The sequence below is a fragment of the Polaromonas sp. P3_B1 genome (assembly GCF_056402935.1).
Genome location: NZ_JBFUGK010000034.1, coordinates 1 through 57,671, shown reverse-complemented (window position 1 = coordinate 57,671; position 57,671 = coordinate 1). Strand labels below are relative to the sequence as shown.

General features: G+C 65.3%; 45 protein-coding genes (1 of these 45 running past the window's edge). 21 read left to right on the top strand and 24 right to left on the bottom strand.

Translation table 11 applies throughout. The features are described from left to right. The 4 genes from AC1DXS_RS18565 to AC1DXS_RS18550 all read left to right on the top strand — a co-directional run. Nucleotides 1–1,481, top strand: the 3' portion of a protein-coding gene (locus AC1DXS_RS18565) for a porin (protein WP_477738946.1). 1,564 nt of this gene lie to the left of the window's left edge; only the last 1,481 of its 3,045 coding nucleotides appear in the window; its start codon lies off the left edge, out of view; the stop codon is at nt 1,479–1,481. Nucleotides 1,482–1,490: 9 nt separating this feature from the next. Next, the gene (locus AC1DXS_RS18560) at nt 1,491–5,399 is read left to right on the top strand and encodes a beta strand repeat-containing protein (protein WP_477738945.1); all 3,909 of its coding nucleotides are present in this window, start codon (nt 1,491–1,493) and stop codon (nt 5,397–5,399) included. Beyond that, a complete protein-coding gene (locus AC1DXS_RS18555) occupies nt 5,386–6,945 on the top strand; it encodes an argininosuccinate lyase (RefSeq protein ID WP_477738944.1) in 1,560 nt (519 codons plus the stop codon). Before AC1DXS_RS18560 ends, AC1DXS_RS18555 begins: the two co-directional genes overlap by 14 nt. A gap of 64 nt (nt 6,946–7,009) precedes the next feature. Then, a complete protein-coding gene (locus tag AC1DXS_RS18550; RefSeq protein ID WP_477738943.1) occupies nt 7,010–8,866 on the top strand; it encodes a peptide transporter in 1,857 nt (618 codons plus the stop codon). Here the strand turns inward: AC1DXS_RS18550 and AC1DXS_RS18545 are convergent. Beyond that, on the bottom strand, nt 8,818–10,092 hold the full coding sequence (locus AC1DXS_RS18545) for a cation:dicarboxylate symporter family transporter (RefSeq protein ID WP_477738942.1): 1,275 nt from the start codon (nt 10,090–10,092) through the stop codon (nt 8,818–8,820). The two genes, AC1DXS_RS18550 and AC1DXS_RS18545, sit on opposite strands and share 49 nt — an antisense overlap. 175 nt (nt 10,093–10,267) lie before the next feature. On the opposite strand from AC1DXS_RS18545, the gene AC1DXS_RS18540 reads away from it, so the two are divergent. Both AC1DXS_RS18540 and AC1DXS_RS18535 read left to right on the top strand, forming a co-directional pair. Beyond that, nucleotides 10,268–11,197, top strand: a complete 930-nt coding sequence (locus AC1DXS_RS18540) for a LysR family transcriptional regulator (RefSeq protein ID WP_477738941.1) — start codon at nt 10,268–10,270, stop codon at nt 11,195–11,197. A 92-nt stretch (nt 11,198–11,289) separates the two neighbouring features. Next, the gene (locus tag AC1DXS_RS18535) at nt 11,290–12,201 is read left to right on the top strand and encodes a LysR family transcriptional regulator (RefSeq protein WP_477738940.1); all 912 of its coding nucleotides are present in this window, start codon (nt 11,290–11,292) and stop codon (nt 12,199–12,201) included. 25 nt (nt 12,202–12,226) lie between these two features. Here AC1DXS_RS18535 and AC1DXS_RS18530 read toward each other — a convergent pair whose 3' ends face one another. After that, complete coding sequence (locus AC1DXS_RS18530; protein ID WP_477738939.1) at nt 12,227–13,180, bottom strand: ornithine cyclodeaminase family protein; 954 nt, start codon at nt 13,178–13,180, stop codon at nt 12,227–12,229. A gap of 242 nt (nt 13,181–13,422) precedes the next feature. Here AC1DXS_RS18530 and AC1DXS_RS18525 point away from each other — a divergent pair, with 242 nt between their 5' ends. From AC1DXS_RS18525 to AC1DXS_RS18495, 7 genes are all read left to right on the top strand, one after another. After that, nucleotides 13,423–14,310: a dienelactone hydrolase family protein gene (locus AC1DXS_RS18525; RefSeq protein ID WP_477738938.1), complete on the top strand. Its 888-nt coding sequence runs from the start codon at nt 13,423–13,425 to the stop codon at nt 14,308–14,310. A gap of 285 nt (nt 14,311–14,595) precedes the next feature. Further along, nucleotides 14,596–17,625, top strand: coding sequence for a ShlB/FhaC/HecB family hemolysin secretion/activation protein (locus AC1DXS_RS18520; RefSeq protein WP_477738937.1), 3,030 nt, complete (start codon nt 14,596–14,598; stop codon nt 17,623–17,625). Nucleotides 17,626–17,640: 15 nt separating this feature from the next. Further along, complete coding sequence (locus tag AC1DXS_RS18515) at nt 17,641–21,546, top strand: beta strand repeat-containing protein (protein WP_477738936.1); 3,906 nt, start codon at nt 17,641–17,643, stop codon at nt 21,544–21,546. Further along, nucleotides 21,533–22,405, top strand: a complete 873-nt coding sequence (locus tag AC1DXS_RS18510) for a dienelactone hydrolase family protein (protein WP_477738935.1) — start codon at nt 21,533–21,535, stop codon at nt 22,403–22,405. Before AC1DXS_RS18515 ends, AC1DXS_RS18510 begins: the two co-directional genes overlap by 14 nt. Nucleotides 22,406–22,442: 37 nt before the next feature. Then, nucleotides 22,443–24,209, top strand: a complete 1,767-nt coding sequence (gene ggt / locus AC1DXS_RS18505; protein ID WP_477738934.1) for a gamma-glutamyltransferase — start codon at nt 22,443–22,445, stop codon at nt 24,207–24,209. A 147-nt stretch (nt 24,210–24,356) separates the two neighbouring features. Beyond that, the gene (locus AC1DXS_RS18500) at nt 24,357–25,421 is read left to right on the top strand and encodes a 3'-5' exonuclease (protein WP_477738933.1); all 1,065 of its coding nucleotides are present in this window, start codon (nt 24,357–24,359) and stop codon (nt 25,419–25,421) included. 69 nt (nt 25,422–25,490) lie between these two features. Then, a complete protein-coding gene (locus AC1DXS_RS18495; RefSeq protein ID WP_477738932.1) occupies nt 25,491–25,970 on the top strand; it encodes a hypothetical protein in 480 nt (159 codons plus the stop codon). 49 nt (nt 25,971–26,019) lie between these two features. Here AC1DXS_RS18495 and AC1DXS_RS18490 read toward each other — a convergent pair whose 3' ends face one another. Further along, the gene (locus tag AC1DXS_RS18490; protein WP_477738931.1) at nt 26,020–27,252 is read right to left on the bottom strand and encodes a multidrug effflux MFS transporter; all 1,233 of its coding nucleotides are present in this window, start codon (nt 27,250–27,252) and stop codon (nt 26,020–26,022) included. Further along, complete coding sequence (gene rsmI / locus AC1DXS_RS18485) at nt 27,249–28,097, bottom strand: 16S rRNA (cytidine(1402)-2'-O)-methyltransferase (protein ID WP_477738952.1); 849 nt, start codon at nt 28,095–28,097, stop codon at nt 27,249–27,251. The genes AC1DXS_RS18490 and rsmI overlap by 4 nt, the downstream gene beginning before the upstream one ends. 50 nt (nt 28,098–28,147) lie before the next feature. On the opposite strand from rsmI, the gene AC1DXS_RS18480 reads away from it, so the two are divergent. Beyond that, nucleotides 28,148–28,603, top strand: coding sequence for a YraN family protein (locus AC1DXS_RS18480; RefSeq protein WP_477738930.1), 456 nt, complete (start codon nt 28,148–28,150; stop codon nt 28,601–28,603). Between the two features lie 22 nt (nt 28,604–28,625). Here AC1DXS_RS18480 and AC1DXS_RS18475 read toward each other — a convergent pair whose 3' ends face one another. Further along, nucleotides 28,626–28,943, bottom strand: a complete 318-nt coding sequence (locus AC1DXS_RS18475) for a hypothetical protein (protein WP_477738929.1) — start codon at nt 28,941–28,943, stop codon at nt 28,626–28,628. Between the two features lie 212 nt (nt 28,944–29,155). On the opposite strand from AC1DXS_RS18475, the gene AC1DXS_RS18470 reads away from it, so the two are divergent. Both AC1DXS_RS18470 and AC1DXS_RS18465 read left to right on the top strand, forming a co-directional pair. Continuing rightward, nucleotides 29,156–29,755, top strand: coding sequence for a phosphoheptose isomerase (locus AC1DXS_RS18470; RefSeq protein ID WP_477738928.1), 600 nt, complete (start codon nt 29,156–29,158; stop codon nt 29,753–29,755). Then, nucleotides 29,752–30,414 carry a BON domain-containing protein gene (locus AC1DXS_RS18465; RefSeq protein WP_477738927.1) on the top strand — a complete coding sequence of 221 codons (663 nt, stop codon included), beginning with the start codon at nt 29,752–29,754 and terminating at the stop codon, nt 30,412–30,414. Before AC1DXS_RS18470 ends, AC1DXS_RS18465 begins: the two co-directional genes overlap by 4 nt. 73 nt (nt 30,415–30,487) lie before the next feature. On the opposite strand, the gene AC1DXS_RS18460 is transcribed toward AC1DXS_RS18465, so the two are convergent. The 3 genes from AC1DXS_RS18460 to AC1DXS_RS18450 form a co-directional block, all read right to left on the bottom strand. Further along, nucleotides 30,488–31,402, bottom strand: coding sequence for an NAD(P)-dependent oxidoreductase (locus AC1DXS_RS18460; protein ID WP_477738926.1), 915 nt, complete (start codon nt 31,400–31,402; stop codon nt 30,488–30,490). Between the two features lie 86 nt (nt 31,403–31,488). Continuing rightward, nucleotides 31,489–32,625 carry a PilT/PilU family type 4a pilus ATPase gene (locus AC1DXS_RS18455; RefSeq protein WP_477738925.1) on the bottom strand — a complete coding sequence of 379 codons (1,137 nt, stop codon included), beginning with the start codon at nt 32,623–32,625 and terminating at the stop codon, nt 31,489–31,491. A gap of 149 nt (nt 32,626–32,774) precedes the next feature. Beyond that, the gene (locus AC1DXS_RS18450; protein ID WP_007873468.1) at nt 32,775–33,818 is read right to left on the bottom strand and encodes a type IV pilus twitching motility protein PilT; all 1,044 of its coding nucleotides are present in this window, start codon (nt 33,816–33,818) and stop codon (nt 32,775–32,777) included. 48 nt (nt 33,819–33,866) lie between these two features. Here AC1DXS_RS18450 and AC1DXS_RS18445 point away from each other — a divergent pair, with 48 nt between their 5' ends. Continuing rightward, the gene (locus AC1DXS_RS18445) at nt 33,867–34,571 is read left to right on the top strand and encodes a YggS family pyridoxal phosphate-dependent enzyme (RefSeq protein ID WP_477738924.1); all 705 of its coding nucleotides are present in this window, start codon (nt 33,867–33,869) and stop codon (nt 34,569–34,571) included. Nucleotides 34,572–34,725: 154 nt separating this feature from the next. Here the strand turns inward: AC1DXS_RS18445 and AC1DXS_RS18440 are convergent, their stop codons facing one another. From AC1DXS_RS18440 to AC1DXS_RS18430, 3 genes are all read right to left on the bottom strand, one after another. Further along, nucleotides 34,726–35,277, bottom strand: coding sequence for a DUF3617 domain-containing protein (locus AC1DXS_RS18440; protein ID WP_477738923.1), 552 nt, complete (start codon nt 35,275–35,277; stop codon nt 34,726–34,728). 73 nt (nt 35,278–35,350) lie between these two features. After that, complete coding sequence (locus AC1DXS_RS18435; protein WP_477738922.1) at nt 35,351–36,490, bottom strand: ABC transporter substrate-binding protein; 1,140 nt, start codon at nt 36,488–36,490, stop codon at nt 35,351–35,353. Nucleotides 36,491–36,694: 204 nt separating this feature from the next. Next, nucleotides 36,695–37,174: an Lrp/AsnC ligand binding domain-containing protein gene (locus tag AC1DXS_RS18430; RefSeq protein WP_477738921.1), complete on the bottom strand. Its 480-nt coding sequence runs from the start codon at nt 37,172–37,174 to the stop codon at nt 36,695–36,697. A 121-nt stretch (nt 37,175–37,295) separates the two neighbouring features. Here AC1DXS_RS18430 and AC1DXS_RS18425 point away from each other — a divergent pair, with 121 nt between their 5' ends. Further along, nucleotides 37,296–40,307, top strand: a complete 3,012-nt coding sequence (locus tag AC1DXS_RS18425) for an L-glutamate gamma-semialdehyde dehydrogenase (RefSeq protein ID WP_477738920.1) — start codon at nt 37,296–37,298, stop codon at nt 40,305–40,307. 648 nt (nt 40,308–40,955) lie between these two features. Here the strand turns inward: AC1DXS_RS18425 and AC1DXS_RS18420 are convergent. The 5 genes from AC1DXS_RS18420 to AC1DXS_RS18400 form a co-directional block, all read right to left on the bottom strand. Further along, nucleotides 40,956–42,824, bottom strand: a complete 1,869-nt coding sequence (locus tag AC1DXS_RS18420) for a potassium transporter Kup (protein ID WP_477738919.1) — start codon at nt 42,822–42,824, stop codon at nt 40,956–40,958. A 300-nt stretch (nt 42,825–43,124) separates the two neighbouring features. Then, a complete protein-coding gene (gene gshA / locus AC1DXS_RS18415) occupies nt 43,125–44,420 on the bottom strand; it encodes a glutamate--cysteine ligase (protein WP_477738918.1) in 1,296 nt (431 codons plus the stop codon). A gap of 153 nt (nt 44,421–44,573) precedes the next feature. After that, nucleotides 44,574–45,896: a glutamate-5-semialdehyde dehydrogenase gene (locus tag AC1DXS_RS18410; RefSeq protein ID WP_477738917.1), complete on the bottom strand. Its 1,323-nt coding sequence runs from the start codon at nt 45,894–45,896 to the stop codon at nt 44,574–44,576. A gap of 9 nt (nt 45,897–45,905) precedes the next feature. After that, complete coding sequence (holA, locus tag AC1DXS_RS18405) at nt 45,906–47,000, bottom strand: DNA polymerase III subunit delta (protein WP_477738916.1); 1,095 nt, start codon at nt 46,998–47,000, stop codon at nt 45,906–45,908. 34 nt (nt 47,001–47,034) lie between these two features. Further along, on the bottom strand, nt 47,035–47,466 hold the full coding sequence (locus tag AC1DXS_RS18400; RefSeq protein WP_477738915.1) for an Lrp/AsnC family transcriptional regulator: 432 nt from the start codon (nt 47,464–47,466) through the stop codon (nt 47,035–47,037). 129 nt (nt 47,467–47,595) lie between these two features. On the opposite strand from AC1DXS_RS18400, the gene AC1DXS_RS18395 reads away from it, so the two are divergent. Further along, nucleotides 47,596–48,684 carry an ornithine cyclodeaminase gene (locus tag AC1DXS_RS18395; RefSeq protein ID WP_477738914.1) on the top strand — a complete coding sequence of 363 codons (1,089 nt, stop codon included), beginning with the start codon at nt 47,596–47,598 and terminating at the stop codon, nt 48,682–48,684. Further along, nucleotides 48,684–49,598, top strand: coding sequence for an arginase (rocF, locus tag AC1DXS_RS18390; RefSeq protein ID WP_477738913.1), 915 nt, complete (start codon nt 48,684–48,686; stop codon nt 49,596–49,598). Before AC1DXS_RS18395 ends, rocF begins: the two co-directional genes overlap by 1 nt. A 15-nt stretch (nt 49,599–49,613) precedes the next feature. Here rocF and AC1DXS_RS18385 read toward each other — a convergent pair whose 3' ends face one another. The 6 genes from AC1DXS_RS18385 to AC1DXS_RS18360 all read right to left on the bottom strand — a co-directional run bounded on the left by AC1DXS_RS18385 (nt 49,614) and on the right by AC1DXS_RS18360 (nt 55,400). Beyond that, entirely contained in the window at nt 49,614–50,120 is a 507-nt protein-coding gene (locus tag AC1DXS_RS18385) for an LPS-assembly lipoprotein LptE (protein WP_477738912.1), read from the bottom strand. A gap of 29 nt (nt 50,121–50,149) precedes the next feature. Beyond that, entirely contained in the window at nt 50,150–52,774 is a 2,625-nt protein-coding gene (leuS, locus tag AC1DXS_RS18380) for a leucine--tRNA ligase (RefSeq protein ID WP_477738911.1), read from the bottom strand. 114 nt (nt 52,775–52,888) lie between these two features. Beyond that, nucleotides 52,889–53,323, bottom strand: coding sequence for an ExbD/TolR family protein (locus tag AC1DXS_RS18375; protein ID WP_477738910.1), 435 nt, complete (start codon nt 53,321–53,323; stop codon nt 52,889–52,891). Between the two features lie 2 nt (nt 53,324–53,325). Beyond that, entirely contained in the window at nt 53,326–53,967 is a 642-nt protein-coding gene (locus AC1DXS_RS18370) for a MotA/TolQ/ExbB proton channel family protein (RefSeq protein ID WP_477738909.1), read from the bottom strand. A gap of 39 nt (nt 53,968–54,006) precedes the next feature. Then, nucleotides 54,007–54,840, bottom strand: a complete 834-nt coding sequence (gene dapB / locus AC1DXS_RS18365; RefSeq protein WP_477738908.1) for a 4-hydroxy-tetrahydrodipicolinate reductase — start codon at nt 54,838–54,840, stop codon at nt 54,007–54,009. Next, a complete protein-coding gene (locus AC1DXS_RS18360) occupies nt 54,837–55,400 on the bottom strand; it encodes an outer membrane protein assembly factor BamE (RefSeq protein ID WP_477738907.1) in 564 nt (187 codons plus the stop codon). The genes dapB and AC1DXS_RS18360 overlap by 4 nt, the downstream gene beginning before the upstream one ends. Before the next feature lie 126 nt (nt 55,401–55,526). Here AC1DXS_RS18360 and fur point away from each other — a divergent pair, with 126 nt between their 5' ends. Next, on the top strand, nt 55,527–55,982 hold the full coding sequence (gene fur / locus AC1DXS_RS18355; protein ID WP_477738906.1) for a ferric iron uptake transcriptional regulator: 456 nt from the start codon (nt 55,527–55,529) through the stop codon (nt 55,980–55,982). Between the two features lie 140 nt (nt 55,983–56,122). On the opposite strand, the gene hprK is transcribed toward fur, so the two are convergent. Continuing rightward, nucleotides 56,123–57,073 (bottom strand): HPr(Ser) kinase/phosphatase, encoded by a 951-nt coding sequence (hprK, locus tag AC1DXS_RS18350; protein ID WP_007872844.1) that lies wholly within the window; start codon nt 57,071–57,073, stop codon nt 56,123–56,125. A 27-nt stretch (nt 57,074–57,100) separates the two neighbouring features. Further along, nucleotides 57,101–57,574: a PTS sugar transporter subunit IIA gene (locus AC1DXS_RS18345; protein WP_477738905.1), complete on the bottom strand. Its 474-nt coding sequence runs from the start codon at nt 57,572–57,574 to the stop codon at nt 57,101–57,103. Between the last annotated feature and the right edge of the window lie 97 nt (nt 57,575–57,671).

The window sequence follows — 57,671 nt, the reverse complement described above, 5'->3', positions numbered from 1 at the left end:
AGCCCTGGGACGCCAGCGAAAACCGCGCAAGCCGCTACGGCTACGGCGTGGGCCTGAATGTCTACAACAAGGACCTGGTGTTCAACGCGAGCTTCGCGGTGTCGCCCGGCGTCAACCCCACCAGCGAGCCGAAAAGCGCGCGCCGCCTGTGGCTGTCGGTCTCGGGTTCGCCCCAGGCCTTCACCGGCCTGGCTTCCGGAAGCAGCGACGGCAACAAGGGCGAGGATTTTGAGGAAGCGCAGGACGGCATGCTGTTCTACGGTTCGCTGGGCATCGTCCCTGAATATGTGAGCCGATCCGGCTCCACGCCCGCCGCCCCCGCCGACCAGAGCAAGCTGGCCACGCCCAACGGGCGCAACATGTCGGGCTTCTGGCGCGCGCGCGACAACGTGTCTTACGTCGGTGCGCGTGGCGGCATCCCGATTTACGACCAGTGGAAGATGCTGTGGCAGCTGGAGCTGGGCCTGTCGCTGAGCGCGGGCGCTGCGGGCGTGGACGCCTCGCCGGACTGGACGCACCGGCAGGAGCTGCGCAACACCGGCGTGGCCGTTGCCCATCCCGATGCCGGCACGGCGATGTACGGCAACTGGGACATGCCGCTCAAGGAAAGCACCTCTTCCTTCGACCCCTTCGGCGGCACCACCAGCGCGGCCCACTACAACATCATCGGCTCGCCGGGCTTTGCCACCAGCATCGCCCGGAACTCGGGGCCTGTAGGCACGGCGGCGGTGAACAACAACGACGATACCGCCTTCAACCGCCGCCAGGCCGGCATGTACGCCTACTGGACGCCCAGGATGAACGGCTTTCAGCTCAAGCTGGCTTACTCGAACAACGGCATGAAGGCCGCGCCCGACGTAGACACCGGCTATCTTTACGGCGGCAGCCTCTCGTACGAGAAAGGCGGCTTCTCGGCTGTGGTGGCGGCCGAGCAGCATGTGAACTACTTCGGCATCGCCAGCCTGGGCCGCAACGCGCGCGGCGTCGGCACCAACACCCATGTCACGCAGGGCACGACGTCGGACGACTACAGCGTGCGCTACGGCGTGGCCTACGATTTCGGCGACACCAAGGTGTCGCTGATCGCCGACGAGCTGAGCTACGCCGAATCCGGCGTCGTCAACACCAGCGTCACCTCGAGCGACATGTCCAGCTACCGCCGCCGCGCCTACATGGTCGGCATCTCGCACAAGATAGGCGCCTGGCAGCTGCGCGCCAGCCATGCCAAGGCCTTTGCCGGCGACTGCACCATGATTTCCGGCAACGGCGTGAACTGCTCCACCGACGGAATGGGCGCGACCTCGCAGGCCATCGGCTTTTCCTACAACTGGAGCAAGCAGCTCAGGATCTTCGGCCAGTACGTGGTGCTGCGCAACCAGCCGCTGRCCAACTACAACTACGCCGTCGCGGGGGTGTTCGGCACCTCCGGCGTCGGCACCACGATTCGCGCGATCGGTGTCGGTATCAACTACACATTCTGAGGGGCTCGCATGACACACCAACCTTCCCCGGCTTCTTCCACTTTCTCGGCACGCAAAACGCGCCTGGCGCTGACGCCCCTGAGCGCGGCCCTGCTGTCGGCGTTGTGCACGATCTACCCTGTGCGGGTGTATGCGCTGGACATCAATGCCTTGCCCACCAACGGCCAGGTCACGGCCGGCAGCGGCAGCATCAGCCAGAGCGGGACCGTGATGAACGTGGTGCAGGGCAGCGACCGCATGGCCGCCACCTGGAACACCTTCAACATCGGCAGCGCGGCCAAGGTCAACTTCGTGCAGCCCTCGGCCTCGTCCGTGGCGCTGAACCGCGTCACCTCCAGCGATGCCTCGCAGATCATGGGCCAGCTCAACGCCAACGGGCAGGTCTTCCTGATCAACCCTTCGGGCATCCTGTTCGGCCAGGGCTCGGCCGTCAACGTCGGGGGCCTGGTCGCCAGCTCGCTCAATATTTCCGATGCCAATTTCATGGCCGGCAACAACCGCTTTGACGCCGGCGGGGCGGGCGGGGCGGTGATCAACCGGGGCAGCATCGTCGCGGCCGACGGCGGCTACGTGGCGCTGCTGGGTGCGCAGGTGCGCAACGAAGGCAGCATCACGGCCCGCCTTGGCAGCGTGATGCTGGGCGCGGGCGAAAAGGTTACGCTGGACTTCAACGGCGACGGCCTGATCAACATGCAGGTCAGCGACCCCGCACTGGGCGCCAGCGTGGTGAACCAGGGGCTGCTCAAGGCCAACGGCGGCGTGGTTGTCATGTCGGCCCGCTCCAGCGATGCGCTGCTCTCCAATGTGGTCAACAACGAGGGGGTGATAGAGGCGACCAGCCTGCAGCGCCGCAACGGGGCGGTGCTGCTCGACGGCGGCGGCGCGGGCGTTGTCGCGGTGAGCGGCCGCGTTGATGTCTCGGGCCGCAATGCCGGCGAAACCGGCGGCAGCTTCAAAGCATTGGGCGAGTACGTCGGCGTGTTCGACGGCGCGCGCATCGATGCCTCGGGCGACGCCGGCGGCGGCACCGTGCTGGTGGGCGGCAACTACCAGGGCACGGGCACTGAGCGCCAGGCCGCCGGCACTTACATGGGCGAAGACGCCCGCATCCATGCCGACGCGCTCAGCAGCGGCGACGGCGGTAAGGTCATCCTCTGGTCCACCGACAGCACGCGCTTTCATGGGGGCATTACCGTGCTGGGCGGCGGGCAGACCGGCAGCGGCGGCCTGGTCGAGACCTCGGGCCACAACCTGGAAGCGACGGGTTCGGTGGACATCAGCGCGGCCTCCGGAAAGGGCGGCACCTGGCTGATCGATCCCTACAACATCAACATCACGAGCACGGCAAGCGTCGGCGCGACCGGGAGTTCCCCTTTCACTTCCAGCGGCGCAGCCAGTTCCAACCTGAGTTCGGCCGTACTCAACGCCTCGCTGTCCGAAGGCGCCAACGTGATTGTCCAGACCTCCGCCGTCGGCGGAACCTCGGGCGACATCAATGTGCTGGACAACGTCAAGGGTGTGGGCAATGCCTCGCTGACCCTGCAGGCGCATCGCAACATCATCATCGGCAGCGGCCGTGTCATTTCCAACGGCACCGGCAAAAGCCTCAACGTCTCGCTGGTCTCCAACTACGGCGATACCGGCAACGGCTCGGTGGCATTGACTGGCAGCACCATCACCACCAACGGCGGGGCCATCACCATCAGAGGCGGCAGCAATCCGCTGACCGGCTATGCCGCCACCAATCAGAGCGGCGCCTCGGGCGTAGCGATCACCGGGGGCACCACGCTGAGCACCAGCGGCGGCAACATCACGATACGCGGCGCCTCCACCTCGACAAGCTCCAGCAGCAGTGCGGTGAACATCTCCGGCTCCACGCTCAATGCCGGTGGCGGCAACATCTCCATCCTGGCCAACGTCGGCATCGCCGGCGCGACCGGCGATGCCTTTGTGCTCACGGGCGGCAGCAATGTGCTGACCAGCGGCGCCGGCTCCATTACCGTGGACGCCACCAACCTGGGCAGCGGCAACGGCACGCGCATCTTCAGCACCAACAACACCCTGGCTGCCAGCGGTTCCGGCGACCTGACGATCAGGGGCAACGCGACGACCGGCTTCGGCGTGCTGATCTGCTCGACCGCCAGCGGTTCCTCGCAGCAACTCACCGTGGGCAGCGGCAACCTGACGGTGCAGGCCAATTCCAACGGCTTTGCCGGCGCCGGCCGCGGCGTTTACCTGGCGGCCTCGGGCACCGGCGGCGTGGTGCTCAATGCCACGGCCGGCGGCGCCATCAGCGTGGGTGGCAGCAGCACCGGCAGCTACGGCACGGTGCTCAATTCGACAGGCTCGGGCTCGTCCATCAATATCTCCACCACCGGCAACATCACGCTGAGCGGCAACACCTCGGGCGGCACGACGCCGGCGCTGGGGCTGCTCAGCTCCGGCAGCGGCACCAGTGCGGCCACCGCGTCGCAGATCAACGTCACCACCACGGCAGGCGCACTCACGCTGCTGGCCAACAACAGCGTGGTCAACCCCACCACCGGCTCGTTCAAGGCCGTGTCGCTGGATGCCAGCGGCGCCTACGCCGGCATCAACCTGGGCACGCAGTCCGGCGCGCTGACGGTGGACGGCACCAGTTATTCGGGCCGAGGCGTGGACATCGCACCGTCCGGCGCCAATGCGGCGATCAACATCACCACCGGCAGCGGCGCCATTGCCGTCAACGGCAACAGCACGAGCAGCTTCGGCGGCTACGGCATCTTCCTGAACTCGACCGGCAATTCGAACGGCGTCAACGTCACCACCGTGAGCGGCGACATCACCTTCCGCGGCGACTCCATAGGCACGTCCGACGCCATCTCCCTGGGCGGCAGCGCCACCAGCACCAACTCGGTCAACAACATCGCTTCGCAGGGCGGCAACATCACGCTGCTCGGCAACTTCCACTCGCCGAACACCGGGGAGCTGGACCACGGCATCGCCATCCAGAACGTAGCCAACCGCATCCAGACCACCGGCTCGGGCAACGTGACGCTGGTCGGCAACGCCGCCGACCAGGGCAATGGGATCAGCATGTACGGCGGCGGGAAGGCGCTGGTCAGCGTCGAGAACGGGGCGCTCGCGATCACCGGCACCAGCGTCTACGGCGACGGGGTAGGCATGCAGACCGGCAACAATGTCATACGCGCCACCGGCAGCGGTTCGGTGAGCGTGGCCGGCAGCTCCACCTACGGCAGCGGCGTCGCCATCTATCCGTCGACGGCGACCAGCTCCGCCGCCATCTCCACGGTGTCGGGCAAGCTCTCGATCACCGGCAACAGCAGCGCGGCGTCGACCGCGCCGGCGGTGCTGGTGCGCAGCGCGGCCTCCGGCGCCGCCAATGGCGTCAGCATCACCTCGGCCACCGGCGACATCGACATCCAGGCGACGACCGCCGGCTCCGGCGAAGGGCTCTCCATCGTCGGCAGCAGCACCAATGCCTTCAATACCATCACCACCGGCGGCGACGGCAGCCTGCGCGTTTCGGGCTCCGGCGGCAGCTACGGCGTGCGCATAGACGGCGGCACCAACAAGCTGCAGGTGGAAAACGGCCTGCTGCTGATCACCGCCAGCGCGCCCAACGGGCAGCCTTTCAGCCAGTCTTCGGACGTCACGACGATTGGGGCCACCGGCTCGGGCACCGTGCTGCGCAACCTCGGCGGTACGATGAACAACAGCCTGACCAGCGCGGCATCGGCCTCCGCCACCGCCGCGCTGCAGTCGGACATGGCCGGCGGCGACTGGATGGTGCCCCTTGCGGGCGACGCCACGTCTTCCTCTTCGGGCAATGGCGCGGACAAGCTCACCATCTCCGTGGTTTCGTCCAACGCCAGCCTCAATGCATCCGCCGCGGGCAAAGACGATGCTCAGCCTTGAACAGGCGTGCGCCGGTGCGTCCGGGGGCGCCACGCGGCCGCGCCGTGCCGGGCGGCTGGTGCTGGCTCCGCTGCTGCTGGCGTCGCTGTGCGCCATGGCCGTCGCCGCCGACAAGAAAGCCGGGCAGGCCGAGCACGACAATTTCCATCTTCTCGGCGAAATGAACAAGGCTTCCACCGTGATGGTGGTCGAGACCGGAATCATTCCGCCCGAGCTCGGCAAAAAAATCGCACGGGCGGTCGACCAGGTGATCAAGAACGGCAACCAGCCCGGCGCCAGGCGCCCCGGCGACTACCTGCAGTACGAGCCGCTCATCCTCGCGCTGGCCGGCCCCGACGGCTCGCGCATGCATTCAGGCCGCAGCCGCCAGGACATCCTGTCCACCACGCGGCGGCTGATGCAGCGGGAGCGCGCGCTGGCCCTGATGGACGCGATGATCCAGTCGAAAGCGCAGCTGCTCGCGGTGGCCGAGAAGAACCTGGACACCATCGTTCCGGCCTATACCAACGGCGTGCAGGCCCAGCCCACTACCTATGCGCATTACCTGCTGGCTTTTGCCTCGGTCTTCGGGCGTGACAGCACGCGTCTGAAGGAGGCCTATGCGCGCCTGAACATGAGCCCGCTGGGCGCGGGTGCGCTCGGCACCTCGAGCTTTGCGGTGAACCGCGAGCGTCTGGCGGAGCTGCTGGGCTTTGACGGCGTGGTGGAAAATTCCTACGATGCGGCGCAGCTCGGCGCGCTCGACCAGGGCGTGGAGCTGGTCGGCCTGTGCAGCAATGCAGCGCTGATGATGGGCCTGCTGGTTCAGGACATGCACACCCAGTACCACCAGACCGCGCCCTGGATCACCATCCAGGAAGGGCGGCTCACCGGCACGAGCAGCATCATGCCGCAAAAGCGCAATCCCTATGCGCTGAATGCGCTGAGGCTGCAGGCCAGCGAAGTGGTGGGCCGCGCCTTCACCTACCAGCTGGAGACGCACAACGTCACGCCCGGCATGCCCGACTACAAGCGCGACCAGGTCGAAAAAACCCTGGAGCTCACCACCGACGCCTTCGTGAAACTGGCGGACCTGATGAACAACCTGGTCATAGACCGCAACCGCGCCCTGCAGGAAGTCGACGCCGACTACTCCACCACCACCGAGCTGGCCGATATCCTGCAGCGCGATGCCGATATCCCTTTTCGCGTCGGCCACCATTTCGCCTCGGAGCTGGTCAACCATGGGCGCATCAACAAACTCAAACCCGCCGACATCCCTTTTGACGTCGTCAGGCAGCTGTATGCCGAAGCGGTGAAGACCTTCAAATTCCCGCGCACGGAGTTTCCGCTGACGCAGGAGCGCTACCAGACCTCGTTGACTGCGCAGAACATGCTGGCCTCCAGCAAGGGCCTGGGCGGCCCGCAGCGCGCGGAGACCGCCAGGATGCTGGCGGCCGAGAAGGGCCGGCTGGACCAGGACGCCGCCTGGCTCAAGGCGCAGGAGGAAAAACTCGCGAGTGCCCAGGACAAACTGGACCGCACTTTTTCGGGACTCACCCGGTGAGTTTTCCTGCGGCTGCGGTGATACTGGCGCAGCGGGCCTGAAAGGGCATTGACGGAAGGGCGCGATGGCCGACGACATTTTTTCGCTCGAGAATTTTGAGTACCTGTGCTACTCCCGGCAGCAGGAAGAGGCTGCGCGCGAGCTGGTCAAGCTGCTGCTGCTCATAGACAGGAACTACGGCAACCTGGACGGCAACTTCGCGCTCAGCCTCCCGTCGGCCGTGGGCGTGCAGGAGCGCGACGCGCACGGCCTGACCCGCATCACCAGCGCCATTTCGGCCCTGTTTTCCGACCCGGGCTTTCACGTCACGCCCAATGGCTTCGGCCAGCTCATCAACTTTCAGCGCTGGCTGTCGGCGCTGTTTGCCGCCAGCGCCTTCGTCAACTGCGACCACATCCTGAAGTCGCTCAACTTCCTGGGCCCCGGTGCGCCGGAGTTTCACGTGAGCGAGCAGAACCTGGTGAAGTTCTGCATCCTGTATTCGCCCGAATCGGAAATTCCGCTGGACGCCGAACTGCTGTGGCAGCAGAACAAAAAACTTGCCGCCGCGCTGTTCACGGCACTGCTCTCACCGCGCTTCCTGGGCTCCCCCGCGGCGCATTCCAAGCGCGAGGCGCTGCTCGCCTGGCTGCCCGGCCACCTCGAGGAAATCGAAACCCTGGACTTGTTGCCGCTGGGCATCCTGCACGATGTGTATATGCATTGCAGCTACGCCGACCTGCCCGGCCGCCATGAAATCAAGCGGCCCATCAACCGCTTGATCCGCAGGAAGCTCGATGCGCTGGGCCTGGGCAGCGTGGCGACCACCGCCGTCCCCTCCGGCGCCGGCAAGCCCGTCATGCTGGTGCTGCTGGAGTGGTTCTCCGGCGGACATTCGATTTACCGCACGCATTCCAGGAGCATGGAAGCCGCGCGCCGGCATTTCCGCCTGATCGCCATCGCCTACCCCGGCAATATCGACGAGCTGGGCCGGGCGGTGTTTGACGAGGTGGTGGACTTCCAGGCGCCCAACGACATGATGGCTTGCCTGCGGCAACTGCACGCGCTGGCCGGCACCCTCAAGCCCGCGGTGTTCTACATGCCCAGCGTCGGCATGTTTCCCATCACCATGTTCGCGGCCAATCAGCGCCTGGCGCCGGTGCAGGTAGCCGCGCTGGGACACCCCGCCACCACGCACTCCGACCGCATCGACTACATCAGTGTGGAAGACGATTTCGTCGGCGACCCCGCCTGCTTCAGCGAAACCCTGCTGCGCCTGCCCAAAGACGGGCAGCCCTACCGGCCGTCGGCCATCAAGGTCTCGCTGGCGAGGCCGCATCGGCAGGACTGCGACGTCGTCAACATTGCCGTGGCCGCGACCACCATGAAGCTCAACCCGAAGTTTCTGCAGGCCTGCCGGAAGATACGCGCGGGCGCGCGCAAAGAGGTGCGCTTTCATTTCCTCATCGGGCAGGCAACCGGCCTGATCTATCCGCAGGTGCGAAGGCTGGTACGCCGGTTCCTGCCGGACGCCGAGGTCTACGCCCACCAGCCTTATCCCGATTACCTCGCCATCTTCAGCCGCTGCGACATGTTCCTGAGCCCATTTCCATTCGGCAACACCAACGGCATCACCGACGCGATGACGGTCGGCCTGCCCGGTGTGTGCAAGACCGGGCCCGAGGTGTTCGAGCATATTGATGAAGCCTTGTTCCGGCGCCTGGGCCTGCCGGACTGGAGCATTGCCGCCAGCGAGGAGGACTACGTCGCCGCCGCCGTGCGCATGGCCGACCACTACGAGGAGCGTGCCGCGCTCTACCGCCGGCTGGAGCGGCCCGAATGCCTGGACGCCTTGTTCGAAGGCCGCGCCGAATGCCTGGGTGACCGCCTGCGTCAGATCTGCTCGGCGGCGGCAGAAGGGGCGCTGCCCGACAAGGCCTGATGCATGGCCTGGCGGTCCAGCGCTTTTTCCCAGGCGCAGACGGCGATGCAGGCCACACAATTGCCGATCACGTTGGTGAGGGAGCGGCATTTCATCAGCCGCTCCACGCCCAGCAGCAAGACCATGCCGGCCAGGGGAATCAGGTTCAGGCTGGCCAGCGTCGCGGTCAGGGCCACAAAGGACGAACCGGCGACGCTGGCAGCGCTCTTGGACGTCAGCATCATGATGCCCAGCAGCGACAGCAGCTGCCAGAACCCCAGGTCGACATGTGCCACCTGCGCCAGGAAGATCGCCGCCATGGCGATGTAAAGATTGCTGCCGTTCAGGTTGAAGCTGTAGCCGGCCGGCAGCATCAGGCGCACCACCGGTTTGGCGCACCCCATTTTTTCCAGCTTCGCGACCAGGCCCGGCAGGGCGGCGATCGATGAGCTGGTGAAAAAGACCAGCATCAGCTCTTCCTTCACGTAGGCGAGCAGGCGGAAGATGTTGCAACCGGCGGCGTGCGCGACCAGGCCCATCACGACGAAGACGAACAGGATGCTGACGAGGTAGATGGCGGCGAGAAAGTGCAGCAGCGGCAGCGCCGAGGATATGCCGTAGCGGCCTATCATGAAGGCCACGGCGCCGAAGGCGGCCAGCGGCGCCAGCTTCAGGACCATGCCGACCATGCCGTAGAACACCTGCTGCACGCCTTCGATGAGCTCCAGCAGGCCGCGGCCGCGCTCGCCCACGCGCGCCAGCGCGATGCCCGTCAACAGCGCCAGCAGCAGGACCTGCAGAATGCTGCTGCCGGTGAAGGCGCCGGTGAATGTAGCGGGAATGACGTCGAGAAAAAATTCGCTCGCGCTTTGCGTGGCCGGCGCGGGCGCCGCGTGCTGCGCGGCCTCGGCGGCAAAAACCGGCGCGAAGCCCTTGCCGGGCGCCAGTAGCAGGGCGCCCGCAATGCCCGCCGCCAGCGAGAGCATCGTCATGGCCTCGAAGTAGAAGAAGGCCTTGACGCCCACTTGCGTGGCCTGCAGCCGGTTGCGCATGCCGGCGATGCCGGATACCACCAGGCAAAAAATCAGCACGCCGATAAGCATGCCGACCAGGCGCAGAAAGCCGTCGCTCAGGGGTTTCATCAGCGCGCCGGCGGAAGGGAAGAAATGCCCCAGCAGCATGCCGGCGGCAAAAGCGAAGGCCATCTGCGCGATGGGATGGCGAAGTGTTTTTCTGGTTCTGGTCATCGACCGCCCAGTCTATGGGCGATCCTGCCGTCCCACCCGGGGAGCCGCGCCGTACGGTGGTTTTTTAAGGATGGACGGCGAGTGTAAAGACGCCAAGGCGTCACCCCGCGCTATGGGCATATACATAAAATCCGTGTACTGCACCTCCCATACAAAAAAAAGATGAGCTGACGTCATGGAACTGAGACACCTGCGCTACTTCCTGATGGTTGCTGAGGAGCAGCATTTCACGCGCGCCGCCGAGCGCCTGAACATGCAGCAGCCGCCCTTGAGCCACCAGATCCGCCTGCTGGAAGAAGAGCTGGGGTTCGAGTTGTTCCGCCGCCACCCCAAAGGCGCGGCGCTGACGGCGGGCGGCGCGGTGTTCGTGCAGGAAGCCAAGGCCATCCTGCGCGGCGTCGAGCTGGCTGCGGCACGCGCCGCGCGCGCCGCGCAGGGCTTTGAGGGCACGCTGGCCATAGGCTTTACCAGTTCGGCCGCGGCCCACCCCTTGATCCCCGGCGTCATCCGCGCTTACCGCAGCGCCTATCCCGATGTTCACCTGGACCTGCGTGAAGCCAATGCGGCCGAGCTGACCGAGGGCATAGACCGGGGCAAAGTCAATGTCGCGATTTTGCGCACGCCTGTCAGCCATCCGCGCGGCGTGAGTTTTTTCTCCTTGCTCGAAGAAGAGATGCTGCTCATCCTGCCCGTGGGCCACCCCCTGGTGGCGGGCGCCGCCAAAGGCAAGATGCCGGTCATCGAGCTGCGCTCATTGGCCGACGAGCAGTTCATCCTGGTGCGCAGGCACGGTGCGCCGGGCATGTATTCGGACCTGATCGAAGCCTGCGAGCAAGCGGGCTTCACGCTCAAGATCGCCTCGGAGGTTGAGCGCATGCTGACCAACATCAGCCTGGTCGCGGCGGGGGCGGGCGTCTCCGTCGTTCCTGCCTCTATGAAGGATTTCCACCGTGAGAGCGTGGTGTACTGCCGCATCCAGAATGCCAGGCCGGCCCTCGTGGCGCCCATCACGCTGGTGAGCCGGGAAGACAGCAATTCGCCGGCCGAAAAGAATTTCCTGGACCTGGCCAAAAGCTTCGCGCGGCAGCACAAAGCCGCAAGGTAGGCGTGCGGCGGGCCCTCGGCCGGTTTCAGTGCAAAATGAGTCGGCGCCGTCGCCCTGCGCCGAGCAGGTCAGCCACAACAACCGCCGACTCCATGAGAACCCGCCACATCGAAGTCCTGCAGGCCATCCTGCGCACCGGCACCATCAGCGGCGCTGCGCGCCTGCTGCATGTGTCCCAGCCTGCCGTGACCAAGGCCTTGCAGCACGCCGAGGCGACCGTCGGGTTTGCACTCTTCAACCGTGAAGGCAAGCGGCTGGTGGCGACCAAGGAGACGCATGCGCTGGCCCCCGTTGTGGAGCAGGCCACCGGCGGCCTGGACGCGGTGCGGGAATTGGCGCGCAACCTCAAGCTGGGCGCCGACAAGGCGGTGCGCGTGGCGGCTGTTGCGTCGCTGGCCAACAGCGTGCTGCCCTCCGCGCTGCTGGCCACCCGCAAGCTGTTTCCCAAGATGCGCAGCGAGCTCAACACCGGCCACACCGAGGACATGATGCAAAAGCTGCTGATGCACGAGGTGGACCTGGCGATTGCCTTCGACCCGCCGCTGCATCCCTCGCTTGACTGCGTGGAGATAGGCCATCTGCAGCTGGTCGCGGCCAGCCTGCCCGCGCGCCTGGGGAAATATGCGCGCAACAAGTCGATCTCGGCCGAGGCGCTGGCGACCATGGAGTTGATCGAACTCTCGGGCAAGGACCCGCTGGGCCGCATCTATTCGCGCTATGCGAATCGCTTCAACTGGCAGCAGGGCAAGACCGCGGTGCGCACCTACCAGATGGCGGTGCGGCTGGCCGAACTGGACCAGGGCGTGGCCATCGTGGATTCGGCCAGCGCCAACTTTTTTTCCGACAAACTCAAAGTCCTGCCGCTGGAGCCGCGCGCCGAGTTCCCGGTCTGCGCGATGTACCTCAAGGCGGCCGCCGTCACCGACATCATGCGCGCGCTCACGCAGTGCGTCGGGGACGAACTCCAAAAAGTGCAGGAATCCACCTGGCAACCGCGCGCCTGAGGCGCCAGGGCCGGGTAGGTGATCGCTAGTACTGGCTGGCGGCCACGGCTTCATTCGCCGTGGCCTGGGCGCGCAGGCCTTCCACCGCGCATCTTGCGGCGACCAGGTCGCTCAGGCCCACGCCGACGGCCTTGAACAGAATGATCTCTTCGGACGAACGGCGCCAGGGCTCCTGGCTGCCCAGCAGCTCGGGCAGGTCGCTGATCTGCGAGATGTCCAGGCTTTTGTCGGCCAACCCGATCACGATCTCGCCGGCCTCCACCAGGCTTTGCGGTTTCCACTCGACGATGACGCGGTCGCTGCGCGCGCGGCTGACCTGGTCGATCTCGGTGCCGCCGGGCAGGCTGGTGCCCACCGCGCAGACCGCCGTGCCGCGCCGCAGCCAGGCGCCGTCGAACAGCGGCTGCTTGGAGCGCGTCACCGTGACGACCAGGTCCGCCCCGGTCACGGCCTCTTGCGGCGAAACCTGCCGCACCGCAATGCCGTAGCGCAAGGACAGCGTGTCACAGGCGCGCGAGACATCGGCCGTGTCGACGACGGCGATCTCCGAAAAGCCCATGGTTTCCTGCAGGGCCTCCAGGTGCGTGCGGCCCTGGATGCCCAGGCCGAAGAGCGCCATTTTTTTTGCGTCCGGCCGGGTGATTTTTTGCGCCGCCCAGGCCGTCATGGCCGCGGTGCGCGCGCGTGTGATCTCCGCCGCCGGCATCACATGGTGATGCTGCCGTGCCAGGTCGAAGAGGTTGACCAGGAAGTCGAACTGGCCGTTGAGGCTGGTATAGGTTTTGTACGCGGCGACGCCGCGGCTTTCCCACAGTGCGCCCATGCCGCTGAGCTTCCAGCTGCCGCAGTCTATGCGCTGGCGTGCCTGTATGGCCGCGTCGCCGCTGCGCAGCGATTCAAAAGCCAGGGGCAGGTCTCGCAAGACTTCGCGCCAGCCGATCGTGCGGCCAATGTCTTCATCGGTATAGGTATGGATCATGGAACGCTTTCGAAAAAGAGGGCGTGCCTGGAGGCCCCAAGCCGGCGCCGAGGAGAGCATCCTAAGTTGGCGTGCGGGCCCGCACTCATCACATTTGCGCGAGGCAGATAACCTGGAGTTATGGGCTCCTCCGGGGAGCCGCTTCGGCGCGCATGCGCCGGGCTTGACGCCGTGCGGCTTCGTTTGCATGATGCCGCGAGCCCGCTCTTGCCGACTGCCCTTCCTGAAAGCGAACGCCTCTCATGCCCGAACTGCCATCCGTCTTCCGCACCGCATCCAAACTCCTGGCCGCGCTGCTCGGCTTGCTGCTGCTGGCCTGTCCGGCTGCACGCGCGCAGAAAGCGCAAACCGTGAACTTCCTGAGCGAGGACGGCAAGACAACGCTGGTGGCTTATCAGTACGCGCCCGACACGCCGGGTCCGCACCCGGCGGTGGTGATGCTGCATGGGCGCGGCGGCCTGTACTCCACGCTCAAGCAGACTTTTGATGCCGACTCGCTGTCCTCGCGCCATGTCGCGTGGGCGAAGTTCTGGGTCGAGCGCGGTTATGTGGCTCTGCTGGTGGATTCCTTCGGCCCTCGCGGTTATGCGCGTGGCTTTGAAGCGGGCACCAATGACGGCAGCCGGCCGGCCAGCGTCAACGAAATCACGGTGCGCCCGCTGGACGCCTACGCGGCGCTGAAGTTCCTGCGCGCCCAACCCACCGTCGTCAAGGACCCGGTGTTTCTGCAAGGCTGGTCCAACGGCGGCAGCACGGCGCTGTCCGCGGCGTCCACCGCGGCGCCGGGCATAGAGGTGCCGACCGAGACCACGGGTTTCCGGGCATTCCTGAGCATGTACCCGGCCTGCGGGCAGGTCATGCGCAGGTACAGCCAGACTTACCGCAGCTACGCGCCCATGCTGCTTTTGATAGGCAGCGACGACGAGGAGGTCAACCCGGAACGCTGCGCGCGGCTTTCCGAAATTGCCGAGCGCAACGGCAGCGACTGGCAGTTCGTGCTCTATCCCGGTGTCGAGCATTCTTACGACACGCCCACGCGCAAACGCGAATCCGTGGCGGCCAACAAGCTTGCGGCCGAGGACAGCAAGCAGCGCGCTGAGGCCTTCTTCGGCAAATTCCTCGCGCGTTGATAGCGGCCGCACTAGGCGGCCCTCTTCCCTGATGGATTGAACGCCCGCCCCGCAGCGGGCGTTGCGCTTTGTGCACGCCGCTGGTGCGTGTGCGATGGCGTTTCGAGAGGGTGATACATATTTTTTTCGCGGATAAATAACCTTGGGTTATGGATATGGGCGGGTATTTCGAACTGGCTCCGGCAGGCAAATACCAGTCCAATAAGCAGCGGGGAGAGACCAGCTTTCAAGCACGGCGCCGGTCCGGCTGAAAGCTTTTGAAAACGACAGATGCAAGCAAACCATGTGAACAGGTCCAGAAGCCGGCCTTTTAAACCCAGCGTCATCGGCGGCTTGCTGGCGCTTTCCGGCTGTGGTGCGTTCGCGCAAGCGCCCGATGCCGGCCGCATGCTCGAATCCATCCGTGAACGCACGCCGGGCCTGAGCAACCCGGCGCCGGCGGACGCACCGGCCGTGATTGAAAAACCGGCGGAAGAAAACCGGTCGCCGTCCGCCGACGCCGGCGCGCGCGTGCTGGTGACGCAGTTCGCGTTCAGCGGCAACGATTCCATCGATGCGCAAACGCTGGCTGCGGAACTCAGCGGTTTTACCGGCCGCGAGATCGGCTTCGAGGCGTTGGCCGAAGCCGCCGCGCGCATCACGCGCTTTTACCGCGAACGCGGCTTCCTCGTGGCACGCGCCAACCTGCCCGCGCAGGACATCGCGGGCGGCACGGTCAGGCTGGAAATCCAGGAAGGCCGGCTGGGCATCGTCACTGTGGAGCCCACCAAAAATGTGCGCCTGGACCCGGGGGTGGCGCAGCGCTTCATTGCCGGCCTGGCGCCCGGTGCGGTGATACGCGAGGCCGAGATAGAGCGCGCCCTGCTGTTGCTGACGGACCTTCCCGGCATCACGGTGCGTGCCGTGCTGCGCGCGGGCGCCCAGCCCGGCACGGCCGACCTGGTGGTGCGGGTCAGCGAAAGCCCATTGGCGCAGGCGCGTTTTGGTTTTGACAACCAGGGCAACAGCTACACCGGCCGCAACCGCCTGACGGTGGAGCTGTCGGCCAATGACTGGCTGGGCCTGGGCGAAGCCTGGAGCGCCAAGGGCATCACCAGCTTCGAAGGGCTGACGGCCCAGACCCTGGGTGTGTCGGCGCCCCTGGGCGGCTCCGGCCTGCGCGCGGGCCTGGCGTATACCAACCTGCTCTACAAAATCGGACGCGATTTTGCGCCGCTGGATGCCAGCGGCGAGGGTGAGAGCCTCAGCGGTTTCGTCGCCTACCCTTTCATGCGCGGCCGGCAGGCCAACCTCACGGGCCAGTTCACGCTGGAGCAGAAAAACTATATAGACCGCGTCAACCAGGCCGGCCTGGACGTCAGGAAGTCCTCAACCCTGGCCAGGCTGGACTTCTACGGCGACTGGCGCGATGGCGTGACCGGCAACCCCGCGCTGACGAGTTATTCCCTGGGCCTGACACGCGGCCGCCTGAGCCGCGACACGATGTCCGACGCGGCCTTCGACGCGCGTTCGGCCATGACCAACGGCCGCTTCAGCAAGCTCAATTGGTCGCTCTCGCGCCTGCAGGCGCTGCCGGGCGGCTTCACGCTCCATGCTTCGCTGTCGGGCCAGCAGGCCTCGAAAAACCTCGACTCGTCCGAAGAGTTTTTCCTGGGCGGCCCGAATGGCGTGCGCGCCTATCCGCAAGGCGAGGGCGCGGGCGACGAGGGCTGGCTGTCCCGGCTGGAACTGCGCCACGGCCTGGGCCGGCTCGGCGGTTTCGGCGTGGAAGGGTTTCTGTTCTACGACGCCGGCCGCGTACGCATCGACAAAAATCCCTGGGATCCCGCGCAACTGAGCAACCACAGAAGCCTGCAGGGCGCCGGCCTGGGCCTGGTCTTCACGCGGCCCAAGGCGCTGACCGTCAGCGTCGGCGTGGCCTTCAAGCCCACCAGCACACCGAGCACCGTGGAGGCCTCGCACAGCCCGACGTTTTTTGTGCAGCTCAGCGGCGCGCCGCAAGCCTTCGCGGGCCTGGGCTCCTCGCTGTCGGACGATGCGGCGCTGAGCTCGGACAAGTTTGAGATCTACGGCGGCTTCGGCCTGGAGTTCGAGCAGGTCGCGCGCGACGGCGCGACGCCGGCCGGCCCGCGCGGCGCCACTTTCTCCGCCACACCCACGGGCAGGCAGCTGCCTTCCTACCTGCGCATCAGTGACCCCTCGTCCTCGATAGGGGTGCGCGGTGCGCTGGGCCTGGGTGGCGGGCTGGAAGCCTTCTGGCAGGTGGAGGCCGGCGTGGCCTACAAATACGTGCCCAAGACCGGTCCCAGCTCCGAGCGCCCTGAATCCAACGCGGCCACCAGCCTGCAGGATGCGGGCGTGGGCCTGCGCAGTCCCGACTGGGGGGCGGTGCGCTACGGCCAGTGGACCATGCCGTTTCGCGACATGACGGCCAAGTTCGATCCCTTCAATGACTACGGCATAGGCGGCGCGGGCGGCATCATAGGTTCGCCGGGCCTGGGCGTGGGTTCTTCCAGCGTCGCCGGGCCGGTCACCGAGGTGGGCGATGCGAACAACGACGATGCGGCCTTTATACGCAGGCAGCCCGGCGTGTGGCAGTACGCCACACCGGAATGGAAGGGCTTGTCGGCGCGCATCGCCTATTCCAACAACGGGCGCAGGGCGGCGCCCGACCTGGGCGCGGGTTCGGCCTGGGGTTTCAGCGGCTTCTATGTGAACGGGGCGCTCAAGCTCGGTATCGCCTACGAACAGCACAACCAGTATTTCGGCATTGCCAGCCTGGGCCGCAACAACCGCGGCGTCGGTTCATCGGCCACGGCAGTGACCCAGGGCACTTCGTCGCGCGACTGGGCCGTGAGCCTGGGCGCCAGCTACACGCTGGGCGCGACGACCTTCTCCATGCTGCTCGACAAGCTCTCGTACACCGAGTCGGACGTGATTCCCGGCAACACGGTGCCGGACCTGCAAAGCTACCGCCGCCGCGCCAGGCTGTTCGGCGTGACCCGCACCCTGGGCGCCTGGGAACTGCGCGCCAGTGCCGGCCGCGCCTCGCCCGGCAGCTGCGACACGGTGTCCAACGACCCCACGCTGCGCAGCTGCTCGACCGCGGGCCTGGGCGCAACCCTGGTGGCGCTGGGCTTTAACCGCACCGTCAGCAAAAACCTCAGCGTCTACGGCACCTACTCGCGCATACGCAACGACGGCTCGGCGAGCTACAACTTCCGCACCGGCGCGGTGTTCGCTTCGGCCGGCAACACGCCCGGCGTGGGCGCCGACGTGACCGGCTACGGCCTGGGTTTCAAGTACAGGTTCTGAGAAAGAGAGTCACGCATGCATGCCGTCCACCGCCGCTCGCCCCGCGCCTTTCGCCCCCTCCTGAATTCCGTGATGCTGGCCGTCCTGGCTTTGCAAGCCGGGCGGGTGCTTGCCGACGTGCTGCCGGGCAATACCTTGCCGACCAACGGCCAGGTGGTCGCCGGCTCTGGCGGCATCACCGCCTCGGGCAATGTGCTGACCGTCAACCAGTTCAGCGACAAGCTCACGGCGCAGTGGGACACTTTTAACATCGGCGCCGCGGCCAAGGTGAACTTCGTCCAGCCCTCGCGCTCGTCCATCGCGCTGAACCGCGTGATGTCCAGCGACCCCTCGCGCATCTACGGCCAGCTCAATGCCAACGGCCAGGTCTTCCTGGTCAATGCCGCAGGCATCCTGTTCGCGCCGGGCTCCAGTGTCAACGTCGGCGGGCTGGTGGCCAGCACGCTGGATATTTCCAATGCCGACTTCGCGGCCGGCAACATGCGTTTCAGCAACAACAGCGGCGCCACCGGCCAGGTGCTCAACCAGGGCACGCTCACGGCCAGCGAGGGCGGTTACGTCGCGCTCATCGGCCCGCAGGTCGCCAATGAAGGCAGCATCCATGCGCAGCGCGGCACGGTTGCCCTGGGCGCGGGCAACAGCGTCACGCTGGACATGCACGGCGACGGGCTGCTCAATCTGCAGGTGGACGGCGCCGCGCTGGCAGCGCTGGCGTCCAACAGCGGTGCCATCCAGGCCGACGGCGGGCTGGTGGTGATGGCCGCGCGCGCCGGCGGCGATCCGCTGGCCACCGTGCTCAACAACAGCGGCACGGTGCAGGCCAGAAGCCTGACAAACAAGAACGGCGTGATACGCCTGGAAGGCGGCGACAGCGGCGTGGTGGCCGTCAGCGGCACGCTGGACGCCTCGGGCTATGGCGCCAGCCAGACCGGCGGCACCGTCAAGGTGCTGGGCGACAAGGTCGGGCTGTTCGCCGGCGCGCGGGTCGATGCCTCGGGTGATGCCGGCGGCGGCACCGTGCTGCTGGGCGGCAACTGGCAGGGCTCGGGCAGCGAGCAGCGCGCGCGGGCGACCTTTATTGACGCCGATGCCCAGATCAAGGCCGATGCCGTGAACAGCGGCAACGGCGGCAAGGTCGTGGCCTGGTCCGACGAGAGCACACGCTACTACGGCAGCATCAGCGCCAAGGGCGGTGCGGTGAGTGGCCAGGGCGGTCATGCCGAGGTGTCGGGTGTCAACTTCCTGGACTACGCGGGCACGGCGGACCTCACGGCGGCCCGCGGCAGCGCCGGGTCGCTGCTGCTGGACCCGACCAACATCACGATCTCGACGGGGGCCAACACCGCGACCTGGAACGGCAGCAACACCTTCACCGGCTCGGGTGCCGCGTCCATCCTCAACACCACCACGCTGGTCAACCAGCTGGGCACGGCCAATGTGACCGTGAGCACGGCCAGCGCCGGCGCCTCGCTGGGCGACATCACGGTCAGCAACGCCATCGCCTACAACGGCGCGACCGACCGCACCCTGACCCTGCTGGCCAACCGCGACATCAACGTCAACGCCAACATCACCTCCGGCACGGCCAGGCTCAACGTGGTGCTGAACTCGGCCTCCGCCGGCGGCGCAGCCGTCGGCTCGGTGTCGCTGGGTTCCGGCGCGCAGATCGTGAGTAACGGCGGCAACATCACCATTGGCGGCGGCGCCGATCCCACGACCGGTTACGCCACCGGCGGCGGCGTCACCACCATAGGCTTTCGCATGGTGGGCGGCGGCAGCTTGCTGAGCAGCGGCGCCGGCAACATCCTGATCAATGCCAAGGGCGCGACGGGCCAGGCCTTCTCCATGGGTACCAGCGCCAACACCATCCAGAGCACCAGCGGCAATATCACCATCAATGCCCGCAATGCCGACGCCACGGCCTTCGGCATGAACAGCGGCACCAACATCATCCAGTCGACGGGCACGGGCAACATCAGCATCAGCGCCGAATCGACCGGTAACGCGCTGGGCATGACCATGGGCTCCAGCGGTACCAACACGATCCGCGTCGCGGACGGCGTGTTGAGCATCAACGCCAAGTCGACGGGCTCCAGCAGCGCGCTGGCCATAGGCTCGGGCACCAACACCCTGCAGGCCACCGGCAGCGGCAGCCTGTCGCTCACCGGCAACTCAAGTGGTTCCGGCAACGCCGTCTCCATGATCACCGGCACCAACCTGATGCGCACGGCCGGCGGCGATATCAGCATCAGTGGCACGGCCACGGGGACGGGCAGCGCTATCGTGCTGGGCGACGGCGCCGCCCAGGCCAAGGTTGAATCCACGGGCGCGGGCAACATCACGCTCACGGCCAACCGGCCGGTGGCGCTGAACCTGGCGACGGTCAGTTCGGGCGGTGGCAACATCACCGTGTCGGGAACGGGCGCGGGCGCGACGCAAGGCATCTCACTGACCGGCGGCAGCAAGATACAAACTGCTGGCGCGGGCGGCATCACGCTCACGGCGGCCAACACCGGCGGCAGCGCCTTGCTGATGGGCTCGGGCAGCAACCTGGTCGCGGCCTCAGGCTCCGGCAACGTCACGCTCGATTTGCAGTCCAGCAACGCGGGCTCCGGCTCGGGCCTGACCATGGGCAGCGGCGGCACGAATGCCATACGCACGGCCGACGGCACGCTGAGCATCAATGCCCGCTCCGCCGGCAGCAGCAGCGCGCTGGCGCTGGGCTCGGGCAGCAACACCCTGGAAGCGACCGGTGCCGGCCAGCTGGTGCTGGCCGGCGCGGCCACGGGCTCGGGCAACGGCATCTCGCTGGCCGGCGGCACCAACCAGGTCAAGACCGCCGGCGGCAACCTGTCCATGTCGGGCAGCAGCACGAATGGCGGTGACGGCATCACCTTCGGCTCGCTGAGCAATTCCGTGCTGTCGCAGGGCGGGAACATCAGCCTGAGCGGCAGCAGCACGCGCGGCGTCGGCGTGTCCATGGCCACCGGCGCCAACCTGGTACAGGCCGGCGGACAGGGCAGCCTCAGCGTCAACGCGCAGTCGGCCAGCACGGGCTCCGGCTCCGGCCTGGGCATGGGCACCGGCGGCACCAACACCTTGCGCACAGCGGACGGTGCGCTGACCGTCAATGCGCAATCGGCCGGCAGCAGCAGCGCGCTGGCGCTGGGCTCGGGCACCAACCTGATCGAATCCACCGGCAGCGGGCAAGTTGTGCTGGCCGGCAAGGCGCTGGGCTCCGGCAACGGCATCTCGCTGGCGGCCGGCGGCACCAACACGGTCCGCAGCGCGGGCGGCGACCTGACGGCCACCGGCACGGCCGTGGGCGACGGAGACGGCATCAACATGGCCAGTGGCAAAAACAGCTGGCTCACGCAGACCGGCAACATCACGCTGTCGGGCATCGCGGCGGGCTCGCGCACCGGCATCGCGATACGGCCCAGCACCGATGTGGCGACGATTGAAGCGGCCGGCGCCGGCAACATCAGCTTCAAGACCGACAGCTACGACAGCACGCCCACTTCCACCGGCACGGGCTCGGTGCGCATCGCGAGTGCCGGCGGCGTGCTGGCCATCGAGCAGCTGACGCCTGGCACCACCCTGGGCATAGGCGAAGGCGCGACCGGTCAACTCAACTGGAGCGGCGCGGAAATCGGCCAGGTCGCCACCGGCTTCTCCTCGGTGCGCCTGGGCAATATGCTGTCCGGCGCCATCGATATGCGGCCCCCGTCCTTTCTTGCGCCCGTGGTGCTGCCGGCGCGCTCCAGCGATGCGGCACGCCAGCAGGCCGCCATCGTCGCTTCCACGCAGGGCGAAGCGCCCGAGTCGGCGGCGGCCCATGAGCCCAATGAGAGCACGCAGGCTTTGCGTGTTGAAGAGCCCAATTTGCTGAAGGTGGAGGGCTTTGATGAAAAACCTTGAACCGTGGCGGTTTGTTGCGTCGGCCGCATTGGCTTTCAGCTTGGCCTTGCCCTGCCTGGCGCAGGAAAAAGTGCAGTTCCCCAGCCTGGACCGCTGGCAGGGCCCCGAGCGGCTGGTGCTGGACGGCTACCTCTACAAGCCCGAGACGCAGGGCCGCTTTGTCGCGCTGGTGATGTTCCACGGCTGCGCCGGCGCCCTTGGAAAAAACGGTGCCGTCACCCAGCGGTTTCGCGACACCGCCAAGCTGCTGAACGGCATGGGCTACGGCGTGCTGTTGGTGGACAGCTTCAACCCGCGCGGCGAGCGGCAGATCTGCACCGTCAATCCCAAGGCCAGGGCCATCCAGGAAGAGCATCGCTGGCTGGATGCCTACGGCGCGATCGAATACCTCAATACGCGGGCCGACGTGGTGCCCGGAAAGATTGGTGCGATYGGTTTTTCGCACGGCGGCACGGCGGCCGTGCAGGTGATGAATGCCGAGCTGCCGGTGAAAAAGCAGGGCGCGCCCGGCTTTGCCGCGGCTATCGCCATGTACCCCGGCTGCGCTTCCACGCTGGCCGCCAGGCCCGACTATGTGGCCTACGCGCCGCTTCTCATCCTGGCCGGCGAGCTCGACGACTGGACGCCGGCCCGCTACTGCCAGAAGCTGGCCGAACGCAGCAAGGAACGCGGCCAGCCCGTGGACATTGAAATCTACCCCGAGGCCTACCACGGCTTTGACGAACTGAGCCCCGTCAAGCTGCGCGAAGACGTGGTGCGCAGCGGCAAGCCCGTGCATGTGGGCGGCAACCCCGCCGCGCGCGTCGCCGCCCATGCGAGGATCCGCGAATTTTTCGCCAGACACCTGCCGGCCCAGTGAGCCGGCGCCCCATCCCAACATTCCACAAGGAAAGACCATGCGTTTACACACAGGAGCCCGCGCCTTGGCGCGGCTGGGTTTTGTTTTTTTCATGGCACAGGCGGCGGTGCATGCGCAGCTGCAACCGGTGCCGGCCCAGGACGTCGCGCCCGAGCCGTCCTCGGGCTACACCGAGAAGAAGGCCGTCACGGCGAAAAAATTCATGATCGCCACGGCCAATCCGCATGCAACGCGCGCCGGCCAGGAAATGCTCAAGGCCGGCGGCAGCGCGGTGGATGCGGCCATCGCCGCCGCCCTCATGCTGAACCTGACCGAGCCGCAGTCTTCGGGCATAGGCGGCGGCGCCTTCATCGTGAGCTACGACGCGGCGCAGAAGGCGCTGAACGCCTATGACGGCCGCGAAAAAGCACCGGCCTCGGCCAAGGGCGACCGCTTCCTCGACGCCAAGGGCAAGCCCCTGGCGCTCAAAGACGCCATCAACTCCGGCAAGTCCGTGGGCGTGCCCGGCCTGCTGCGCGTGATGGAGCTCGCGCACCAGAAGCACGGCAAGCTGCCGTGGGCCAAATTGTTTGAACCCACCATACGCCTGGCCGAGAACGGCTTTGCGGTGTCGGAGCGCCTGCACCACGTGATCAAGCTCGACAAGACGCTGCGCGCCAATGCGAATGCGCGCGCGTATTTTTACGACGCGGCCGGCGAGCCGCTGGCGGTCGGCGCCACGCTGAAAAACCCGGCTTTCGCGGCGGTGCTCAGGCGCGTCGCCAAGGAGGGCCCCGATGCCTTCTACAAGGGCGAGATCGCGCGCGACATCTCGGCCGCCGTGAATAGCCAGGCCCAGCCCGGCGACATGACGCCGCAGGACATCGCCGGCTACCAGGCCAGGGAGCGCGCGGTGCTGTGCGGCAACTACCGCGCCTACAAGGTTTGCGGCATGCCGCCGCCGTCGTCGGGTGGCATCGCGGTGCTGGCCATGCTGGGCGCGCTGGAGCGTTTCCCGCTGTCCAGCGTGCGGCCCAATTCCACCGAGGCCGTGCACCTGTTTTCCGAAGCCGGCCGCCTGGCTTATGCCGACCGCGACTACTACGTGGGCGACCCCGATTTTGTGAACGTGCCGGCGACGGCGCTGGTCTCGCCTGAATACCTCAAGACCCGCAGCGCGCTGATACGCACCGACGTGAGCATGAAGCGCGCATCGCCCGGCGTGCCGGCCGGCGTCAAGATGGCCTGGGCGCCCGATGAGGAATCGGAGATACCGGCGACCAGCCATATCTCGGTGATCGATGGCAGCGGCAACGCGGTGTCCATGACGACGACGATTGAGGCGGTATTCGGCAGCCACATCATGGTGCACGGCTTTTTGCTGAACAACCAGATGACGGACTTCGCGCTCGCGCCCGAAGAGAACGGCTTGCCGGTGGCCAACCGCATCGAGGGCGGCAAACGCCCGCGCAGCACCATGTCGCCCACGCTGGTGTTCGACGCCGACGGCAAGCTCAAGATGACGGTGGGCTCGCCGGGCGGCAGTGCCATCATCAATTACGTGACCAAGACCCTGGTGGGCGTGCTGGACTGGGGCCTGGACGTGCAGCAGGCGATATCGCTGCCGAATATGGGCAGCCGCAATCGCGCCACCGAGGTCGAGCTGGGCAGCGAGCTCGAAAAACTGTCCGCTCCCTTGAAGGCGCTGGGCCACGAGGTGCAGGTCATCGAATTCACCAGCGGCCTGCAGGGCATTGTGGTGACGCCCCAGGGCCTGGTTGGCGGTGCCGATCCGCGGCGCGAGGGGTTTGTGCTGGGGGAATGAGTTAGCGTTTTTTTGCGCAAGCTGCAAGCGGGCCGGCTGGAAGAGGATGCGCTATCTGCGAAGATAGCGTGCTTTATTTCCAGCAAACCCAGGAGCAGGCATGCAAGACGCTATCCATCCCCAGAGGCTTCAGGCCTCCCCGCGCGCATGACGGCGGGCGGGCAACTGGGTTTTGGTTTTGAGGAGGGCTTGCTGGCGATGGCTGCCGAAGCCGCTGCCGCCAGGCTGCGCAAGCCCAGGGCAGCGAAGACGTCCAAGCCCGCTGCGCCTGAAGCTTCGGCGCTTCCTCCCGCCGCGACAGGCGACAGCCCCGAAGCCATGGCCGCCGCGCTGGAAAAGCATCCCGACTACCGGGTGCTCAGGCGATTGGTGCCGGCCATGGAGTTTGCGCACGTGCCGACGGGTCCCGTGGCCCATGTGGTGATCCTGGACACCGAAACCACCGGGCTGGACGCTTCCCGCGACCAGATCATGGAACTGGCGTTGCTGCGCATACAGGTCGACACGCAGACGGGCCTGGCGACCGGCCCAGTGCAGGTCTATGACGGGCTGCGCGACCCGGGCATGCCGGTGCCCAAGATTGCGCGCGAGATCACCGGCATCACCGATGCGATGCTGGCCGGCCAGCAACTGGACATGGCGCGTGTCGGCAGCCTGCTTGAGGGCGTGGACCTTGTCATCGCACACAACGCGGGCTTTGACCGTCCTTTTGTGGAAGGCCTGATTCCCCAGGCGCAAGGCTTGAACTGGGCCTGCTCCTTCGCCGAGATCGACTGGACGGCCGCGGGCCGCGGGTCGGCCAAGCTCAGCGCGCTGGCTTCGGAGCTTGGCTGGTTCTACGATGCGCACCGCGCCGAGATGGACTGCCACGCGCTGCTCACGGTGCTGATGGCCGAGCTGCCGGGCTTGGGGCTTAACGGTTTGTCGCACCTGCTGTCCGAAGCGCGCAACCCCAGTTACCGCCTGCAGGCCACCGGCGCTCCCTTCGCGGCCAAAGACCTGCTCAAGAACCGCGGCTACCGCTGGGATGCGGCCGGCAAAGTCTGGCACACGAAGCTGGGCGGCGATGCCGCGCTGCAGTCCGAATGCGAGTGGCTTGAGCAATCGGTCTACGGCGGGCGCGCGGCGAGGCTTGCCTGGGAACGCTACGATGCGGCAAGCCGTTATTCGGGCCGCGCGGGCACCCCGGGCTGGGCGCAGCTGGGCAGCTGATCCATCTCCGCATGCGGGGAACAATCCCGTTTGCTCGCGGTCTGACGTGATTACATTCAGGAATTCGCCATGAAGATATTTCAAACTGTTTCCGGCGCGGCGCTTGCCGCGCTGCTGGTCGCCGGTTGCGCCACTGCTGTGCAACCCGGCATGTCGCGTGAGCAGGTTATTGCAAGCTATGGAACACCCACGCGCACCGTGCCGCTGGCTTCGGGCACGCGCCTGCAGTATTCCCGTCAGCCCGCGGGCCAGTCAGCCATCATGGTCGACCTCGATGCGGCGGGCAAGGTGGTGAGCGCCAGGCAGGTGCTGAACCTGCAGGACTTCTCCAGGATCGAAGTCGGCAAATGGACGCGCGCGGACGTGGAGCGCGAGTTCGGGCCTCCCGCGAAGGTCGACGGCGTGATTTCCTGGTCGGGCGACATCATGACCTACCGCTGGCGCGACGGCGTCCAGGACATGTTCTTTTTTGTCTACCTGGATGCCGGCAATGTGGTGCAGCGCGTCGGCCAGGGCATGGAGTTCCCGGTCAGGGTGAACGACCGCTGATTTTGTCTTATCCCCTCTCCCTCCGGGAGAAGGCGCAAGAGTAAGAGCATCAATCGCGCGACACCGCGCGGCCTATCTCCGGCCAGCGGTGGTGCAAATACATCCAGGCCACCAGGCCTATGCACATCATGCACAGCGACGATACCGCCAGTGCGGGTGTGGAATGCATCACCAGCGGTGCGATAACGCCGGCCACGATGCCGTTGGCGGTCGAGCCGATAAAGGCCTGCAGCGAAGACGCCATGCCGCGCCGCTCGGGGTAGAGGTCCAGCACCAGCAGGGTCACCACCGGCACCATCAGCGCCCAGCCGAAGGCGAACACGGCAATCGGAAACAGCGCCCACGAAGCGTGCGGCGTGAAGAGCAGGTTGGCCGCCAGGTTGAGCAGTGATGTGGCCAGCATGATGACGAAGCCGTGGCGTATCTGCTGCTTGGGCGCGATCTTGCCGGCCAGCCGGCCGCTCAGCCAGGCGCCTGACATGATGCCGGAGATGGTGAGGATGAAAAACCAGAAGAACTCGGTGGGTTGCAATGAGAGGTGCTCGCCCAGGAAGGCGGGCGCCGACAGCACGTATAAAAACATGCCGTTGAAGGGCACGCCGCTGGCCAGCGCCAGCAATAAAAAGCGCGGGCTGGAGCCCAGCTGCCAGTAGCCACGCATCAAATGCCGCACCTCAAACGGCTGGCGATCCAGCGGCGGCAGCGTCTCGGGCAGAAAGCGGAAGTTGGTCACCCAGAGCACCACGCCCACGCCCGTGAGAAACCAGAAGATGCTGTGCCAGCCGAGGTGCACGAACAGCCAGCCGCCCACGATGGGTGCCAGCGCGGGCGCCACACCGAAATAAATCGTGACCTGGCTCATGACCTGCTGGGCCTGGGCGGGCGGGTACATGTCGCGTATGACGGCGCGCGAGACCACGATGCCGGCGCCCGTCGACAGGCCCTGCACGGCCCGGAAGAAAACCAGCTGGCCTATGCTTTGCGACAGCGCGCAGCCCGCCGATGCCAGCGTGAACAGCGCGATGCCCCAGAGCACCACGGGCCGGCGGCCGAAGCTGTCGGCCAGCGCGCCGTGGAACAAATTCATGAAGGCAAAACCGAACAGGTAGGCCGACAGCGTCTGCTGCATTTCCACCGGCGAGGCGCCCAGCGATCGCGCGATGCCGGAAAACGCCGGGATGTAGGTGTCGATGGAAAACGGCCCCAGCATGCCGAGGATGGCCAGCAGGGCGGCAAGTGTCCAGCGCGGTGCGCGCCAAAGCTGGTCGGCGTTGGGGTTCATGCGTTTTTGAGTTTGAGCGCGGTTTCGTAGAGTTCGTTGCGTCCCAGGCCGGTGATGTCGGCGGCCATTTTCACGGCGGTCTTGAGCGGCAGTTCGGCCAGCAGTAACTGCAGCACCCGCGTGCCGTCCTCGGCGCTTTCGGGTGCGGCAGACGGGTGCAGCACCAGGGCGAACTCGCCGCGTGTGCGCTGCGGCCCCGCGGCCAGCCAGGCCGCGAAGTCCTGTGCCGGCATGGTCGCGATTTCTTCAAACTGCTTGGTCAATTCGCGGCCGACCGTCACAAGACGCTCCCCCAGAACGGCCATGGCGCGCGCCAGCGCTTCGATGCGATGCGGCGCTTCAAGAATGACGACGGCCCGCGAGTCGGCCTGCAGCGCGGCGATGGCCTGGTCGCGCTCGCCGGCCTTGCTCGGCAGGAAACCGGCAAACACAAAACCCGTTTCGCCGCCGGGGCTGCCGAGCCCGGCCACGCTGAGTACGGTTGTGACGCTGCTGGCCCCGGGCAGGGGCATGATGGCCAGCCCCGCTGCGCGCACGGCGGCAACCAGTCGCGCGCCGGGGTCGCTCACGGCGGGCGTTCCGGCGTCGCTGACATAGGCCACGCGCTCACCGCGCTGCAGGCGTTCGATCACCAGGCCGGCGGCTTCGGCCTCGTTGTGCTCATGCACCGCGAGCAGCGGCTTGTCGATGCCGTACTGGCGCAGCAGGGGCTGCGAGTGGCGCTTGTCCTCGCAGGCAATCGCGTCCACGAGTTGCAGCACCTGCAGCGCGCGCAGGCTGATGTCGGCCAGGTTGCCGATGGGCGTGGCCACGACATACAGTGCGCTTTCCGGATAATGCTGCATGCCCGCCGCGGCGCGCGCCGCATCCAGTGCCAGGTCGAAAGAAGCGTTCAATGTGGTTTTCCAGAAAGCAGGTTTCCAAGGTGCCGCCGGTGGGCGCGGCCGCTGAGGTGCGGCCCTTGCCCGCTCAGGTTACCACCAAGTCGCGCGGTGATGCCGCGGAATCCGCCGCGCGCGCTTACCTGGTGCGGGCCGGCCTGCGCTTCGTGGAGGCCAATTATCGAACGCCGGGCCGAGGCGGCGGCGAGATCGACCTGGTGATGCGCGCGGCCGACGGCACGCTGGTGTTTGTGGAAGTGCGCCAGCGGACGGATGACTCGCATGGCGGCGCGGCGGCCAGCATCAGCGGCGCCAAGCAGCAACGCATCGTGCTGGCGGCGCGCCACTACCTGATGCGCTTCGCGAGCCCGCCGCCCTGCCGGTTTGATGTGGTGCTGGTCAAGGGCGCGATGGGCGATAAAACAGGCGCGGCCATCGAATGGCTGCCCGCCGCTTTCGACGCTTCGTGAACACTGCGCGCCGGTTGCTTCGTCAGGCCTGGAGTTCCTGGAATTCGCTCGGATGCACGGTCTCGATCATCTTGTTGTCGCGCAGGAAGGTGACGATCCAGTGCCCGAACTTTTGCGTGAAATGCACCGGGACCGTCTCGTTGAGGGCGAACGCGATCGATTGCCGGACCGGCAGGTCGATGTCGCGTTGGTCCTGGGGCGGCACGTCGACGCGTATCAGCATGAAGGTGCCCCGGTCCTGGAGCTCCACGCTCGGAAACGACCATCTCGCGGCCGTCGCCCGCACAAAGGCGGTGGTGACCTGGCTGACGACTTCCGGATCAAAGACGGGACTGCTCATGGGTGTGGAGAACTGGGTGGGTAAGTAACCGTATGTATCGAATGATCGCCCAAACTTTCCTCAAGCGGCGGCCGCGCGCCACGATTTTCAGAATGAACAGGGCATAGTTCCTGGAACTAGTTCCGGTTTTCGGCTCTGCCGTTTAAGGCGCCCTTCACGCGCAGGTCCGGTCTTGGCGATGAAGGGCAAGGATCACCCGCTATCATTGGCGCATGCTTGAACAACGCATAGAACAACAGTTTATTGACAGCGCCGACCTCAAGTACCAGGCCGCACAGGTTTTGTCCAAGCCGGTCGCGGCGGCGGTGCAGGCCATTCTGGCCAGCGTCACCAGCGGCGGCAAGGTGCTGGCCTGCGGCAACGGCGGGTCGGCCGCCGACGCCCAGCATTTCGCCGCCGAATTCGTCGGCCGCTATGAACGCGAAAGGCCCGAGCTGGGCGCGATCGCCTTGACGACGGACAGCTCCATCCTCACGGCGATCGCCAACGACTACGATTTTTCGGTGATCTTTTCCAAGCAGGTTCGCGCGCTGGGCGGCGCCGGCGACGTGTTGCTGGCCATGAGCACCAGCGGCAACTCGGCCAATGTGCTGGCCGCCATCGAAGCCGCCCACGAGCGCGAGATGACCGTCGTGGCCCTGACGGGCCGCGGCGGCGGCAAGATCACCCACGCCCTGCGTGAAACCGATGTGCATATCTGCGTGCCGCATGAGCGGACCGCGCGTATCCAGGAAGTGCACCTTCTCGTCCTGCATTGCATCTGCGATGGCGTGGACACCCAGTTACTTGGCGACCAGGAGACCTCTGTATGAAACGTGTTTCGTTGAAACGGCTGACTTTGGCCATCGTTACCGCTACCCTGCTGGGCGGCAGCCTGACGGCGTGCTTTCCGCTCATGGTGGGCGGCGTCGCGGGTGGCGCGCTGGTGGCGACCGACCGCCGCACCTCCGGCGCGCAGCTCGAAGACGAAGGCATAGAGCTGCGCGCCACCAGCCGCATCCGCAGCAATGTCGGCGAGCGCGTGCACGTCAATCTGACCAGCTACAACCGCCAGGTGCTGCTCACCGGTGAGGTGCCGAACGCTCAGGACAAACAACTGGTCGAGCAGATCGTCGCGCGTGTGGAGAACGTGAACTCGGTGGTCAACGAGCTGGTCGTCATGGGCAACTCGACCCTGACGCAGCGTTCTTCCGACACCCTGGTCACCGGCCGGGTCAAGGCCATGCTGGTCGATGCCCGCGACCTGTCCTCCAACGCCTTCAAGGTGGTGACGGAACGCGGCACGACCTACCTGATGGGCCGCGTCACGCAGCGCGAAGCCGATCGCGCCACCGAGGTGGTGCGCTCCACGCCCGGCGTGCAGAAGGTCATTCGCATTTTCGAAATCATCAGCGAGGAAGAGCTGGCCCGCATGCTGCCGTCCAAGCCCGCCGCGCAACCGGCCCAAAGCAACAAGCCCGCAGGCAGCTGAGCCAAAGCAGCGGGCCAAAAGCAAAGCGGCCGCACCGGACAAGCCGGTGCGGCCGCTTTTTTTTCGTCAGGGATTATTTGAGGCGCTTGATGAGGCTCGAAGTATCCCATCGCTGGCCGCCCATGGCCTGCACGTCCGCGTAGAACTGGTCGACCAGGGCGGTGACGGGCAGGCGTGCGCCGTTGCGCTTGGCTTCGTCCAGCACCAGGCCCAGGTCCTTGCGCATCCAGTCGACGGCGAAGCCGAAATCGAATTTGTCGGCGACCATGGTTTTGCCTCGGTTGTCGAGCTGCCAGCTTTGCGCGGCGCCCTTGCCGATCACCTCCAGCACCTGGTTCACGTCCAGCCCGGCTTTCTGGCCGAAGGCCACCGCTTCGCTCAGGCCCTGCACCAGTCCGGCGATGCAGATCTGGTTGACCATCTTGGTGAGCTGGCCTGCGCCGCTGGCGCCCATCAGCGTGAAGGCCTTGGAGAACGCCATGCCCGCGGGTTTGACGGCATCGAACGCCGCCTTGTCGCCGCCGCACATCACTGTGAGCGCACCGTTCTGCGCACCGGCCTGGCCGCCCGACACCGGGGCGTCGATGAACTGCAGGCCGAGCTTGGCCGCCGCCGCATAGAGTTCACGCGCCACATCGGCCGAGGCCGTGGTGTGGTCGACAAAAATGGCGCCCGGCTTCATGCCCGCGAAGGCGCCGTCCGCGCCCAGCGTGACGGCGCGCAGGTCGTCGTCATTGCCGACGCAGCAAAACACGATGTCGGCGCCTGCCACTGCCAGGCGCGGCAAGGCGGCATGCGCGGGTTTGGACGTCGCCGCGAACTCCGCGACCCAGGCGGCCGCCTTGGCGGGGCTGCGGTTGTAAACCGTGACGCTGTGGCCGGCCAGCGCCAGGTGGCCGGCCATGGGATAGCCCATGACGCCCAGGCCCAGGAAGGCGACCTGGCGGGGAGAGGAGGATTCGTAGGTTTTTGGGGTGGTGCTGGACATGGGGATAGGCTTGGGAGAGGGCGCGCAAGAGGCCTGCGCAGGGGATTCGAAGGGGTTGGCAAAAGGCGGTGGCCGGCGCTCCCGCTTTAAACGATGGCGAAGTTTTCGGTGCCGGCCGCCAGGTCGGTCGACTTGGCACGCTGCGAATTGAGCTTGATCTGCAGGCGCAGGTCGTTCACGGAGTCGGCGTTGCGCAGGGCGTCTTCGTAGGTGATGTAGTGGCTCTCGAAGGCGTCATACAGGGCCTGGTCGAAAGTCTGCATGCCCAGGTTGCGGCTCTTTTTCATGATCTCCTTGATCTCGGAGACTTCGCCCTTGAAGATCAGGTCGGAGATCAGCGGCGAGTTGAGCATGACTTCGACCGCGGCGAAGCGGCCCTTGCCGTCCTGCTTGGGCACCAGGCGCTGCGAGATCATGGCCTTGAGGTTGAGCGACAAGTCCATCAGCAACTGGGTGCGGCGCTCTTCGGGGAAGAAGTTGATCACGCGGTCCAGCGCCTGGTTGGCGCTGTTGGCGTGCAGCGTGGCCAGGCAGAGGTGGCCGGTTTCGGCGAAGGCGATGGCGTGTTCCATGGTTTCACGGTCGCGGATTTCGCCCATCAGGATCACGTCGGGCGCCTGGCGCAGCGTGTTTTTCAGGGCCGCTTCCCAGCTGTCGGTGTCCAGGCCCACTTCGCGCTGCGTGATCACGCAGTTCTTGTGCGCATGGACGAACTCCACCGGGTCTTCGATCGTGATGATGTGGCCGTAGGACTGCTCGTTGCGCCAGTCCACCATGGCGGCCAGCGTGGTCGATTTGCCCGAGCCGGTGGCGCCGACCAGGATGGTCAGGCCGCGCTTGCTCATGACCACGTCCTTCAGCACCTGGGGCACGCCCAGTCCGTCAATGGTGGGCAGCGTGGCCGGAATCGTCCGCATGACCATGCCGACCTTGCCTTGCTGGATGAAGGCGTTCACACGGAAGCGCCCCACGCCCGGTGGCGAGATCGCGAAATTGCATTCCTTGGTGCGCTCGAACTCCGCCGCCTGTTTGTCGTTCATGATGGAACGCGCCAGCGCCAGCGTGTGGTTGGCGTTGAGCGGCTGCGGTGACACTTTGGTCACCTTGCCGTCGACCTTCATGGCCGGCGGGAAGTCGCCCGTGATGAACAGGTCGCTGCCGTTGCGGCTGACCATGAGTTTGAGCAAGTCGTTGATGAATTTACTGGCCTGGTCGCGTTCCATGAGCGGCTCCTTTAATCATTAATGCCCCACGCTTGTCACTTCGTGTACTGCGCTGCCCCCGAGGGGCCGCTGCGCCTGCGGCCCGGCAAAGCCGGTTCCGCGGCCCCTGCTGGCAGGGAACAAGTCCGTGTTGCGCGTGTTGCCCATCTCTAGCCCGGAAAGTTCTCGGGGATTTTTGCCTTGCCGCGGGCTTCCGCGGGAGAAATGACGTTGCGTTTGACCAGGTCGGTCAGGTTCTGGTCCAGGGTCTGCATGCCCACGCTGTTGCCGGTCTGGATGGACGAGTACATCTGCGCGACCTTGGCTTCGCGGATCAGGTTGCGGATGGCGGAGGTGCCCAGCATGATCTCGTGCGCCGCGACCCGGCCCGCGCCGTCCTTGGTCTTGCACAGCGTCTGCGAAATCACCGCCTGCAGCGACTCCGACAGCATGGAGCGGATCATTTCCTTTTCTTCGGCCGGGAACACGTCGATGATCCGGTCGATCGTCTTGGCGGCGCTGGAGGTGTGCAGCGTGCCGAAGACCAGGTGGCCGGTTTCAGCGGCCGACATGGCCAGGCGAATGGTTTCCAGGTCGCGCATTTCACCCACCAGGATGGCGTCCGGGTCTTCGCGCAGGGCGGATTTCAGCGCGGCGTTGAAGCTCAAGGTGTGCGGGCCGACCTCGCGCTGGTTGATCAGGCATTTTTTGGATTCGTGCACGAACTCGATCGGGTCTTCCACCGTGAGAATGTGGCCGTACTCGGTTTCGTTCAGGAAGTTGACCATGGCGGCCAGCGTGGTGGACTTGCCCGAACCCGTGGGTCCGGTGACCAGCACCATGCCGCGCGGCTTGAGCGCCAGGTCGCCGAAAATTTTCGGCGCGTTGAGCTGCTCCAGCGTCAGGATCTTGGATGGAATGGTCCGCAGCACGGCGCCGGCGCCGCGGTTCTGGTTGAAGGCGTTGACGCGAAAGCGGGCCAGCCCGTCGATCTCGAAGGAGAAGTCGACCTCCAGGAATTCTTCGTAGGTTTTGCGCTGGGTGTCATTCATGATGTCGTACACCATGGAATGCACCTGCTTGTGGTCCAGCGGATCGATGTTGATGCGCCGCACGTCGCCGTGGACCCGGATCATGGGGGGCAAGCCAGCCGACAAATGCAAGTCAGACGCCTTGTTCTTGACGCTAAAGGCCAGCAACTGCGTGATATCCATCCCGGGACCCTTTAAAAATAGTTTTCAACTAAAGTTTACAGTTCGATTATGACCACGATTGTTCGTAATCTCCAGCTTGTCCGTGACCGTATCACCACGGCCTGCTTCGCCGCCGGGCGCAACCCGGCCTCCGTGCGGCTGCTGGCCGTGTCCAAAACCTTCGGCGCCGATGCCGTCGCCGATGCCGCTTCCGATGGCCAGCGTGCCTTTGGCGAGAACTACATCGCCGAAGGGGTGGAAAAGATACTTGCATTGCGGAGCCAACCGGTGGGCGGAGCAGCCCTTGAGTGGCACTGCATAGGCCCGGTGCAAAGCAACAAAACCCGGCTGGTCGCCGAGCATTTTGACTGGGTCCAGTCGGTAGACCGGCTCAAGATTGCGCAGCGCTTAAGCGAGCAGCGGCCCGCCGGCCTGCCGCCGCTGCAGATCTGCCTGCAGGTCAATATCGACGGCGGCGCCAACAAGTCGGGCCTGGCGCCGGACGAAGTTCAGGCCCTGGCGCAGGATGTTGCGCAACTGCCGCGCCTGGTGCTGCGCGGCCTGATGGCCATACCCGAGCCGGCCGCGGATTTTGATGCGGCCTGCGCGGTGCATGCCCGGACCAAGGCGGTGTTTGATGCGGTCAATGCTTCGGGTGTCTTGCCGACGCCTATGGATACCTTGTCACTGGGCATGACCGCCGACCTGGAGGCCGCCATCCATGCGGGCAGCACCATGGTGCGTGTAGGAACAGCTATCTTCGGCAAGAGGTAAGCCCCCACGCTTTTCACTTCGCCTTCGGCTCCGTGTAATGCACTGCCCCCCAAGGGGGCGCTGCGCCTGCGGCCCGGCCCTTCGACAGGCTCAGGACAGGCCGAGGCCGGTTCCGCGGCCCCTGCTGGTGAATATGCCCGCCTCGGGGCTTCTTCTATTTCTTGGGGACAGCGATGGGTTTGATGGTGCCGCAGTCCGCCGACAGCCATTTGCCTGTCGCATCCATGGTCATCTTCTCGGGCTTGCCCTTGACGGTGGTCGTGGTGTTCATCTTCATGGTGTAACCGGTATCGCCGTTGAAGGTCATCACGCCTTCGCCGCTCGAAGGCGGTTGCGCGCATGTATAGGAGAACTTCACGGTGCTGCCGCTGGCCGGCGAGCGGGTGGTCTTGCAATCGCCTTGCTGCTGCTGCGGCAATTCATTGCGTTCAGCCATCTCCTTGGTGACGCACATCTTCATGGTCATGCCACCGCCCGATCCCATGGACATGCCCTGCTTGGCCATCATGTCCTGCATCTGTTTGCGCTGCTCGGGCGGCATGCTGGCCATCTGCTTTTCCATGTTGGCCATGGCCTTTTCCATCTCGCCGGAGCTCGACTGCATTTTGTTGGTGATTTCCCACAAGCCAGGCTTGGTGGTTTGCGCGAAAGCGCCGGCGGTGAATGCCAGCGTGGCGGCTGCCAGCAGAAGGGATGTCGATTTCATAGGCACTCCTGGTGAGGTCGAAAGGAAGGGTGAGGGGTGGATAGAGCTCGCATTATGGCCAGGGCGGTACGCGTCAGCGCATGAATTTTCCGCCGCGCCCGATGATGGTCAGGTCGGTGAAGCGCGAGCCTTCGTGGTTTTTGGGCGCGTAGTTGACGGTAAAGCCGCCCATGTTGTGGTCGCGCATCGATTCCAGCGCCGTGGCCAGGCTCTCGCGGGTCAGCGGCTTGCCGGCCCGGCGCAGGCCCTCGGTAAATACCTTGGCCGCCAGAAAGCCCTCCATGCTTGAGAAATCAAAGTCCTTGTTGCCGGCTTCCGTCATGCGCTGCTGGTACTCGCGCACGATGGCCGACGACGGCGTGTAGGGAAAGGGCATGACCTGCGAAATGGTCACGCCCGCTCCGGCATCGCCCAGTTCTTCAGCCAGGGCCTTGGAGCCGACAAAACTCACATTGAAAAACTGCCCGCCGTAGGCCTTGGCGCGGGCTTGCTTGATCAGCGCGGCGCAGGACTTGTAGGCGCTGATCTGTATCACCGCCTCGGGCGCGGCCTTGAGGATTTCCGCCAGCGGCGCGGCCACGTCCACGCTGTTGCGCTCGACGGTCACGCTGGCCGCCGGCTTGAGGTTGCGTTTGCCGAGCGCCCGCATCACGCCCTCCAGCCCGGCCTTGCCGTAGGAGTCGTTCTGGTAGAAGATCGCGATTTTGGTGATGCCGACGGTGCTCAGGTGCTGCACGATGCGCTCGGTCTCGTCAAAGTAGCTGGCGCGCACATGAAAGATGTTGCGGTTGAAGGGCTCGCGCAGGGCCTGCGCGCCGGTGAAAGGGCCTATCAAGGGAATGCCGGCCGCGTTGATGGCCGGCACGGCGGCCAGCGTGGTCGGCGTGCCGACCGAGCCGATCAGCGCGAACACCTTGTCCTCCTCGATCAGGGCCTTGACCGCGGCGGCGGCCTTCTCGGGCTCGTAGCCGTCGTCGCGCGAAACCAGCTTGAGGCTGCGGCCGTTGATGCCTCCCGCCGCATTCACCGCATTGAAATGGGCCAGTATGCCCAGCTGCATGCGCTTGCCCAGCTCGGCCGCGGGGCCGGTCTGGGCGGCGAACTGCCCGACCAGGATTTCGCTGTCGCTGACACCGGTTTCCGCGCAATGCGCGGTGCCGGCGGCCAGCGCCAGCAGCAGTGCGCCGAACCGGGACCATGGCTGGTTGTTCATCAGGAAGCCCTCCGATGTTGTCGCAGGCGGGGATACGGCTGCGGCTACTTATGCAATCCACCACCTAGGTGTTGTGATGCCAAGGTATCCCAAGCCTGCAGGCTTGGCAACGCGGTTAGCCCCCGTTCCTGCGCTTGCAGTGCTTCATGAGCGGAAAAAATGCCGCAAAAGTCTCGAATTGCACGATAAATGCCCCGTGGGGGCTTACACGCCCAGTGCCAGCCGGGTGGTGTTCTTGACTTCTTCCATCACCGCATAAGTGCGGGTTTCACGCACGCCAGGCAGTTGCCAGAGGACGGTGCCGGCGAAAGAGCGGTAGGCCGCCATGTCGGCCATGCGGGTCTTGAGCAGGTAATCGAAGCCGCCGGCGACCATATGGCATTCGCTGATTTCAGGGTGCACCTGCACCGCCGCCTTGAAGGCCTCGAACACATTGGGTGTGGTGCGGTCCAGCAGCACCTCCACAAACACCATCATGCCGGCGCCCAGCTTGAGCGGGTTGAGCAGGGCCTCATAGCCCAATATGTAGCCATCCCGCGTCAGCCGCTGGACCCGCGCCAGCACGGCTGTTGGCGACAGGGCTACGCTCTCGGCGAGCTTGAGGTTGGAAATCCGGCCGTCCTGCTGCAAAACATTCAGGATTTTGAGGTCAATGCGGTCAATTTCTGTGGAAGCTTCAAACATGGGTAGTGAATTATTCGGTGAAAAAGGGAAATTTAGCGGGAAATTCGGCATTGTTCAATGGAACATCGCTGCATCCACTGAATAAATGCCTCAAACCGCCAAATCCTCCCTGGAGTCACCGATGCCCGCCACCCCGCGCCTTCCTTTTCCATATCGCCCCGAAGCCGAGATCGTGGCCAGCCATCTGCAAGGCCTGGCTGGCGCGCTGGACTGGGCGGCGGCCGCGCATTCCGCGCAGCCCTGGGTGCAGGCGGTGCGCGACAACCCGCCGCCTTTTTGGGCCATGGAAAGCCTGCTCAAGGAATACCCGATTTCCAGCGCCGAGGGCCTGGCCCTGATGCGGCTGGCCGAAGCGCTGCTGCGCGTGCCGGATGCCGAAACGGCGATTGCACTGACGGCCGACCAGCTGGGGCGGGCCGATTTTGACGGTGCCGGCGACGGCGTGATGGCGCGCCTGTCGGCGTCCGCGATCGCGATGTCAAAAATGTTTTTGCCCGACCCTTCGACGGGCTCAGGGCGAACGGATTCTGGGCCCAATCTGATGAGCAAGCTGGGCGCGCGCACCGTCGTGGCCGCCACCCTGCGCGCCGTGCAGTTGCTGGGCCGGCAATTTGTGCTGGGCCAGACCATTGGCGATGCCATGGGCGAGGCCGACGACAGCCGTAAAAAAATCCCGAATTTGCGCTTCAGCTACGACATGCTGGGCGAAGGCGCACGCACCGACGCCGATGCGCTGCGCTACCTCGCGAGCTACACGAATGCCATCCAGGCCATTGCGGCCGGCGCGAATGCCGCAAGCCCGACCGAAAAAAACGACGGCATTTCCATCAAACTCAGCGCGCTGCACCCGCGCTACGAAGACGCGCAGCGCGAACGCGTGATGGCCGAACTGGTGCCGCGCGTTTGGGGGCTGTGCGAATTGTCGGCGCGGGCCAATATCAACCTCACGATTGACGCCGAGGAGGTCGACCGGCTGGAGTTGTCGCTGGACGTGTTTGAGGCGCTGGCCGCCCAGGTGGCGCAACACCATCCGCAGTGGCAGGGCTTCGGCCTGGCCATGCAGGCCTACCAGACGCGTGCACTGGACCTGATCCACCACATCGCCGCCATCGCCCGCAAGTACAAGCTGCGCCTGATGTGCCGGCTGGTCAAGGGTGCGTATTGGGATTCGGAAATCAAGCGCGCGCAGGAGATGGGCTTGCCGCACTACCCGGTGTTCACCCACAAGCACCACACCGATGTGTCTTACCTGGCCTGTGCGCAGGCCCTGCTGGCCGTGCCCGATGCGATTTACCCGCAGTTCGCCGGCCACAATGCCGCGACCATTGCCGCGATTTTGCAGATGGCTTCGCGCAACGCCGTGCCGTTTGAGCTGCAGCGCCTGCACGGCATGGGCGAGGGTGTGTTCCGCGAGGTGCTGAAGAACCCGCTGATCAGCTGCCGCGTCTATGCGCCCGTGGGGGCGCACCGCGACCTGCTGGCCTACCTGGTGCGCCGCCTGCTGGAGAACGGCGCGAATTCCTCCTTTGTGCATCAGCTCGCCGACGAGTCGGTTGGCATGGGCGAGCTGCTGACATCGCCGCTGCGCCTTGAGCCCGAGTCTTCGTTGCCCTTGCCGCCCGCGCTCTACGGCCCGAGCCGCCCCAACAGCCTGGGCCTGGACTTGACGGTCGAGAGCATGCGCGCGCCGTTGCTGGCCGCGCTGGCCACCACGCCGGTGCCGGTGGTGCCGGAGTTTGACGCCGCACGCGCTGCCGATCTTGCGGGCAAAGGCGTCAGCGCCCATCGGCACTGGAGCAAACTGGACGTGGTCGAACGCGCGGCCATCCTGCGCCGCGCCGCCGACACGATGGAGCGGCAGATGCCGAAGTTCTGCGCGCTGCTGGTCAAGGAGGCCTTCAAGACCTGGGGCGACGCGGTGTCGGAAGTGCGCGAGGCGGTGGATTTCCTGCGTTACTACGCCAACGAGGCCGAGCGCATCATGCAGCCGGTGGCATTGCCCGGTCCGACCGGTGAGACCAACGAGCTGCGCCTGACCGCGCGCGGCGTCTGGGTCTGCATCAGCCCCTGGAATTTCCCGCTGGCCATCTTCACCGGCCAGGTCGCGGCCGCGCTGGCCACCGGCAACGCCGTGCTGGCCAAGCCCGCCGAGCAGACGCCGGGCGTGGCTTGGGAGGCGGTGAAGCTGCTGCATGAGGCCGGCGTGCCCGAGGGCGCGCTGCAGCTCGCGCACGGCCCCGGCGAGACCGTGGGCGCGGCGCTGGTGGCGGCGCCCCAGGTCGCCGGCGTGGTGTTCACCGGCTCCACCCAGGTCGCCAAGATCATCAACCGCGCGCTCGCCGCCAAGGACGGCCCCATCGTCCCGCTGATTGCCGAAACCGGCGGCATCAACGCCATGCTGGTCGACAGCACGGCCCTGCCCGAACAGGTCGCCGATGCGGTGGTGCAAAGCGCGTTCCGCTCGGCCGGCCAGCGCTGCTCGGCGCTGCGCCTGCTGTGCGTGCACGAAGGGATCGCGGACCACGTGATGGAGATGATCCAGGGCGCGGCGCAAGAGCTGGTGGCCGGTGAGACGGCCGACCTCGCCACCGACGTCGGCCCGGTGATTGACCGTGAAGCGTTTGACAACATCCAGAAGCATTTGCAGCGCCTGGGCTCCGGCGCCAAGGTGCTGGTCGCCCCGGCGCAGCGCGCGCAAGCCGCATCCGGCCCCCTGGCCAACCTGATCCCGCCCGCGGCCTTTGAAGTGCGCAGCCTGGCCGACGTGAAAGACGAAATCTTCGGCCCCGTGCTGCAGGTGGTGCGCTGGGGCAGCGGCGAACTCAAGGACCCGCAGGCCGTGATCGCGCAGATCAATGCACTGGGCTACGGCCTCACCCTCGGCATACAGACCCGCATCGATTCGCGCGCACAGGCGCTGGCGGCGGCTGCGCACGTCGGCAACATTTATGTGAACCGCAACATGATTGGTGCGGTGGTGGGGGTGCAGCCGTTTGGTGGAGAGGGGCTCTCCGGCACCGGCCCGAAGGCGGGTGGGCCGCATTACCTGTATCGCTTCTGTGCTGAGCAGACGGTGACGGTGAATACTACGGCTGCTGGGGGGAATGCTGCACTCCTTGCAGGAGGGGCTTGACGGTCGGGTCTTGTTCCGACGGGGCGCTCTTCTCTTAGTTCTGCTGGCCGGGGTTGCCCGGCGGCAACTCACTTTTCTTTGCTTCGCCAAAGAAAAGTAAGCAAAAGAAAGGCGACCCTGGTGTCTGCGTCCCTCCGCTTCGCTACGGGCAGCCTGCGGTGCTCGGTCCAGACGGGGTCAAAAACAACTCGCCTTCGGCTCAAACAAGTTTTTGCCCTGATCCGTCTGGCCCTGTGCTCCTCGGCGCATACACAAGGGGTGGGAACAGGAATACCGAACAGCTGAATACCTGAAGAAACAAGGACACGCCGTGGCGTGTCCTTGTTTGTATTGGTATTGGTTTCTTTGTCTTCTGACCCCGCTCCCGATTGCCCCGTCCTGGCTGGGCCGAGGAGCGCAGAGACAAGCGGATCAGGGCAAAAACGTGTCTGAGCGAAGCGAGTTGTTTTTGACCCCGCTTGGCTCGAGCACCGCAGGTTGCCCGCAGCGAAGCGTAGGGACCCAGACTGCGGGTCGCCTTTTCTTTGCTTACGTTCTTTTGGCGAAGCAAAAGAAAGTAAGTCGCCCGCCGGGGCGAGTCCCGGCCAGCAGGACTAAGAAGAGTGAGACGAAGTTAGAGAGCGCGCCAGCCGGAGCAAGACCCGGCCCTCAAATCTCAATTTTGCTACCCAACTCCACAACAGAGTTATTAGGCAAATTCAAAAAATCCGCCGCTCCACTCGCGTTGTGGTGCATCTGCGCAAACAGCTTCTCGCGCCACGGCGCCATGCCGCTGCCAATCGTCGGGATCACGGTGTCGCGCGAGAGGAAGTAGCTGGTGGTCATGGACTCCAGTTCGCAGCCGCGGCCCTTGATCTGCTGCAAGGCCTTAGGCAGGTCCAGGTCGTTCTTGAAACCGTAGTGCACGTTGACTTGCCAGCAGTCATGCCCCAGTGCCTGGATTTCCAGGCGCTTGTTCATGCCTATCCACGGGATTTCGTGGTTGCGCACCGTGACGAACAGGTTTTGCTCGTGCAGCACCTTGTTGTGCTTGAGGTTGTGCAGCAGCGCGTTTGGCACGCTGCCGGGCTCGGCGGTCAGGAACACGGCGGTGCCTTCGACGCGGGCCGGCGGGCTCACAAAAACGGCGTCCAGGAAGCTGGGCAGGTCGATCGCGTCGGCGCGCAGCTTTTCATTGAGCAGGTGGCGGCCTTCCTTCCAGGTGATCATCAGCGTGAAGACGGCGCCGCCTATGACCAGCGGGAACCAGCCGCCGGCGAACAGCTTCATGAGGTTGGAGGCGAAGAAGGCGAAGTCGACCAGGAAGAAGACGCCGGTGGCGGCGATGCACAGGCTCAGCGGGTACTTCCAGCCGTAGCGGATCACATAAAAGGTCAGGATGGTGGTGATCAGCATGTCGGTGCAGACCGCGATGCCGTAGGCGGCCGCCAGGTTGCTGGACGAGCGGAACATGACCACTGCGAGCACGATGGTGATGAACAGGCCCCAGTTGACGAAGGGCATGTAGATCTGGCCGGTGTCGCGCACGCTGGTGTGCTGGATATTGAGGCGCGGCAGATAGCCCATCTGGATGGCTTGCTTGGTCACGCTGAAGGCGCCGGTGATCAGGGCCTGCGAGGCGATCACCGTGGCCATGGTGGCCAGGCCCACCAGCGGCAACAGCGCCCATTCGGGCGCCATCAAATAAAACGGGTTCTTCACGGCGGCGGGGTTGCTGATCAGCAGCGCGCCCTGGCCGAAGTAATTGAGCACCAGCGAGGGCATGACCACCGAGAACCAGGCCAGGCGAATCGGCTTTTTGCCGAAGTGGCCGAGGTCGGCGTACAGCGCCTCGGCGCCGGTCACGCACAGCACCACGGCGCCCAGGATGATAAAAGTGGTGCCGGGGTTGGACCACATGAACATCAGGGCATAGTGCGGGCTCAACGCCACCAGGATGTGGGGGTTGGTGGCGATCTGCGAAATCCCCAGCAAGGCCAGCACGGCAAACCAGATCAGCGTGATGGGCCCGAAAAACCGGCCTATGCCGGAGGTGCCGTGTTTTTGCACCGCGAACAGGGCAAGCAGGATGACCAAGGTGATCGGGATCACCCCCTGCTTGAAGGCCGGAGAGACGACTTCAAGGCCTTCGACCGCCGACAGCACCGAAATCGCCGGGGTGATGACGCCGTCACCGTAGAACAGGGAGGTACCGAAAATGCCCACGACCAGCAGGGTGCGGCGCAGCTGGGGCTTGTCCTTCACCGCGGTGGAGGCCAGCGCCAGCATGGCGATCAGCCCGCCCTCGCCGTTGTTGTCGGCACGCAGCACCAGCGCCACGTACTTGATGGAAACAATGACGGTCAGCGTCCAGAAAAAGATGGACAGGATGCCGTAGACGTTGTCGGGGGTGAAGGGAACATGCCCGGAACCGAAAACTTCCTTGACGGCATAGAGGACGCTGGTTCCGATGTCGCCGTAGACGACACCGATGGCGCCCAGGGTGAGCGCCGCGAGTGATGATTTTTGACTAGACACAAAAACTTCCCGTCTTTGCGCCAGGCCCGTTCAAACGGGTCCCAAGCGGGCGGGAATGGTTACCTTTGGGAACGCTATTTTGCGCCCGGGGACCCGGCTTGCAAGTCGGCGGGCACCCCTAAATCCAACTAATCCCGATTTTGTTGCACCGCAACAACTTGTAACGACGCGGGGGCGCTGCACGTGCTTGAGGCCGATCCGGTCGATGACGGGGTAATGCTATGTATTTAAGAGTAGGCGGCGTAGGGCTCGTAAGGGCTGGCTTTGAAAAGCCATAAAAAAACCCCTCGCGGGGGTTTTTTAGTCATACACCTCGGCGTCCGGGTCGGTGGCTTCGAGCTCGTAGCTCGCGGCCAGCATGGCCAGGCGCGCGATCACCCCGTACATATAGAAGCGGTTGGGATTGCTGGAGCCGGGCTTCTCGCCGGGCTGCGGCAGGCGGCCGCTGTCGGCAAAGGCCAGCGGCACAAAGCTGGCGCCGGGCGCATTCAGGTTCTCGTCCACGCCGCGCTCGGCATGCACGCGGTAAAAGCCGCCGACGACGTAGCGGTCCATCATGTAGACCACGGGTTCGGCCACCGCGTCGTTCACGCGCTCGTTGGTCAGCACGCCTTCCTGGATGATCACTTCGGACAGCGCCTGGCCGTCCTTGGTGGTGCTCATCTTGTTCTTGGTTTTGCGGTTCAGCGCTTCGAGGTCTTTCACGTCGCGCACCGTCATGATGCCCATGCCGTAAGTGCCGTTGTCGGCCTTGACGACGACAAAAGGCTTTTCGTTGATGCCGTATTCCTTGTACTTGCGCTTGATCTTGGTCAGCAGCGCATCGACGTTGGTGGTCAGGCACTCCATGCCGGTGTTCTCGGCGAAGTTGACCTCGCCGCATTGCGCGAACATCGGGTTGATGAGCCAGGGGTCTATGCCCAGCAGCTTGCCGAAGCGCTTGGAAATTTCTTCGTAAGCCTTGAAGTGGTGCGACTTGCGGCGCACCGACCAGCCCGCATGCAGCGGCGGCAGCAGGTACTGCTCGTTGATGTCTTCCAGGATGCCGGGGATGCCGGCCGACAGGTCGTTGTTCAGCAGGATGGTGCAGGGGTCGAAGTCTTTCAGGCCCAGGCGCCGGTCGGTGCGGATCAGCGGCTCTATCGTGATGGTCTCGCCGGTCGGCAGGTTCAGCGTGGTGGGCGCCTTGATCTCGGGGCTCAGCGAACCGAAGCGCACATTGAGGCCTGCCTGGTGGAAGATGCGCTTGAGCTGCAGCACATTGGACAGGTAAAAGCTGTTGCGCGTGTGGTTCTCGGGCACGACCAGCAGGTTGCGCGCTTCGGGGCAGATTTTCTCGATCGCGGCCATGGCGGCCTGCACCGCCAGCGGCAGCATTTCGGGCGTCAGGTTGTTCCAGCCGCCGGGGTAGAGGTTGGTGTCCACCGGTGCCAGCTTGAAACCCGCGTTGCGGATGTCGACCGAGCTGTAAAACGGCGGTGTGTGTTCCATCCACTCCAGCCGGAACCAGCGCTCGATGGCCGGGGTGGAGTCCAGCACGCGTTGTTCGAGTTCGTTGATGGGGCCGTTCAGGGCGGTGATGAGGTGCGGAACCATTCGGCCACTTTCGATAGGTGATTCTGTTATTTGCTTCGGCTATAGCTGACCGAATTCTAGGGATATAGGGGTGACATGGCGGGGTTACAAGGGGTAACTCCAACGCAAAGCCATCCAAATTTCCGTGGGCCGAGGTCGCGGCCCGGCATGCCCTCAGGAGCGTACTTCGCCCTGCCCGAGCACCACATACTTCAGCGAGGTCAGGCCCTCAATACCGACCGGCCCGCGCGCATGGAACTTGTCGGTGCTGATGCCGATTTCGGCGCCCAGTCCGAACTCGAAACCATCGGCGAAGCGGGTGCTCGCATTCACCATGACGCTGGCCGAATCCACTTCGCGCAGAAAGCGCTGGGCGTTGACGTGGTCACGCGTCAGGATGGCATCGGTGTGGTGGCTGGAGTAGTGGTTGATATGGGCGATGGCTTCATCAATCCCGTCCACCACCTTGATGCTGATGATGGGCGCCAGGTATTCCTCGTACCAGTCCTGCTCGGTGGCGGCTGTGGTGTTGGCATTTTTCACGGCAGACAAAATCGCCAGCGCTTCGGGGTCGCAGCGCATCTCCACGCCTTTTTCGGCATAGATCGCGCCTATCTTCGGCAAGAAGGCCGCCGCCACGCCGCGCGCGACCAGCAAACCTTCGCTGGCATTGCAGGGGCTGTATTTTTGCGTCTTGGCGTTGTCGGCCACCTTGACGGCCATCTCCAGGTCGCAAGGATCATCGACATACACATGGCAGTTGCCGTCCAGGTGCTTGATGACGGGGACCTTGGCGTCGCGGCTGATGCGCTCGATCAGGCTTTTGCCGCCGCGCGGGATGATGACGTCCACATATTGCGGCATGGCGATCAGTTGCCCGACGGCTTCGCGGTCGGTGGTGGGCACCAGCAGCACGGCATCGGGCGGCAGGCCGGCGTCGGCCAGGGCCTGCTGCACCAGCGCCGCGAGCGCCTTGTTCGATTCGATGGCTTCCGAGCCGCCGCGCAGAATGCAGGCATTGCCGCTCTTGATCGCCAGCGACGCGGCTTCAATCGTGACGTTGGGCCGGCTTTCGTAAATCATGCCGAACACGCCGATGGGCACGCGCATCTGGCCCACGCGTATGCCGCTGGGCTGCTCCTTCATGCCGATGATGTCGCCGATCACGTCGGCCATGGCGGCCAGCTGCTCGCAGCCCTGGGCCACGGTGTCAATGATCTTGGGTGTGAGCTTGAGCCGGTCCAGCAGGGGGCCGGCCAGGCCCGCGGTCTGGGCGCGCTCCAGGTCGCGCTGGTTGGCCGCTTCCAGTGTCGCCACGTTTTTGCGAAGCGCTTTCGCCAGGTTCAGCAAGGCCTTGTTCTTGGCTGCCGCCGGCGCACGCGCGATGTCAGCCGAAGCCGCTTTGGCCCGGTTGCCCAGCAGTTTCATCAGGGCCGGGACGTCGTTGCCGAGGTCGCTGGATGTGGAAAGGGCTTGGTGGGAGTCGGGCGCGTTCATGCGGCCATTTTAGGCCTGCCGGGCGCGGCCCGATCCCTGCATGGCGCATTGCTCGCACACCATGCCGGCCAGGCGGTGCAGGGCCTGCCAGCCGTCGGCCGGCCAGTCGGGCTGCTTCAGGCCCTTGACGATACCGTCGACCTTGTGGGCGGCGTGCAGCAGGTTGGCCAGCGTGGTGTCGCCGATCTGCGGCAGCACGCGCTCGAACAGTTTTTCCTTGACGCCCCAGACGCGGTTTTCACGCAGTGCCATGGGCATGGGCCGGCCTGCCTGAATAGCGTCCTTCACGCGCTTCATGCTGCGGATGTCTTCGGCCAGCGCCCAATGCACCAGCACCTCGGATTCGCCCTCGGACTGCAGGCCGTCCAGCATGCGCGCCACGCGCACCGTCTGGCCGCCCAGCACGGCCTCGGAGAGCTTGAAGACGTCGTAGCGCGCCACGTTGAGCACGGCATTTTCGACCTGGTCAAAACTCAGGATGCCATCGCCAGTACCCGACTGGGCCGGATAGAGCAGGCCCAGCTTCTGGATTTCCTGGTGGGCCGCCAGCAGGTTGCCTTCGACCCGGTCGGCGAAGAACTGCAGCGTGCGCTGGCCTTCCTCGCCGGCAGCCACGCGCTGGCCCTGCTGCTGCAGGCGCTGGGCGATCCACTGCGGCAGGCTGCGGCGGTCTATCGGGTCGAACTTGACGGTGATGCCAAAGCTCTCGAGCGCGCCGAACCAGGCGCCTTTGGCCGTCATGCTGTCCAGCCGCGGGAGCATGACCAGGGTGAGGGTGGAATCGTCGCCTTGCGCGCGTTCGGCGATCTGCTGCAGCGCGACGGAGCCGTCTTTGCCCGGCTTGCCGCTGGGGATACGGATCTCGACGATCTGCTTGTCGGCGAACAGGCTCAGCGAGCCGCCGCTGGCCAGCACCTCGCTCCAGTCGAAATGCGCACCGGCCACGGTGTGCACCGTGCGTTCGGTATAGCCCTGGGCGCGCGCCGCGGCGCGCAGCGTGTCGGCGAACTCCTGCACCAGCAGGGGCTCGTCGCCGTGCAGGGTGTACAGGCTCTTCAAGCCGCGCTTGAGGTGTTCCTGGAGTTGGGCGGGGGCCAGATTCATGGAAAGGAGTTTAGCGGCAGGCCTGAATCGAAACTCATAGTTTGCTGGTCGACAGCAGCAGGCTGGTTTCGGTGTTGGCGATGCCTTCGAGCAGCCGGATCCGGCTCAGCACGCTGTCGAAGCCTTCGAGGCTGTCGGCCCGCAGCTCGGCCACGATGTCCCAGCGGCCGTTGGTGGTGTGCAGCGCGCTCACGGCCGGGTCGCCGCGCAGCGCCGCCAGCACGGCCGCCGTGCGGTTGCCTTCCACCGCCACCGTCATGAAGGCGCATATGCGGTGGGCTTCGGCCTGGGGCTTGAGGCGCACCGTGTAGCCGGTGATGGTGCCGTCGGCCTCGAGCCTGGCCAGCCGGTTTTGCACCGTGCCGCGCGAAACACGCAGCACCTTGGCCAGTGAGGCGACGGAGGCCCTGGCGTTGTCGCGCAGCAAAGCCAGCAGTTGGCGGTCGGTGTCGTCCATGCGAGCCATTTTATTGGCATAAAGTCAACAAGAGCTGGCAGTTTGCTCAAACAAGCCATAAATTTGATCGGTTTACTGCCTTTTATTTGCCTTCGCCACTCCCGACAATGAAACAAGACAAAGACCGGGAGCCCCATCATGGTTGACTACATTGGCATTGAAAGCATCCAGAAAATCGTTCGCCAGCGCGGCGCCGCCGCCTTTATCGAAGGCCTGGCCGGCGAGATCGAACATGATTTCCGGCGCTGGAATGATTTCGACAAGTCGGCGCGCCACGCCATCCACTCCCCCGACGGTGTGATCGAACTGATGCCGACCAGCGACGGCCACCAGTACTCCTTCAAGTACGTCAACGGCCATCCCAAGAACACCGAGCTGGGCCTGCTCACGGTCACCGCCTTCGGCGTGCTGGCCGACGTGGACACCGGCTACCCCTTGCTGCTGTCCGAGCTGACCATCACCACCGCGCTGCGCACCGCCGCCACCTCGGCCCTGGCCGCGAAATGGATGGCGCGCCCCGACAGCCGCGTCATGGCCCTCATCGGCAACGGCGCACAAAGCGAGTTCCAGGCGATCGCTTTTCACCACATGCTGGGCATACGCGAGATGCGCCTCTTCGACATCGACGCCGCGGCCAGCGACAAGCTGGCGCGCAACCTGCACACGATGGGGCTGCAGGGCTTGCGCGTGACGGTGTGCCGCTCCGCTGCCGAGGCCGTGCAAGGCGCCGACATCGTGACCACCATCACCGCAGACAAGCGCAACGCCGTGATCCTGACGCCGGAAATGGTCAAACCCGGCATGCACCTGAACGCCGTGGGCGGCGACTGCCCCGGCAAGACCGAGTTGCATGCCGACATCCTGCTGCGCAAGGACGCGCGCGTGGTGGTCGAGTTCGAGCCGCAGTCGCGCATCGAAGGCGAGATCCAGCAGATGCCCGAGGATTTCAAGGTGGCCGAATTCGCCGACGTGCTCAAAGGCACGGCCGTCGGGCGCGCATCGCCTGAAGAAGTCACGATTTTTGATTCGGTCGGCTTCGCGCTGGAGGACTATTCAGCCCTGCGCTACCTGCACAAGCTGCAGCTGGCCGACCCGGCCCTGCGCCGGCAGATCGACCTGGTGCCGCACCTGGACAACCCCAAGGACCTGTTCGGCTTGCTGGCGCCGGCCGCAGCCCGTACAGTCAAGGCACCGCGAACCGACACCATCCCTGAAATGGCCCCTTGATGAGCATCCCTGTTGACCTGATAGGCGCACCCACCGACATAGGCGCGGGCAGCCGCGGCGCGTCCATGGGCCCCGAGGCCCTGCGCGTGGCCGGCATCCGCGAGGCGCTGCAGGCACGCGGCCTGGAAGTGGCCGACACCGGCAACCTGGCGGGCCCTACCAATCCCTGGCTACCACCGGCCGACGGCTACCGGCACCTGATGGAGGTTGTCGACTGGAACAAGGCCGTGCACGAAGCCATGTACCAGAGCCTGGCCGCCGCCCGCCTGCCCATCCTGCTGGGCGGCGACCACTGCCTGGGCATAGGCTCCATCAGCGCGGTGGCGCGCCACTGCCGTGCCGTCGGCAAAAAACTGCGCGTGCTCTGGCTGGACGCGCACACCGACTTCAACACCAATGCCCTCACGCCCACCGGCAATGTGCACGGCATGCCGGTGGCGGTGCTGTGCGGCCACGGCCCCGCTGAGCTCACCGGCATCGGTGGCACGACACCCGCCATGAGTCCCAAGGCGATTCGGCAAATCGGCATTCGCAGCGTGGATGAAGGCGAAAAGCGCTTTGTGCGGCAAGAAGGCCTGGAGGTCTTCGACATGCGCTACATCGACGAGATGGGCATGCGCCACACCATGGAAAAAGCGTTGGCCGGCATGGATGCCGACACCCATCTGCACGTGAGCTTTGACGTGGACTTCCTGGACCCGTCCATCGCGCCGGGCGTGGACACCGCCATCAAGGGCGGGCCGACCTACCGTGAAGCGCAGCTGTGCATGGAGATGATTGCCGACACCGGCTTGCTGGGCTCGCTGGACGTGATGGAACTCAACCCGGCGCTGGACGTGCGCAACGGCACGGCCGAAGTCGCGGTGGACCTGATCGAAAGCCTGTTCGGCAAGAGCACGCTGATGCGGGCTTGATGCGGGCGTAAGGCTCTAGAGTTCCGTCACGGCCGCCAGGCGGCGCATGATTTGCTGCACCACGTCGCTTTGCATGTCGCGGTACAGCAGGGCTTCTTCGGCTTCCTTGGCCAGCACCGCGGATTCATTGAAACTGATGTCGCGCTGCTGCAGGATTTCCGTCTCGGGAATCAATTCCTTGCCCGCCAGGGTGCGCAGCCTGAACCGAAAACGCAGCCGCAACTGGAACTCGCGCACCTGGCCGGAGGCGTTGGTGCTAAGCACCACCTTCTCGCGCTGGTCGCCCAGCACGTCGAGGATCACCTGCGCTTCGTTGATGCGCCGCGCGTCGGAGATCACCTCCACCTTGCGCGTGGACTGCAGCGAGCGCCTGAGTTCCACGCCCAGCGGCGAGCTTTCGGAAAGACCCGAATAGAGTGTGCTGAAGGCGAAGTTGGGCGCCTTGCGCAGCGCGAAGCCGCAGCCACTCAGCGTGATGGCGGCTGCCGTGGCCGACAGGGAAAGAAATACGCGACGCTGCATGGGCTTGCCTTGTTTTCGTTGAAACGATTTCAGATCACGATATTGACCAGCCGGCCCGCCACCACAATCACCTTCTTGGCGGGGGCGCCTGCGGCTTGCTTGGTGAAGGCTTCGGAGGCCAGCGCGGCTGCCTCGATGGCGGCCTTGTCGGCGCCCGCCGGCACCGTGACGGCGCCGCGCAGTTTGCCGTTGATCTGCAGCACGAGCTCGATCTCGTCCTGTTGCAGGGCGGCTGCATCCACCTGCGGCCATGGTGCGTCAAGCAAGTCGCCGTGCTGCGCGGCATAACCAAGCTGCGACCACAGCGCGTGCGCCAGGTGGGGCGTTGCCGGGTACAGGCAGCGCAGCAGGATGCCGAAGCCTTCGCGCAGGGCGGCGTCGGAGCCTGCCGATGCCGCGCCCTTGAAGTCTTCGAGTGCGTTGAGCAGCTTCATGTTGCCCGACACCACGGTGTTGTACTGCATGCGCTGGTAGTCGTAATCGATCTGCTTGAGCACCGTGTGGATTTCAAGGCGCAGGGCCTTGGTCTCCTTGTCGAACGCGGGCGTGCCGCCTTCGGGCTGCTTGCCGGCGCCGAGCTTGACGCCGAAATTCCAGACACGGCGCAGGAAGCGGTAGGAGCCCTCGAGTGCGGCGTCATTCCACTCCAGCGTGGTGTCGGGCGGCGCGGTGAACATGGTGTAGAGCCGGGCGGTGTCCGCTCCGTACTTTTCGATCAGGTCCTGCGGATCGACGCCGTTGTTCTTGGACTTGGACATGGTGGTCCAGCCCTCGTAGGGCACGGGCAGGCCGTCGGCCTTGGCGGTGGCGGAGACCACCTTGGCGTGCTCGTCGCGAACAATGTCGAGTTCGTGCGCCCAGAAGTACTGCTTGCCGGTGGTGGTTCGCGCGAAGGCCTCGTTAAGCACCATGCCCTGCGTGAGCAGCTTGGTGAAGGGCTCGTCGACCGTCACCAGGCCCAGGTCGCGCATGACCTTGGTCCAGAAGCGCGCATAGAGCAGGTGCAGGATGGCGTGCTCGATGCCGCCTATGTACTGGTCCATGGGCATCCAGTAGTTGGCGCCTTCGGCCACCATCTTCTCTGCGTTCTTGGGGTCGCAGTAGCGCATGAAATACCAGGACGAATCGACAAAGGTGTCCATGGTGTCGGTCTCGCGGCGCCCAGGTTTGCCGCAGACCGGGCAGACCACGCCGGCGTGAAAGCCCGCGTGCTTGTGCAAGGGGTTGCCCGAGCCGTCCGGCACGCAGTCCTGCGGCAGCACCACGGGCAGATCTTTTTCCGGCACCGGCACGGCGCCGTGCTCCTCGCAGTGGATGATGGGAATCGGCGTGCCCCAATAGCGCTGGCGGCTCACGCCCCAGTCGCGCAGGCGCCAGGTGGTTTTTTTCTCGCCCAGGCCTTTGGCTGCCAGGTCGGCCGCGACGGCATCGACAGCGGCCTTGAAGGTCAGGCCGTCGTACTTGCCCGAATTGATGACAACGCCCTGCTGCTTGTCGCCGTACCAGTCGGCCCAGGCGTCCAGGCTGTAGGCTTGTCCCTTGACGTCGACCACCTGCTTGATGGGCAAGTCGTACTTTTTCGCGAACTCGAAGTCGCGCTCGTCGTGCGCCGGCACGCCCATGACGGCGCCGTCGCCGTAGCTCATGAGCACGTAGTTGCCGACCCAGATTTCAACCTTGCCGCCGGTGAGCGGGTGGGTGACGAAGAGGCCCGTGGGCACGCCCTTCTTCTCTTGCGTGGCGAGCTCGGCTTCCGTGGTGCCGCCGGCCTTGCTTTCTTCGATGAAGGCCGCGACCTTGGGGCTGGAAGCCGCCGCATGCAGGGCCAGCGGGTGCTCGGGCGCCACGGCGCAGAAAGTCACGCCCATGATGGTGTCGGCACGCGTGGTGAAGACGTACATCTTCCCGCCGCCTATCAGCGTGCCGGAGCCGTCCTGGATGTCGTGCGTGAAGGCAAAGCGCACGCCTTCGCTCTTGCCAATCCAGTTTTCCTGCATGAGCTTGACGCGCTCGGGCCAGCCAGGCAGCTTGTGGCTGACGCTGTTGAGCAGTTCGTCGGCGTAGTCGGTGATCTTCAGGTAGTAGCCGGGAATCTCGCGTTTTTCCACGGTGGCGCCGGTGCGCCAGCCCTTGCCGTCAATGACCTGTTCGTTGGCCAGTACCGTCTGGTCGACCGGGTCCCAGTTCACGACCTGGGTCTTGCGGTAGGCAATGCCTTTTTCCAGCATCTTCAGGAACAGCCATTGGTTCCACTTGTAGTAGCTGGGGTCGCAGGTGGCGACCTCGCGGCTCCAGTCGATGGCCAGTCCCATCGCCTGCATCTGCTTTTTCATGTAAGCGATGTTGTCGTAGGTCCATGCTGCCGGCGGCACGCCGTTTTTCATGGCGGCGTTTTCGGCCGGCAGGCCGAAGGCATCCCATCCCATGGGCATCAACACGTTGTAGCCCTTCATGCGCAAATGGCGCGTGAGCATGTCGTTGATGGTGTAGTTGCGCACGTGGCCCATGTGCAGCTTGCCGCTGGGGTAGGGCAGCATGGAGCAGGCATAGTATTTCTTGCGGCCGGCATCCTCCGTCACGCGGTAGGCGTCGGCGGCGGTCCAGTGGGCTTGAGCGTCGCGCTCAACGTCGAGATGGTTGTATTTGTCTTGCATGGAGAACCGGGAAGGCGGAAAGCGAACAGAAACAGGGAGAAATGCAGGGCGGCACGGGTTGTGCGGCCCTGGCCGTGAATCCCCGATTTTAGGGGCTGGGCCGCTTCCGGTGTTTTAGCGCTCGGCGGCGTCGGCGGAAGGGTTGTCGGCCACAAAGCCGATGCGGTTGAGACCGGCTTTTTGCGCCAGGCCCATGACCTGCACGACCTTGCCATAGGGGACGCCCTCGTCGGCCCGTAGCTGGACCTCGGTGTCGGGGTTCTGCGCGGCGGTCTCACGCAACCGGCCGGCCAGTTCGTCGGCATTCAGGGGCCTGTCGTTCAGGAAGGTCTTGCCGGACTTGTCGACCACCAGCGTGACGAATTTCGGGGCGTCGGCCGGTTTGGCGGCGTCGGTCTTGGGCAGGTCCAGTCGTATGCTGCTGGCCAGCAGGGGCGCGGTGATGATGAAGATGACCACCAGCACCAGCATCACGTCCACCAGCGGCGTGACGTTGATGTCGGCCATGGGCTGAGAGCCCTGGGTGCGTTCAAGCCTTCCGAAACCCATGATCAGGCCTTGTGCGCCAACAGTTCGCGCAGGTCGCGCGCGAAGCCTTCGAGGTCGGCTTCGATGCGGCCGATGGACCGGCCGAAGATGTTGTACGCCAGCACGGCCGGGATGGCCACTGCCAGGCCCGCCGCCGTCATGATGAGCGCCTCGCCGACCGGGCCCGACACCTTGTCGATGGTGATCTGGCCGGCCGAGGCGATGCCGACCAGTGCGTGGTAAATACCCCAGACCGTGCCCAGCAACCCGACGAAAGGCGCGGTGGAGCCGACTGTGGCCAGCAGCACCTGGCCGAACTGCAACTTGTGCAGCACCGCGTGCAGGGCGTCGCGCAATACGCGGGTCAGTTGCTGGGATTTGTCGCCCGCCGTGGCCAGGGTGCCGCCGGCAGGAAGGTTTGTCGCGGCGATCAGCGGCAGCACCAGCGCTTCGCGGTCGAAAGCGGCGACTTTGTCGCGGGCCTGGTCCACGGAGGCCGATTGCCAGAAGGCAGCGGTGCTGCGCGCCACATCGCCGGCGGCGCGGCGAAGCAGCCAGGTTTTCCAGAGGATCACGACCCAGCTCGCCACCGACATGGCCAGCAACAGGATCGCCACCACCTGGCTGACGATGCCGCCTTGGGTCATGAGACTGAGGAAATCCATGGGGTCACGCCTTTTGAGTTGCCGCGGCCTTGGCCGCGCTTATTGTTTCAGGCCCAGCACGTCGAACATGTCGAAAAGGCCGGTGGCATGCCCGTCCAGGAAACGGGCGGCACGCAGGCTGCCCTGGGCATAGTTGCTGCGACTCGACGACTTGTGGCTGATTTCGATGCGCTCGCCGGTGCCCAGGAACATCACGGTGTGGTCGCCCACGACGTCACCGCCACGCACGGCGGAAAAGCCGATGGACAGCGGGTCGCGTTCGCCCGTCACGCCTTCGCGTGCATAGACGCCGCAGTCCTTGAGGTCGCGGCCCAGCGCAGCGGCGATCACCTCGCCCATCTTGAGCGCTGTGCCGGAGGGGGCGTCAACCTTGTGGCGGTGATGCGCCTCGACGATTTCGATGTCGTAGCCGGTGGAGAGCGCCTGCGCCGCCATTTCAAGCAGCTTGAACGTGACGTTGACGCCCACGCTCATGTTGGGCGCCATGACGATGGCGATGTCTTTGGCGGCGGCGGCGATCTCGGCTTTTTGCACGTCGGAGAAACCGGTAGTGCCTATGACCAGCTTGACACCCGTCTCGCGGCAGGCTGCCAGATGGGCCAGCGTGCCTTCGGGGCGGGTGAAATCAATCAACACGCGGGAGTCTTTGAGTCCCTGGCGGAGGTCACCGCTGATAAGCACGCCGCTGGCCCGGCCTGTGAACGCGGCTGCGTCAAGGCCAATGGCCGGGCTGGAGGCCAGGTCAAGCGCGCCGGTCAGCTGGCAGTCGGTGCTCGCGTTGATCGCCTCGATCAGCATCTGGCCCATGCGGCCGCTGGCACCCGCCACCGCGACCCGGTGGCGRCGGGCCTGGTCAAGGGTCGCCCCGCTCACTGCTTGGGGCTTTCGAGAGGGGGGTAGCTGCCGGCAGGCGTTCCGGCGGGCACATTGGCGGGCGCTGCGGCGCTGGCTGTTGCAGGCTTGGATTTTTCAGCGGCCTTGTTCAACTGCGCTTCGGTGGCTTCCAGCACGGGCACCTCGCCCAGCTTGCGCCGGTTGCCGAGCTTGGCGATGAACTCGGTTTCGCTGGGCATGGCGTCGCCTTCAAAGCGTTCCAGCTGGTCGTTCTTGAAGAACACGGTGTACTTGTAGGACTGGGGTTCCACGCCTTGCCGCTTCAATGTAAAGACGTAGTCCCAACGGTCGGCGTGGAACAGGCTGGCCATCAGAGGCGTGCCCAGCGTGGCCTTGACCTGGTCGCGCGTCATGCCGGCTTTGAGTTGCTCGACCTGTTCCTTGGACACGAAGTTACCCTGGATCACGTCGACCTTGTAGGGTGTGACCCAGTTGATCGGGTTGGCGGAGCTGCCGGACATGCCGCCGCAGGACGCCAGCACCGTGCAAGCCAGGAGCAGGAAAGCGGTTCGGGCGCCGTAACGATGATTTGCAGGCATGGCAGGCATAGTAAGGAGGTGTAGCGATATGATTGTTCATTGTAGCGGCTGGGGGCCCCCGGCCGGCACCTGCCCTGAAGGGTCACAACCGCCGCGTCATACCGGTTTTACCCAGAGAGTTTTCCCATGAGCAACATCGACGAACTGAAAAATACCGGCCTGAAGGCAACCCTGCCGCGGCTGAAAATCCTGGAGATTTTTCAGGGAGGCAAACAGCGCCACATGACGGCCGAGGACGTGTTCCGGGTGCTGCTCGAAGAGCGCTCCGACATCGGTCTGGCCACCGTCTACCGGGTGCTCACCCAGTTCGAACAGGCCGGCCTGCTCAACCGCAGCAACTTCGAATCCGGCAAGGCTGTCTACGAGATCAACGAAGGCCAGCACCACGACCACCTGGTCTGCCTGGACTGCGGCAAGGTCGAGGAGTTCTACGACGCCGAGATCGAAAAGCGCCAGCAGTCAGTCGCCAAGTCCAAAGGCTTCGCCATCGCCGACCACTCCCTGTCCATCTACGCCAACTGCACCAAGGACAAATGCCCCAACCGCAACACCGGCACGCCGGTCAGGCATCACCACTCTTGAAGATTCGATCAGCGGGCCTAGAAGGTGTGAAGAAACCGTAGCGAGCGCCCCGAGGTCGCGTCGAGGACCGGAGCCGTACACCCGTACGGCGAGGACCGCAGGGGCGAGATCGGGTCGCGCAGTAGGTTTATTCGCACCTTCTAATCATCTTGTTCCATGGCTCGTCGGTGCCTTTCGACGAACTCCTGGTAAGTATTGATGCCGCGCAGCTGCAAGATGGCATTGCGTACCGCGGCCTCGACCAGCACGGCGATATTGCGGCCGGCCTCCACCTGGATGATGACCTTGCGCACCGGTATGCCCAGCACGTCCTGCGTCAGCGGTTCATAGGGAATGCGTTCATAGTCGCGCTCCAGCGTCTCGCGGCGCACCAGGTGCACGATCAGCTTGAGGCGCATCTTGCGGCGCACCGCCGTCTCGCCAAAAATCGCCTTGATGTCGAGCAGGCCTATGCCGCGTACCTCGAGCAGGTTCTGCAGCAGCTCGGGGCAGCGCCCCTCGATCGTGGTCTGGTTGATGCGGTACAGGTCCACCGCGTCGTCGGCCACCAGGCCGTGGCCGCGCGAAATCAGCTCCAGGCCCAGTTCGCTTTTGCCCAGGCCCGACTCGCCGGTGATCATCACGCCCATGCCCAGGATGTCCATGAACACGCCGTGCATGGAGGTGCGGTCGGCGAAATGCTTGGACAGGTAGGCCCGCAGCACATCGATCACGAAAGCGGCCGACTCCGGCGTGGAGAACATCGGCAGCTGCGCGCGCTCGCACATGGACAGCAGGGTGTCGGGTGCAACCTGGCCGTCGGCCACAACCAGCACCGGCGGCTCCAGCGTGATGATGCGGGAAATGCGGCGCGCGCAGTCCTCGGGGCTGGCGTTGGTGAGGTAGGCGACCTCGCGCTCGCCCAGAATCTGCACGCGGTAAGGGTGGATGTAGTTGAGATAGCCGACCAGATCGGCGCCCGAGCGCGCGGCCCGCACGGCCACTTCGTCAAAGCGCCGCTCGGAGGCGCCCAAGCCCGCAACCCATTCCCATTTCAGGGACGCGCGATGGTCTTCAAATAAAACGTCGGCGCTGACAACGGTGGGCTTCATGCCGGCCTGTGATGCGGGGAAGCCCCCTTAAGAGCTGACTTCGTGGACCGAGTGCCAGGAAGCGATCAGGTGGTGCAGCGCGGCTGCGTCGCTGCTGGTCTTGAGCTGCTCGCGCAAGGTGCTGTCGCTGAGCAGTTCGGCGATTTCCGAGAGGATTTCGAGGTGCTTTTGCGTCGCGGCTTCCGGCACCAGCAGGAAGATGAGCAGGCCCACGGCCTGCTCGTCCGGCGCATCGAAGCCAATCGGCGACTGCAGCAGGAACACCGCCGCCATGGGCGCCTTGAGCCCCTTGATGCGACCGTGCGGAATCGCCACCCCATGGCCCAGGCCGGTCGAGCCCAGGCGTTCACGGGCGAACAGGCTGTCGGTGATCAGCGCGCGGTTCAGCCCGTGCTGGTTCTCGAACAGCAAACCGGCTTCTTCAAAAGCACGCTTTTTGCTGGTCGCTTCAACGCTAACCAGCACTTGGGAGGGGGGCAAAATTTGCGAAAGACGGTTCATAACAATCTTTTAGTCGCCGAATTATGCACTTTGCGGCGGGTTTGCCGGAAAAAGAGGCATAAAAAAGCCGCTTGAGGCCTCAAGCGGCTTTTTTTTG

What these genes read in the sequence shown, in the direction of transcription:
- AC1DXS_RS18560 (WP_477738945.1), top strand. Translation starts at nt 1,491, where the DNA reads ATGACACACCAACCTTCCCCGGCTTCTTCCACTTTCTCGGCACGCAAA.
- AC1DXS_RS18555 (WP_477738944.1), top strand. Translation starts at nt 5,386, where the DNA reads ATGCTCAGCCTTGAACAGGCGTGCGCCGGTGCGTCCGGGGGCGCCACG.
- AC1DXS_RS18550 (WP_477738943.1), top strand. Translation starts at nt 7,010, where the DNA reads ATGGCCGACGACATTTTTTCGCTCGAGAATTTTGAGTACCTGTGCTAC.
- AC1DXS_RS18545 (WP_477738942.1), bottom strand. Translation starts at nt 10,092, where the DNA reads ATGACCAGAACCAGAAAAACACTTCGCCATCCCATCGCGCAGATGGCC.
- AC1DXS_RS18540 (WP_477738941.1), top strand. Translation starts at nt 10,268, where the DNA reads ATGGAACTGAGACACCTGCGCTACTTCCTGATGGTTGCTGAGGAGCAG.
- AC1DXS_RS18535 (WP_477738940.1), top strand. Translation starts at nt 11,290, where the DNA reads ATGAGAACCCGCCACATCGAAGTCCTGCAGGCCATCCTGCGCACCGGC.
- AC1DXS_RS18530 (WP_477738939.1), bottom strand. Translation starts at nt 13,180, where the DNA reads ATGATCCATACCTATACCGATGAAGACATTGGCCGCACGATCGGCTGG.
- AC1DXS_RS18525 (WP_477738938.1), top strand. Translation starts at nt 13,423, where the DNA reads ATGCCCGAACTGCCATCCGTCTTCCGCACCGCATCCAAACTCCTGGCC.
- AC1DXS_RS18515 (WP_477738936.1), top strand. Translation starts at nt 17,641, where the DNA reads ATGCATGCCGTCCACCGCCGCTCGCCCCGCGCCTTTCGCCCCCTCCTG.
- ggt (WP_477738934.1), top strand. Translation starts at nt 22,443, where the DNA reads ATGCGTTTACACACAGGAGCCCGCGCCTTGGCGCGGCTGGGTTTTGTT.
- AC1DXS_RS18500 (WP_477738933.1), top strand. Translation starts at nt 24,357, where the DNA reads ATGACGGCGGGCGGGCAACTGGGTTTTGGTTTTGAGGAGGGCTTGCTG.
- AC1DXS_RS18495 (WP_477738932.1), top strand. Translation starts at nt 25,491, where the DNA reads ATGAAGATATTTCAAACTGTTTCCGGCGCGGCGCTTGCCGCGCTGCTG.
- AC1DXS_RS18490 (WP_477738931.1), bottom strand. Translation starts at nt 27,252, where the DNA reads ATGAACCCCAACGCCGACCAGCTTTGGCGCGCACCGCGCTGGACACTT.
- rsmI (WP_477738952.1), bottom strand. Translation starts at nt 28,097, where the DNA reads ATGCAGCATTATCCGGAAAGCGCACTGTATGTCGTGGCCACGCCCATC.
- AC1DXS_RS18480 (WP_477738930.1), top strand. Translation starts at nt 28,148, where the DNA reads ATGTGGTTTTCCAGAAAGCAGGTTTCCAAGGTGCCGCCGGTGGGCGCG.
- AC1DXS_RS18475 (WP_477738929.1), bottom strand. Translation starts at nt 28,943, where the DNA reads ATGAGCAGTCCCGTCTTTGATCCGGAAGTCGTCAGCCAGGTCACCACC.
- AC1DXS_RS18470 (WP_477738928.1), top strand. Translation starts at nt 29,156, where the DNA reads ATGCTTGAACAACGCATAGAACAACAGTTTATTGACAGCGCCGACCTC.
- AC1DXS_RS18465 (WP_477738927.1), top strand. Translation starts at nt 29,752, where the DNA reads ATGAAACGTGTTTCGTTGAAACGGCTGACTTTGGCCATCGTTACCGCT.
- AC1DXS_RS18460 (WP_477738926.1), bottom strand. Translation starts at nt 31,402, where the DNA reads ATGTCCAGCACCACCCCAAAAACCTACGAATCCTCCTCTCCCCGCCAG.
- AC1DXS_RS18455 (WP_477738925.1), bottom strand. Translation starts at nt 32,625, where the DNA reads ATGGAACGCGACCAGGCCAGTAAATTCATCAACGACTTGCTCAAACTC.
- AC1DXS_RS18450 (WP_007873468.1), bottom strand. Translation starts at nt 33,818, where the DNA reads ATGGATATCACGCAGTTGCTGGCCTTTAGCGTCAAGAACAAGGCGTCT.
- AC1DXS_RS18445 (WP_477738924.1), top strand. Translation starts at nt 33,867, where the DNA reads ATGACCACGATTGTTCGTAATCTCCAGCTTGTCCGTGACCGTATCACC.
- AC1DXS_RS18440 (WP_477738923.1), bottom strand. Translation starts at nt 35,277, where the DNA reads ATGAAATCGACATCCCTTCTGCTGGCAGCCGCCACGCTGGCATTCACC.
- AC1DXS_RS18435 (WP_477738922.1), bottom strand. Translation starts at nt 36,490, where the DNA reads ATGAACAACCAGCCATGGTCCCGGTTCGGCGCACTGCTGCTGGCGCTG.
- AC1DXS_RS18430 (WP_477738921.1), bottom strand. Translation starts at nt 37,174, where the DNA reads ATGTTTGAAGCTTCCACAGAAATTGACCGCATTGACCTCAAAATCCTG.
- AC1DXS_RS18425 (WP_477738920.1), top strand. Translation starts at nt 37,296, where the DNA reads ATGCCCGCCACCCCGCGCCTTCCTTTTCCATATCGCCCCGAAGCCGAG.
- gshA (WP_477738918.1), bottom strand. Translation starts at nt 44,420, where the DNA reads ATGGTTCCGCACCTCATCACCGCCCTGAACGGCCCCATCAACGAACTC.
- AC1DXS_RS18410 (WP_477738917.1), bottom strand. Translation starts at nt 45,896, where the DNA reads ATGAACGCGCCCGACTCCCACCAAGCCCTTTCCACATCCAGCGACCTC.
- holA (WP_477738916.1), bottom strand. Translation starts at nt 47,000, where the DNA reads ATGAATCTGGCCCCCGCCCAACTCCAGGAACACCTCAAGCGCGGCTTG.
- AC1DXS_RS18400 (WP_477738915.1), bottom strand. Translation starts at nt 47,466, where the DNA reads ATGGCTCGCATGGACGACACCGACCGCCAACTGCTGGCTTTGCTGCGC.
- AC1DXS_RS18395 (WP_477738914.1), top strand. Translation starts at nt 47,596, where the DNA reads ATGGTTGACTACATTGGCATTGAAAGCATCCAGAAAATCGTTCGCCAG.
- rocF (WP_477738913.1), top strand. Translation starts at nt 48,684, where the DNA reads ATGAGCATCCCTGTTGACCTGATAGGCGCACCCACCGACATAGGCGCG.
- AC1DXS_RS18385 (WP_477738912.1), bottom strand. Translation starts at nt 50,120, where the DNA reads ATGCAGCGTCGCGTATTTCTTTCCCTGTCGGCCACGGCAGCCGCCATC.
- leuS (WP_477738911.1), bottom strand. Translation starts at nt 52,774, where the DNA reads ATGCAAGACAAATACAACCATCTCGACGTTGAGCGCGACGCTCAAGCC.
- AC1DXS_RS18375 (WP_477738910.1), bottom strand. Translation starts at nt 53,323, where the DNA reads ATGGGTTTCGGAAGGCTTGAACGCACCCAGGGCTCTCAGCCCATGGCC.
- AC1DXS_RS18370 (WP_477738909.1), bottom strand. Translation starts at nt 53,967, where the DNA reads ATGGATTTCCTCAGTCTCATGACCCAAGGCGGCATCGTCAGCCAGGTG.
- AC1DXS_RS18360 (WP_477738907.1), bottom strand. Translation starts at nt 55,400, where the DNA reads ATGCCTGCAAATCATCGTTACGGCGCCCGAACCGCTTTCCTGCTCCTG.
- fur (WP_477738906.1), top strand. Translation starts at nt 55,527, where the DNA reads ATGAGCAACATCGACGAACTGAAAAATACCGGCCTGAAGGCAACCCTG.
- hprK (WP_007872844.1), bottom strand. Translation starts at nt 57,073, where the DNA reads ATGAAGCCCACCGTTGTCAGCGCCGACGTTTTATTTGAAGACCATCGC.
- AC1DXS_RS18345 (WP_477738905.1), bottom strand. Translation starts at nt 57,574, where the DNA reads ATGAACCGTCTTTCGCAAATTTTGCCCCCCTCCCAAGTGCTGGTTAGC.